Genomic DNA, 48,528 nt, shown 5'->3' on the forward strand with positions numbered 1-48,528 from the left:
CTCTTAATCCATTCGCTCGACTTGCATGTATTAGGCACGCCGCCAGCGTTCATCCTGAGCCAGGATCAAACTCTCCAATAAAGTTAGTTTGTCTAGCATCATAAAATAAAATTGACGTTTCACGTTGTTTGTTTCGTTCAGTTTTCAAAGAACTACTTCGTCGCTCAGAAGCGACTTTATTAATATAACATTTCGTTATATTTTCGTCAACAACTTTTTTCAAAAAGTTGTTTTTCGTTTGTTTTGCTTGTTACCTTTCGTGGCAACGAATATAAATATACCAGTTTGATTATTAAAATGCAATAGTTTTTCTAATAAAATTTTTAACTTAGTAAAAAAGTATAAAAACAGCACTTTTCTTCTATATAAATATAATTTCCCACACCATCGACATCTAACGCCCGACGCTCATACTCAAATAAAAAAAGCTTTGGAGAAATCTCCAAAGCTTAGTCTTGTTTATGACGCATAGCAGGGAATAATAGTACATCACGAATAGATGGTGCATTCGTTAATAACATAACAAGACGATCAATACCAATTCCTAGTCCACCCGTAGGAGGCATACCATACTCAAGAGCTTCGATATAATCATCATCCATCATGTGAGCTTCATCATTACCTTGTTCGCGTTCTTTTAATTGCGCTTCAAAACGTTCTTTCTGATCAATTGGATCATTTAACTCAGTGAATGCATTTGCATGTTCACGTGCAACGATAAATAATTCGAAACGATCTGTGAATCGTGGATCTTCGTCATTCTTTTTCGCAAGTGGCGAAATTTCTACTGGATGACCGTAAATAAATGTTGGTTGGATTAATTTATCTTCTACTTTTTGCTCGAAGAATTCATTAATAATATGACCGACTTCCATTGTATCCTTAATTTCTACATTATGTTCTTTTGCAAGTTCACGCGCTTCTTCTACACTCATCGGATTCCAGAAATCCGCTCCAGAATGTTCTTTAATTGCATCTACCATATGAAGACGTGTCCATTCTGGTTCTAGATTAATTTCATAATCACCATATTGGATTGTTGTTGTACCTAGTACTTGCTTCGCGATATGAGCAACCATATTTTCTGTTAGTTTCATAATATCTTTATAATCAGCATACGCTTCATATAATTCAATCATCGTAAACTCAGGGTTATGACGAGTTGATACACCCTCGTTACGGAATACACGGCCGATTTCATAAACTTTTTCTAATCCACCCACAATAAGGCGTTTTAAATGAAGTTCAATTGCGATACGCATATATAATTCCATATCTAACGCATTATGGTGCGTGATGAAAGGACGCGCAGAAGCTCCACCTGCAATTGCATGCATCATAGGTGTTTCCACTTCAAGATAACCGTTGTCATCTAAGTATCTTCTCATTTCACGAATGATCTTACTGCGAGTAACGAATGTTTCACGGCTTTCCATACTTGTAATTAAGTCTAAGTAACGTTGACGGTAGCGTTGTTCAACATCTTTTAATCCATGATATTTATCCGGTAATGGACGAAGAGATTTCGTTAATAGCGTAAATCCCGTTGCTTTCACTGAAAGTTCTCCAACGTTCGTTTTGAAAATTTTACCTTCAATACCTACTAAGTCACCTAAATCTGCTGTTTTAAATAATTCGTACTCTTCATCTCCAACAGCATCTTTACGAACGTAAATTTGAACTTGTCCATGTAAATCTTGAATATGTGCAAATCCAGCTTTTCCCTTACCGCGTTTTGTCATAATACGACCAGCGATAGAAACAGAGATTTCTTTCTCCTCTAATTCTTCTTTAGAGAACTCTCCATATAGGCTTAATAATTCATTTGTTGCATTTGTACGTTCAAAACGTTTACCGAACGGATCGATCCCTTGCTCACGTAAGTTATGTAGCTTTTCACGACGAACAAGCAATTGGTCGTTTAATTCTTCGTGGTTCATGTTATCCATGGTATTGATATCACTCCAGCTCTATTAATTTTTACAATATATACAGTATAGCATTTTCTACTCAACTAGAAAAACTGCCAGCAACTAACTGGCAGTTCTTCTTTCTTTCACGTAATTATAGGAAGTGTATAGAAGAATGTCAATCTTCCCTTCCTATTATTAACCAACGTGAATTGTTTGTTGTTTCGCTTCTACTTCTTCTACAAATGTACCTAATACATTTGCAAGGTCTTCACGCGTATTACAAGCATTGATACCATTGCGTACAGTTGCATTACCACGAATGCCTTTTAAATACCAAGCTGCGTGCTTTCTCATCTCTCTTACAGCGACATTTTCATTCTTTAAATCGATCAGACGATCTAGATGCAACATACATACGTCAATTTTCTCACGTACTGTCGGTTCCGGCATTAATTCACCAGTCTCTAAATACTTTACCGTACGATAAATCATCCATGGATCTCCAAGGGCAGCGCGGCCAATCATAACACCATCTACACCAATTTCATCAAGCATACGCTTTGCATCTTGCGGCGTTGCGACATCACCATTTCCAATAACCGGGATATTTACAGCTTGCTTTACTTGTTTAATAATATCCCAATCCGCTTTTCCTTCATACATTTGTACTCGTGTGCGCCCATGAACTGCTACCGCTTGTCCACCAGCACGCTCAACAGCTTTCGCATTCTCGATTGCGAAAATATGATCCTCATCCCAACCAATACGCATTTTTACTGTAACTGGTTTTTCTACAGCATCTACAACTGCCGCTACCATTTCATATATTTTATTTGAGTCTAAAAGCCACTTTGCTCCTGCATCACACTTAACGATTTTTGGTACTGGGCACCCCATATTAATATCAATGATGTCTGCTGTCGTATATTGATCTACGTATTTCGCAGCATCTACAAGAGTTTCTTTCTCGCCACCAAAAATTTGTAAACTTAATGGCTTTTCTCTCTCATCAATATATAACATATCTAATGTTCTTTTATTGTTCAGTAGTATCGCCTTATCACTTACCATTTCAGCACAAACTAGGCCTGCACCGAATTCTTTTACTGTCAAACGGAATGCAGAGTTACACACTCCCGCCATCGGTGCTAATACAACCGGATTTTTCATCTCAATATTTGCGATTTTTAACACTCGATTTACTCCTTCCTTCATGGTCACTTTGGCATTAGCTCATCTATCGAGACCTTTAATGCTTTAGCAACTTCCACTACAAAGTCTTGGGAAGGCGATCGATTTCCTCGCTCAACTTCACCTAAAACAGATACAGATACCCCTAATTCTTTTGCAAAACCTTCTTGCGTATAACCTTTTAGTTTTCGAAAAGCACGAATGCGTCTTCCCCATTTTTCTGCTTCCATACCGTTACTCCCTCTCGCCTTTTCATTTCTTCTACTTGTGAACGTGAAATGTTTTGTTTTATATCTTGATTAATCTCTAACAACGGAACGATAACAAAAGCTCTTTCGAACATCCGCGGATGCGGAACAATAAGATTCTCTGCTTCAATATTTTCTTGATTATATAGTAAAATGTCAAGGTCGATAGTCCTAGGTCCCCACCTAATTTCCCTTTTTCTTCCTAGATCATTTTCTACTTTTTGCGTTACTTTCAATAATTCTTGCGGTGATAAATTGGTAGAAATTTTTATAACTAAATTTAAAAAGCAACTTTGGTCAGTATAGCCAACCGGTTCCGTCTCATATACAGACGAAACATCCTCAACTTTGATATAAGGATTTTTATTCAGAAACTGAATCGCTTCAGTTAAATACGTATAACGTTCTCCAATATTTGAACCTAATGCAATGTAAGCTATATTATTCATGGACGTTCTCTCGTAATTTCTACCGCTACAGCACGATAATGTCCTGGTATCGGCGGATCTGGTTTAATTACCTTTATCGTACATCTTGAAATACTCTCATATTGTTTCAATATATCTGTAGCAATATTTTCAGCAATACTCTCTACAAGCTTATATGTTCTATCTTCTACAACTTTCCTACATAATTCGAAAAGCTCTCCATAATTAACAGAATGCTCTAAGTCATCACTTTCTCCTGCTTGTTTCAAATCCAATTCCACCGTTAAGTCCACTTTAAATCTCTGGCCCAATTTATTTTCCTCTGGGAATACACCATGATAACCGTAAAACTCCATATCATGAATATAAATTTTATCCAATTACTTTACCCCCTTACCAATCATCGCATCCATCATCTTAGCCATACGTGCCATTTCCTTCACATCATGAACACGAACAAACTCACAACCCTTTTCAATACCAAGACAAACGGTAGCTCCCGTCCCCTCAAGACGTTCTTCTACCGGCAAATCTAGCACATGCCCAATAAAGGACTTTCTTGAAGTACCTAAGAGAACTGGATAACCTAGTACGTTTAACTGTTCTAAATTACGCATCGCTTCTAAATTTTGTTCAGGTGTTTTAGCAAAACCGATGCCCGGGTCTAAAATGATATTCTCATCTCGTACACCAGCATCTTTAGCAATTTTAATACTGTCATATAAATCAGCAACCATATCAGCCATTAAATTACGATAATTCATGTTATCGCGATTATGCATTAAGATAATAGGTACATCGTAATGAGCCGCAACTTCAGCGATTTTCGGTTCCGCTTTCGCTCCCCAAACATCATTAATAATATGAGCACCAGCTTCGATTGCTTTTTTTGCAACTTCCGCTTTATATGTGTCGATAGAAATAGGCAATTTCACCTCTTTTGAAACAGCCTGAATCATTGGAACAACTCGTTTTATTTCTTCTTCCACTGACACTTTAGCAAAGCCCGGACGAGTAGATTCGCCACCAATATCAATAATATGAGCACCTTCATCTCGCATTTCTTTCGCATGGCGCACTGCAGCATCTACCTCGTTGTAACTCCCACCATCAGAAAACGAATCTGGTGTTACATTTAAAATCCCCATAATTAACGTTTTTTCATTTAAGTTCAATGTATATTCGCCGCAGCGCAAATCATAATCCCACTTCAAACTACACATCTCCTCTTCGTAATTCATTTCTGCTCCACAATTTCTCTCTCTGCATTTCATAAAGGTTCATAAATCTTTTTGTAACCATACCTACTTTACCCGGGAAATCTCGTCCCTCTATACGATTAAGCGGAACAATTTCTTGAATCGAGTTTGTTACGAAGACTTCATCGGCTGAAAGTAATTCATCTTTTGTAAAGAAACCTTCTTTTACTTCTATACCAATCTCTTCAGCAACCTTTATAATAAACGCACGAGTGATACCATTTAAAATCCCTGTTTCAAGCGAAGGTGTATATAAAATATCACCTTTCACAAAAAAGAGATTCGAAACAATACCCTCTGCAACATAACCTACTTCAGTCAGGAAAATCCCTTCTTTATTCACACCATTTCCAATTTCACGTTTCCCCAAAATGTTATTTAAATAATGGTGAGACTTCAAGCGAGATGCACCTTCTGGGGTATTTCTCACTTGATTTAAGACAACCCCTTCTTTTTCCACTACATCTCCCGGGGCCGCTAAAGGTTTTATAAAAACAATAATAGACGGCTCTTCATACATTTCTGTTTGCAATCCAATTTCATCTATACCCGCCGATACATTAAAACGGACATACGCATGCTCTAATTTATTCTTAACGATTAAATTCTTCAAAATAAGCATTACTTCATCTTTCGTCATTGTCCATTTTATTTGCAATGTATCCAGCGCATCTATTAAACGGTCATAATGATCATCCAATAAGAAAGGATGACCATTATAAATACGAAAAGTCTCAAAAACTCCAAGACCATATAAATAACCATGATCATAAGGAGAAATTCTCGCTTCACTCGATTCTACATACTGACCATTTACGTAAATTAACATGATGTCACACTTGGACTATATTTACGAATGAAATTCTGCAACAACTCTTTCCCGTGAGAAGTCATAATAGATTCCGGGTGGAACTGCACACCTTCAATCGGTAATGTTGTATGGCGGAGCGCCATAATTTCCCCTTCTTCTGTCCAAGACGTTACCTCTAAACAATCAGGTAACGTCTCTTTCTTAACAATAAGGGAATGATAGCGTGTCGCGGTAAACGGATTAGGGATATCCGAAAAAATCGTCTTCTCATCATGATGCATAAGCGATGTTTTCCCATGCATTAATCGCTCTGCACGAACAACCTCTCCACCAAACACTTGCGCAATAGATTGATGACCAAGACAAACCCCAAAAATCGGAATCTTTCCAGCAAAGTATCGAATAACCTCCATACTAATTCCTGCCTCATTCGGACTACATGGACCTGGCGAAATCATTAAAAAGTCTGGTTTCATATTCTCAATATCTGAAATAGTCACTTCATCGTTACGTTTAACAACAAGATCTTGTCCAAGTTCTCCAAGAAACTGCACTAAATTAAATGTAAAAGAATCATAATTATCAATCATTAATATCATTTCTCTCACCTAACCGTTTCTTCACTACGTTCTTTTGCACGCCATAAAGCAATCGCCTTTTTTAACGACTCTTTATATTCATTTTCCGGATTTGAATCAATTACAATTCCCGCCCCTGCTTGTACATGCGCTTTTCCGTCTTTAGCAAGAAGTGTCCTAATTACAATATTCAATTCTGTATCTCCAGAATAACCGATCCAACCGATTGAACCTGTATAAATCCCTCGGCGAACAGGTTCTAATTCTTCAATAATTTCCATCGTACGTATTTTCGGAGCACCCGTAATTGTTCCTCCAGGGAATACAGCCTTCACTAAATCGAAAGCATCTTTATCTTCTTCCACCTCACCACGCACATTAGAAACAATATGCATAACATGTGAGTATTTCTCAATTACCATAAACTCGTCTACTTCTACGGTGCCATATTTACAAACACGTCCTAAATCATTTCGCTCTAAATCCACAAGCATGACGTGCTCTGCTCTTTCTTTTTCATTCTCAATTAATTCCCTTGCCAATTCTTCATCCTCTTGCTCATTTGCCCCTCTAGATCTCGTTCCAGCAATTGGTCTTGTACTTACTTCAGTTCCCTGTTTCTTAATTAGCAACTCTGGCGATCCACTTACAATTTGAAAATCCCCGAGCTCCAAGTAACCCATATATGGAGATGGATTAATTTCACGAAGACTTGTATATATTTCTAGTGGGTGTGTTTGTAACGTTCTTTCTTGTCTTGTCGACAAGTTTACTTGGAACACATCACCAGCCCCAATATATTCTTGAATACATTCAACCGCCTTCATAAAGCTTTCTTCAGTAAAAGCAACTGCTTCATTTTTCTTTTCAGGGCACGCAAACGGTATAGTCACTTCCGGCGCTTCTGTTGCCCAAAGAATCTTCCATTCATTTAATCGCTCTTTTGCCTCTTCATGCTTATCTACATAATGTGTAATAATCCATAATACTTTTTCTTTTTGATCATACACAAACACATCATCAAATAATAAAAAGAATATATCAGGTATATTAATATCATCTTCCGCAAGAGAAGGAAGTTTTTCAATATAACGGATGCAATCATAACTAAAGTAACCAATTGCACCACCTTGAAAAGGCGGGTATTCCGGATTATAATCCGTTTTCCATCGCTCCATATATTCCTGCATTAAATCTAATGGGTTTCCTTGCTTTATTGTTTCCTTACCACTTTCACTTATATGTAACGTTTCACCCTTCCCTCGGATTACCGCTACTGGGTTTAATCCCACGATGTTATAACGACCGCCACGTCCACTCTCTAACAAAATATGTTGCGGTTTATCCTTAGAAAGAAATTTATATTGCTTAAAGAAATCTAACTGATATGGAATAGAAAGCGCTAAAGATTTTCTTCGTTGCATATCAACACCCCGTCTTCTTTTATCCCACCCTCTTATATTAACCACTTCAAGCTACATTCGTTATGTATATAGAACGGTTATATTCGAAGGCTAGTGAAAATAAATTAATGATACTACCTCTTATTTTACATGAAGTTTTCTAGTCATTCACTCTTTTCCTATTTCCAATCCAAAAAGAAAAAGCATCCTTTTTCAAGGATGCTTTTTCAATCACATGTAATTAGGACTCAAATTGATAAAGTGGTGTACTTAAATAACGTTCACCATTACTTGGGATAATAACAAGTACCTTTTTCCCTTTACCTAACTTTTTCGCAACTTCTGTCGCTGCATAAATAACTGCTCCTGAAGAGATACCAACTAAAATACCTTCCTCTTTAGCCACTCTTCTTGCGTATTCGAACGCTTGCTCTGTTTTCACTTGAATGATTTCATCATATACTTCTACATCCAATGTTTCTGGAACAAATCCAGCCCCAATTCCTTGGATTTTATGTGGACCTGGTTTTCCACCAGATAACACTGGTGAATCCGCAGGTTCTACTGCATAAATTTTAATATCTTTATATGCTTCCTTCAGCACTTCACCAGCACCAGTAATCGTTCCACCTGTACCAATACCTGCAATAAATGCATCTAATTGATCACCCATTTGCTCAACAATTTCTGGACCTGTTGTTAAACGATGAATTTGTGGATTTGATTGATTTTTGAACTGTTGCGGTATAAAGTAGCCATGTTCTTTTGCTAATTCAGTCGCTTGACGAATTGCTCCGCCCATTCCTTCAGGCCCTGGAGTCAATACTAATTCAGCGCCATAAGCACGTAATAAATTGCGACGCTCAACGCTCATTGTTTCTGGCATTACTAAAATTGCCTTATATCCTTTAGCAGCTGCTACCATCGCTAAACCAATTCCTGTGTTACCACTTGTCGGCTCAATGATTGTATCGCCTTCTTTTAATAATCCTTTTTTCTCAGCATCTTCAATCATAGCTAATGCGATACGATCTTTAACGCTGCTCCCCGGATTCATAAATTCTAATTTTAAGTATATATCTGCGCTGTCTGATTCTACGATGCGGTTCAACTTAACGATCGGCGTTTTCCCGATTAATTCTGAAACTGATTGTGCCACTCGCATTCCTGTCACTCCTAACACCGAGTATTTTTATTGGTTTTGTCTATATTTAGATTTTGTCAGAAAATTCCCTGTTTGTCAATGTGTTTAGAGGGTAAATTCCCTTATTACAAATTCTCAATTAAATTTGTAATATCTTCTTTAGAGAACTTGTATCGCTCATTACAGAAATGACAATGAACTTCTGTTTCTTCTTCTTCTTCACGAACTTGCTCTAACTCCGTTTTACCTAAACTAATTAACACACTCTCTATACGTTCGCGTGAGCATGTGCAATTAAATTGAACATCCATCGTTTCTAATACTTTTACCTTATCTTCTCCAAGGACTGCATACAGTAACTCTTCTGGAGAAAGCCCTTGTTCGATCAATGTTGATACAGGAGGAATCTTCTGCAAACGCTCTTCAATGAATGAAATTGTCTCTTCCTGTGCACCCGGCATAATTTGAAGGATAAATCCACCTGCCGCTAATATGCTATCGTCTCCATTTACAAGGACACCAACACCTACAGAAGAAGGCGTCTGCTCAGAAACTGCAAAATAATACGTGAAGTCTTCTCCTAATTCTCCTGAAACAATTGGAGATTGACCAATAAACGGCTCACGCATACCAATATCTTTAATTACCGTTACAAATCCTTCAGTACCTACCGCTTGATATACACGTAATTTCCCTTGTTCTGTTCCTTCAAAGTCAACATGTGGATTCGTTACATAACCACGTACATCTCCATTTGCATGAGCATCTACTAAGATAGGACCAATCGGACCATTTCCTTCTACCTTAATTGTTAGCTTTTGGTCACCTTTTAACATTGCCCCCATCATTGTACCTGCAGTTAAAGAACGACCAAGTGCCGCTGAAGCTGTTCTCCATGTATCATGACGTCTTTGCGCCTCGCTTACCGTGTTTGTAGTACGTACACTATACGCACGCACTTCCCCATCAAATGCTAACGCTTTTACTAAATAATCTTTCATACTTATTTATTCACCTTTCTCATGCTGTAAATTTGCATTACGCTCGTATAACATATACAAACCTTTTAATGTTAAGAATGGATCTACAACATCAATTACATTCGATTCTTCTGAAATTAATTTCGCTAATCCACCTGTTGCAATAACTTTTGGTTTTTGTTTAGCTTCCTCTTTCATGCGCTTAACAATACCTTCCACTTGTCCAACATAACCATAAAGAATACCAGATTGCATCGCACTTACCGTATTCTTCCCAACTACACTGCTTGGTTTTGTAATTTCAATACGAGGAAGTTTTGCCGCTCTACTATATAAAGCCTCTGCTGAAATCATAATTCCTGGTGTAATAACTCCACCCATATAATGCTTTTCTTCGTTAATATAACAATATGTAGTAGCCGTACCAAAATCGACAATAATAAGCGGACTTCCATATAAGTGGATTCCTGCTACTGCATTTACGATTCGATCCGCACCTACTTCACGTGGATTTTCATATTTAATATTTAGCCCCGTTTTTATTCCAGGACCTACTACAAGCGGCTTAATTTTAAAATACTTTTCACACATGCGCTCTAAAGCAAACATAATTGGTGGTACGACTGAAGACACGATAATACCTTTCACATCTTCAAACGAAAGACCCTCATGCTCAAGCAACTGTTTTACAAGCATTCCATATTCATCTTCTGTCTTATGACGATCTGTTTCCATGCGCCAATGTTGACGAAGTTCCCCCTCTTCAAACACGCCCAGTACAGCATTTGTGTTCCCTACATCCAATACAAAAATCATATTCTCACCACTTATCTTATTTAATCTATATTTGTGCAGTATGTATAAAACTTATAAAAACATCATATCACACATACTTATATAATCAGCTTTTCTATCCTCATCATTTTACAAAAAGATTACTCCCTATTTCAATTTTTAGTACCAGATTTATTTAAATTCTTTTTCTACTTAGTTCCCTTCTACAAATAAAAAAGGAGTGACTATCGTCACTCCTTCATCTCTTCTTACTTATCTTCTGATTCTTCATCGTCCTTCTTCATGTTGATGTTTACTTTCACATCAGCTGAAGATGTTGGACGTTCTGGCAATCTGCCATAGTCACATAAATGATTGATTTGCTCTGCATCTAACGTTTCTACTTCAAGTAACGTTTTCGCAATAAGATCTAGTTTATCACGATTGTCAGTAAGAATTTGTTTTGCACGAGCATAACATTCTTTCATAATCGTTTGCATTTCCATATCGATTTCGTGTGCAATCGCATCACTATAGTTTTGTTCTGAATGGAAGTCTCTTCCTAAGAACACTTGACCACCTTGTGAGCTACCAAATTGCATTGGTCCAAGCTTATCACTCATACCAAATTCCGTTACCATACGTCTTGCAATACCAGTCGCACGTTGGAAGTCATTATGAGCACCTGTACTTACTTCACCAAATACAATCTCTTCAGCTACTCGACCACCAAGTAAACCAGTGATTTTATCAAGTAACTCTGGTTTTGTCATGAAGTAACGATCTTCTTTTGGAAGCATTACTGCATATCCACCAGCTTGACCACGAGGGACAATTGTTACTTTATGAACGACATCAGCTTCATCAAGGACAACACCAATTACAGTGTGGCCCGCTTCATGGAAAGCAACGATATTACGTTCTTTTTCAGAGATAACACGACTTTTCTTAGCCGGACCTGCAATAACACGATCCGTCGCTTCATCAATGTCACTCATATCAATTTTCTTCTTATCTTGACGCGCAGCTACTAAAGCAGCTTCGTTTAATAAGTTTTCAAGATCGGCACCAGAGAATCCTGGTGTACGAGTTGCAATTGCTCTTAAGTTGATATTCTCATCAAGCGGTTTATTACGAGCATGCACTTTCAGTACAGCTTCACGGCCATTTACATCTGGACGATCTACTGTAATTTGACGGTCAAAACGACCTGGACGTAATAATGCTGGGTCAAGAATATCAGGACGGTTTGTCGCAGCGATGATAATAATACCTTCGTTGGCACCGAATCCATCCATTTCAACAAGCAATTGGTTTAACGTTTGTTCACGCTCATCATGGCCACCACCAAGACCAGCGCCACGTTGACGTCCTACCGCATCAATTTCATCAATGAAAATGATGCAAGGAGCATTTTTCTTTGCGTTTTCGAATAAATCACGTACACGTGATGCACCGACACCGACGAACATCTCTACGAAATCAGAACCACTGATAGAGAAGAACGGAACGCCTGCCTCACCCGCAACGGCACGTGCTAGTAAAGTTTTACCTGTACCTGGAGGTCCCACTAATAGAACACCCTTCGGAATACGGGCACCAACTTCAGCAAACTTACGAGGATCTTTCAAGAATTCAACTACCTCAACAAGCTCTTGTTTCTCTTCATCTGCTCCAGCAACATCTCTGAAACGAACTTTTTTCTTTTCGTCATTATATAACTTCGCCTTACTTTTCCCGAAGTTCATAACACGGCTACCGCCGCCCTGAGCTTGGTTTAATAAGAAGAAGAATAAAATGAAGATAATGACAAACGGGATGATAGAAGTAAAGAAGGTTACCCAAGCACTTGTTTCTTCTGCTGGTTGATACTTAACTTCAGCACCTTGCGCTTTATCATTAATTTTCTTTTGTAATTCCTCAGTATTTGGTGCATAAGTAACAAATTGTTCTCCCTGGCTAGAGTTATTAAATTGTCCTTTTACTTCAAACACACCATTTTTCGGTTGAAGCTGCACATTACGCACTTCACCTTTTTCTAGTTTAGTAATGAATTTATCGTAGCTAACTGATGTCGTTTTTTGTGTCGAACCATTAAAATAGCTCACGATTCCAATTACTACTAGGAATATCAGTAAATAAAAGATGGTATTACGGAAGATACGATTCATTCCTAACCTCCTCTCACGGCATAAACACTATAGTAAATCGTAACATAGAAAAACTTTCCTATACAATTGTGACGCCTGTATTTAATTAATTTGAGTAAACGCTTGGTTTTAATACTCCTACATAAGGAAGATTACGGTACTGCTCTTTATAATCTAATCCATATCCTACAACAAATTCATGCGGTACAGTAAATCCAACATAATCCGCTTTCAAATCTACCTTACGGCCTGTTGGTTTATCTAATAACGTAACGATTTTTACAGACTTCGCTTTACGATATTTAAATAGGTCTACTAAGTAACTTAGTGTAAGACCGCTATCAATAATATCTTCAACGATTAAAATATCGCGACCTTCTACAGAAGTATCAAGGTCTTTTAAAATTTTCACTTCGCCTGTTGAAACAGTTGAGTGACCGTAACTAGATACAGCCATAAAATCCATTTCAAGATATGTATCTGTTCTCTTTAATAAATCTGCCATAAATGGCATTGCACCCTTTAGTACACCAATCGCAAGAGGTACTGTGTTTTTATAGTCCTCTGCAATAATTGCGCCTAATTCGAGCACCTTTTCTTGTATTTGCTCTTCAGAAATTAATACTTTTTCGATATCTTGATTCATCATTTCATTATCCTCCCGGAAGACTCCTTGCTTTTGTAGTGAATAATCATATATTTATCCTTCTTTGCTGCCTCTTTCGAGATAGCAAATGCAGATCGCTTCAACAAGGGTAACCAAATAACATTCCCACTTGCATCACAAACGACCGGCCATTCTTCTCTTTTTTCTCTCGGTACTTTTGCTTCGATAAAAATAGCTTTTATCTTTTTGGTGCCATTCATACCTTGTATTGACATGCGATCTCCATTTTTTCTAGACCGAATACGAAGTGGATATGATATATCATTATACTTAGCAACAAATACTGTTTCATTCATGTCACTTGGTATATCTTCGCTCACCTCTGTTACAAGTTTATCCCCGTTCGATAGCGTAATTGTCCCGGGCACTGATAAATCTTGTAAGAAAGGAGAAACAATTTCTTGTTTAAATCCAAAGCTACACTCCTCGTATGCGCGAACAATTTTCAAATCACCTGGGAAATCAAGTGAACCCGAAGGCTGTGTCCGCTTAAAAAACTCAATCACTTTGTCAATATGTATAGAGGAAAGAGAAGATGGAATCTTATATTCATAAAGATAGTTTAATATTAGTTGAATCCCTCTTCTTTGTAAAGGCATAGACATGGATTCAAAGGCAGGAATTGATAAGCTAATTTGTTTATCACTTTTTTTTGTAATTACTTTATTCATTTTCTCAAAAGCTAATTCCTGCAAATACGCCTCATCCTCTTGCATCTGCATGCTAAATTTTTGGAATTTCTCATGCACTTGTGGGTTTTCTTCTTTCAAATGAGGAAGAACGTATTTACGTAATCGATTCCTTGTATATACTTCCTTTTTATTACTTGGATCTATACGAGGAATTATTTTCAGCTTATTACAGTAATCAACAATTTCTTCCTTTGTTACTCCAAGTAACGGCCTAATTAAATATCCATTATGAAAAGGACGCTTCACTGCAATTCCTGCATATCCTTTCGGAGTACTCCCTCGTACAAGACGCATTAAAATCGTCTCTACTTGGTCATCACCATGATGTCCAAGGGCTACATATCTCGCATCATATTTCTTCATTATTCTTTCCAAAAATGCATATCTGCATTCCCTAGCAGCAACCTGTGCATTCATCCCGTATTGCTGTTGATATTGCGACACATTAATTCTTATCGTTTCGCAAATAACTCCCAGTCCTTTACAAAGGTCCTGCACAAACTGTAGGTCCTCATGAGATTCATCACCTCTAAACATGTGATCCACATGCGCCACTACAATTTCAAACTGTTTTGCCGCTCTTTTTTCTAACAAATAATATAGCAGAGCCAAAGAGTCAGGACCACCAGAAACCCCTACAACAATTGTTGAGCGTTCCTTTAATACATCATGCTGCTTTACAAAGTCATCTACCTTTTCAACAAATGTATCTTTCAACTTCGTAATCACCTTTCATTAAACAAGAACAGCAACGTTAGTTACCTTGTTTATAATGGTACAACTTTTACAAACATTGTGCAAAAAAAAGATATACAAAAATTACATTTTTATCTTACATCATCCGTATATATTCACAAAAATAATAACATTATCTTTTAAAGCAAAAAAACCTAGGTATTCACCTAGGTTTTTAGAAAGAAACATTACACTTCAAGTTTCACTTTATTGCGCTTGCATTCCTACAATTGGAATGGTAGCCCACTTCGGCATATTTTTCTTCACTTTCGCTACTACAATAGTCATATCATCATTTATATAACCATCGCCAGATCGAATCACCTCTTCCATAATGATATCAGCAATTTCTTGCGGATCTTCAGTTTGTAACTCTTTAATTTTCCGCTTCATCCATAACTCGTGATTCTCCACATGCTGCGCGCCCTCAAAAATCCCATCACTCATCATAATAAGAATATCACCTGTTTTTAATTGCTCACCCACTACATCAACTTCAACATCCTCGATAATTCCCATTGGTAAATTACTTGCTTCAATTTTCAAAATATTATTTGCGCGTTTAACAAAACTCGGCGTCGATCCAATCTTTAAAAACTTCGCACTCGCATCCCGCAAATCTACCATAGCTAAGTCTAATGTCGTAAACATCTCTTCTGTTGTTCTTAAAGAGAGAATAGAGTTAATAGATTTAATCGCTATCTCCTCATCAATGCCTGACTGAAGTATTTTTTGTAATAATTTCACTGTTTCTTTACTCTCCATATGAGCTCTTTGCCCATTTCCCATACCATCACTAATTGCAAGGGCATATTTCCCAACACTTAAATCCATCATCGCATAAGAATCACCCGAAACAAACCCACCGCCTTTCGCGGCTGTGGCCAAGCCGGTATCAAGGGAATACGTTTTTGCTGAACCAAATGATATTAAACTGTGCCCATTCGGATAAGAAGATTTTTCTTCATGTTTCACAACTATGTTTTCCTTCAGGATATCAGAAAGCATTGGTGCAACTAATTTTTCACACTCTCCATGTTCATTAGATGCAACTGGAATCAACATTTCAATATCAATACTTCCTCTATCTAAACAATAAATATCAACATGCTCTATTTCTACACCAAAATCACGAAACGCTTGCAGAATCTGTTCTTCCTGTACTTGATGATTTTCTCTTTCTCTTTGTATCTCCTTAGCAAAATCCTCCATAACTTTTGATACACCTAACAATTGCTCCGCTACTATTCTACGATTTTCTTTCATTTGTTTTCGTAATTTTTGTCCCTCATAGAAGTGATCTAATTCACCCGCTACTAAATCCGTCACTTTCTTGCCTCTTACGCAATGCTTGTCCCATTCACGAACTAACTTCCGATTATGCTGCAGAGTTCCTTCTTCCGTTTCACTCATTATTTGTTTCATATAATCATACGTTTTATCGAAATTAACTACCCAGCATTGGTCCTTTTTAAAGCATGTTTGACATGTTTTTGCAGTAATTGTACTTAAGAACAAATCTGCCTCCGTCTCTTTATCTTCCTCCTCCACATATCCATATACAGAAAAGCTATTAGATAAAGCAGCAAATACATTGGCAAATTGATTGATTTTATTCGCTGTAACATCACGCATTCTTCTTAAATACTGTTGTTGATCTTGCGAATGCTCCTGTGTGCCTGGCATAAATTTAGCAATACGATCCATAACAAGTTTCGGTGTTAATAAAAAGAAAGCAATCGCCACACCAGATTCAATTAAAGTTGTCACAATGTTTGTTTGCTTGTCTACATATAGCGTAATCAAGCTTGTCCCAATTAATAAACCTAAACTAACACCTAAGCGTTTCCCTTCTTTTAACAAACCACCAAGCAATCCAGAAAAGGCAAGCAGACTAAGTTGGGACAAACTAGAGACATTTGCTAAGCTTAATATTAACCCAGTGACGACCCCTACTGTAGATCCTGTAGCCGCTCCTGCGATAAACGCAAACACAAGCACTAAATACCTAGTAAAAATATGTTGAATAGAAGCGTCATATATGAACCAATCTGTTGTACCAGTTAAAACAGATGCTAGTAATATAATTAAACAAACAATTTCTTCTGTCTCTAACGCTTGTTGTTTCCCTTTTCTTTCTACTAAAAGCGGGACACTTTGTAAAAATATCATAGTTAATACGAAGCTAAGCCCTGCCTCAATCGTACTAACGAGTAAATCGTACATGGTAACAGTTTGTTGTGCAAAATATACGACAACTAAATGTGCAGTTAATGCGGAGATAAATACTTGGAATGGTACAAGTCCAACAGTTTTACGTGTAAACCGACTAAAGAAGATATTATAAATGAAGAAAGTAAAAATAGATGCAAAGGTAAAGAATAAATTATCTATCGAAACTGAAAGTGCGCCCCCCATTAGGGCCAAGAATGCGAGCGGCATTTTATCCCGCTTCATAACATAAACAGCAGCAAAAAACGGTAGTGCAAACGGTAAAATGTTTGTTAATATATATGCTCGTCCCAAAAGAAAACCAATAACAACAATAATGAATCCCCATCTAAAGAAAACTTGCTCAAACTTCATTCGCAACTTACTCGTCCACTTTACTCCTCCAAGCTGACCTTCATTCATTGCCAATGCACTTGTATTCATAGTATTCCTTCCTGCTTTAGGCATATTTTTAACACCACCTGCATAGTTTAATTACTGTCATTATAAAAGATGATTATTGGGATTTTTGTCAAAACAACAGTTTTCACTTTTATAATCGTTCGACTTTTTATTCGAAATAACTCTACATATATACACAGTATGTATTTTATTTTTAATATTTTAATCGAACATTCAGAAAATATAGGGTGATTTTGTAGAAGTGTTGTATGTCTTAATTTATTTAACAAAAAAAGATCATGCGCATTTGCATGATCTTTTTAGATGACCCGTACGGGATTCGAACCCGTGTTACCGCCGTGAAAGGGCGGTGTCTTAACCACTTGACCAACGGGCCGTTAAATTAAATATAGCGGCGGAGGGGATCGAACCCCCGACCTCACGGGTATGAACCGTACGCTCTAGCCAGCTGAGCTACACCGCCATGTCGTCTTATTTAACGGACAATTAGTATCTTACCTCAGATATAATTTAAAGTCAACACATCTTGAAAACTTTTTTAAAAATATATTTTCACATATAAAAAAGCACCCTGAGCAATCGCCCTGGGCACCTCTCTATATTCTAAGAATTAAACGTTCTTATTATCCGCGACGTGCGCCACGGCCACCACGTTTAGATTCAGTGTTACGCTTTAAAGAAGTTAAACGATCTTCGCTATCCTTTAAGAAACGTGCCATCTTTTGCTCGAATGTTTCTTTTGGAGCACGGTCGTTACCGCCACCACGGTTATCTCTGTTGAAAGAACGATTACGTTGTGGACGTCCAGAACGTTGTTGATCACCACCGCGTTGGTATTCACCACGTGGACGATCTCCTTCTGTTTTTTCACGCTCTTTCGCTTTTTTAATAGATAGACCAATCTTACCATCTTTTTCAACGTTAATAACTTTTACTTCTACTTGGTCGCCCACTTTTAAGTGATCGTTAATATCTTTCACATAATTATCAGCAACTTCACTAATATGAACAAGACCCGTTAAGCCTTCTGGCAGCTCCACAAAAGCCCCAAAATTTGTAATACCTGTTACTTTACCCTGTAACTTGCTGCCTACCTCGATTGACATAAAAAAAATGCTCCTCCTTAGTGGTTAAAAAGTCAAATTTTACTTTATTATATATAATCCTAAAATATAGTGTCAATAAGACATACTCTACTTAGAAACAGGAAAAATTATCTCCCCTTTTCCAGAGAAGAAATAATCCCTTCTAGCAATCTTTAATACGTACTCTTCATCATTTAACTTTTGAACTTCGTCTTTTAGACTTTTTTCTTTGTTCGTTAATGAATCCAGTTCTTTTTTCATGTCCTTAACTTTTGCTTCTTTTGCTTTAATGGAACTGTTTTGTTGATAAAACGTTACACTAATACTCGCAATAATTGTAAAAGCAAAGACAAGAAAAACCGCTAAACGGCGATAAAGTCGCTTCCTGTTCTCATCCGTTTGTATTATATGCTCTTTAACAGGATTTGGACTCTGTTTTTCGATTGTTCTTTGTCTCAGTTCCCTCATTTCCGAGGTCCCCCTAACTTCTTTTTTATACGCTCCCATAATTGGAAGATATGTCCCTTCAATTTTGCTATATATTGCAGGAACCCTACATGCTTCATTATAAAAAGTTTAACACGATTAGGGAGAAGTTTCCATATGAGCGAAGCAATAAATCGAACAGGCCAGAAAAAAACTTTCCATATGAAAAGTAATATCCAAATCACCATTTTCCATAACACATGTCCAATTGAAAGCAGTATACGAAATAAGAATAATATAAATGCAATAAATAGCTGCGCTATAATAATAACAGGTTTTATCATGAGTAGCTGTATAATTTGAACAAAAAAGTGTGTTGTTTGCACAAAAATATAGATGAGAAAATTTAACAGTCTCATGTATATTGCTTTCAACATGCTTTGATATGCCGCAAAACCACATAATAATGCTAAAAATACATATATACGTAGTTCAGCTTCATTTACAAGAAGTAATACGTAAAAAACGAATAATGCTTGGACAATCCAAAATAGTATATCATGTATAAATACAATCCAACGCTTACGTTCTTGACGTTTTAAAAATCGTTGGTATGTATCTAAAGACGCTCCAATCCAAGCACCCATTCCGATCATTGAGAGCATCGTATACAACTGAATTGTTAGACTCATTTAAACAACTTACTAAAGAAACCTTTAGTTTTCTCCCCTTGATTCTCATCAATATACAGCATCTCATGAACTTTCCCTTTAATCGATACAACACCTTTTTCTACATCTAAATTTTTCATTTGCAAATTTTGACCACGAATTGTTAAAAAGCCCATTACGGTCTCAAGTAAAAACTCTTCACTATCAAAACTCTCTACCTGCTTTACACCGGTAATATCAATTACACGCCTGCCACGCATAATAATATCATGCTCTACAGAAACATTTTGTTGATTAGAAGACATAGGTGAGTAACCATTATTCACGTAAATCCCCCCATACATTTATACTAGCTAATAGTAATGTATGAAAGGATAATCGATTTTAGAACAAGCCTTCTTCAGCCTTTACTTTTTCTTCACGAACTAAGCTATACATATTTGCTGCATCTTCTTTTTTAGTCGTTTCTTTCAATTCGTTTATTTTTACAGTTACTATTTTTTGACCAAAACGAATTGTTAGTTCATCAGCTACTTTCACATCCGAACTCGCTTTTGCCACTTGACCATTAATGGATATTCTTCCTTGATCAGCTACTTCTTTCGCCAATGTTCTTCTTTTAATTAAACGTGATACTTTTAAAAACTTATCTAGACGCATATTAAATCCCCCTATTAACGCTCTGTCTGTTTTGCCTCTTCCCATAAAACATCTAACTGCTCTAATGATAAATCTTGCATCTCTTTATTCATTTCAGCTACCTTTGCTTCCATGTATAAAAAACGACCGACGAATTTCTCATTCGTTGAACGTAACGCTTCTTCTGGATCTATTTTATAATGACGAGCTATATTAACAAATGCGAATAATAAATCGCCAAATTCACTTAACATCTTCGCCTCATCCATGTTTGTAACTTCTTGTTGGAACTCTTGCCATTCTTCTAAGGCTTTCTCTATCATCGGCTGTACATCAACCCAATCGAAACCAACCTTACCAGCTTTTTTCTGGATTTCATAAGCGCGTAGTAACTGCGGCAAACTTTTTGGAACCCCATTTAAAACAGATTCTTTTACAAACCCTTTTTCTTGTTTTTTAATTTCTTCCCAATTGGCAATTACTTCATCGGCATTATTTACATCCGTATTCCCAAATACATGCGGATGACGACGAACCATTTTCTCAGATAAAGTTCGAATAATATCATCTATAGAGAACCAACCTTCGTCCTCTCCGATTTGGGCATGAAGCATAACTTGTAATAATACATCACCCAGTTCTTCTACTAAGTGATCATCATCCTCTTCATCAATTGCTTCTAATACTTCATAAGCTTCCTCAATTAAATATTTCTTTAAAGATTGATGTGTTTGCTTTTTATCCCATGGACAGCCATTCGGGCCACGAAGATCTGCAATAATTTCTCTAAGCACATCAAACTGTTGATACAAGGATGCACGTTCCTGAACTGGTGGTATGTACACACTCGTTAAATTATTCAACTCCGTTTCATGATCTAACATGTACAACGGCACCTTTTTTACTTGCTCAAATGAAGTCCCTGCAGCTGTTACGATATACACTTCATAATCATCTGGCAGCATCTCCATTAATGTTAATTTCACATCAGATGCAACGAATGCATCATATACTTGGCAAAAGATTAAATGTTGACGTAATTCTAATTGCCCTCTTTCAAATGATGTGGCGTCAATTAATTGGAATCCTTCAATCGGATCAATCTTTAGACTTGCAAACATAGGGTCAAGGAAACTTTGTCCACCTTCAATTCGCACTTCAACATTCGCTACTTCGCCTTTTTCCAACAGTAGCTGAACCGTTCTTTCCGCTACAAGCGGGTGCCCTGGGACAGCATAGATAATTTCTGCGCCTTCAGCTTGTTCTAGCAATGTATTCGCAATTGTTTCATATACAATTTCAAATGTATCATGTGCTTCATATACATTGTCAAAAGCAGTATATTGTATACCTTCTTTCTCTAACTCCTCTATAACGGGATGTTCCTTCGTTCTAACAAACATGTGATCTGCTTCTTTTATTTTTCTATATACACCCATCGTTAACTGATCTAATTCACCAGCACCTAATCCTAAAATAGTAATGATTCCACTCACAACCTGTCACCTCTATCCACTCTTCTTCAATGAACCTTCTTTTTTCTCTTTTTTCATAACGGTTCCTATTTCTGCTTTTGTAAATACACGTAATTTTAAAATGAAAAACATATATGCCAATCCGCCGATGGCTACGCCTAACAACGCCTCAAGTGTTGCAACACCTCTATGACTTGTATCCATTACTAATCCAGACATTTGCAATACACGCATAAACATTATTAGTACAAATCCCATACCGATACCACTAATAACTATACCTAACATATTCCGTTTGTCGATAAGCGATTCAGATACAGCTCGCATAAGTAATACACTATTTAGTATAGAAATTACAATTAACGCAACTAGCGTCGCAATTGCAGCTCCCTTCACACTAAAATACGGCATTAATATATAATTTAAAGCTAACTTTAAACAACCGCCACATATAACGAATATTGCTGGTTTTAATGTTTGTCCTAACCCTTGCAAAATAGAAGCAGTTGTAATCGACAATGAACTAAATAAAATAGATAAAGATAAAATGGATAAAACATCTGACCCATCACTATTTTCAAACAACATAATATTCGTAGGCTGGATAATACAAGTTAATCCAATGGCCGCTGCAAATCCGATAACAAATGTTATTTTCATCGCTAACCTTACCTTTTCTCGAATAAAGGTAAGATCTCCTCTTTCCTTCGCTGCTGTAATAATTGGAACAAGCGACAACGAGAAGGAAGTTGTCACGACAGTACCTAATTGCATAAGCGGGATACTTCTGTCATAAACACCTTTTAACACCTTTGCACTTTCAGCCGGCTCTCCAGCTCCAATAAGTAAAGAATAGAAAGAAACAGAATCAGCCATTTGTATAAAAATAAGCACTAAGTTACTAACACAAATCGCTAACCCCTGCCAAAACAGGATTTTAATAATCTTCTTTTTCCCTCTAATCCTCTTTACACTTTTGAAGAATATAGAACGAAAGTCATGACGCATATAAAGTACAAGTACGATAATCCCAATCAGTCCACCCGCGATTGAACCTAGCATAGCACCTGCACCAACTGTATATAAATCAAATTCGTGAGCAATTAGGAATAGAGATAAAAATACAATAATAGAAACACGAATCGTTTGTTCTATCACTTGCGAAACAGCTGTTGGCATCATATTATTGAACCCCTGGAAATACCCTCTTGCTACAGATAAAAATGGCATCAATATGAATGAAAAGGAAATAACACGTAATAGCTTATCTAAGTGTATATCGCCCATAGCTGTCGCAATTGCTTCGGCACCAAAGAACAATGTAAAAAATCCTATGAAACCAATCCCTAATAAAAACCAAAAAGATACACAAATAATTTCTTCTGCTTCTTGTTTTTTCCCTCGTTCTAATCGTTCCGCAACCATTTTTGAAATTATAATGGGGAACCCATAAGTAGCTAAAATTAAACAAAATCCATAAAACGGATAAATTTGTTGGTAAATATAAAAACCAATATCACCCGCTATATTTTGATATGGAATACGGTAAAAAGCGCTTAATACCTTTGTAACAAAACTTGCGATTGTTAATATAATAGCCCCACGCCAAAAGGCTTGATACTTCTTCGATTCCATACAAGAAAACTCCTTTTTCTATTCTCACCCCTCGTATTATATCATAAAGAAAAGGACAAGCTTCCTTACCTACACGAGTAAGAATACGTTCGTGCAACGCCAGAAATATTCAATGAAAAAAGGTAGCAAAGCGCTACCTTCATTCAATATACATATATCTCCAAATAATTGATTTCTCAAGAAGAAATATCATAATTAGGAAAGATTGCTACTTCTAAAATCATACACCTTTACTGTTCCATTTGTTTCGCTAAGAAACTGGCAGCAGTATTGACCGCCTTGTGCTCTATTTCGCTTATAATCGCTTCTTTTGAAAAAATAATGACAGCCCCAATCGGGTCTCCATTTGCAACAATCGGTCCAACTGTATAAGAATGAACCTTTTCTGTTACACCATCAATAATGGAAATATCACTTTCGTCCGTCATAATAACAGACTTTCTTTCTTCCATCGTTTTTTCAATTAGATCGCCAACGCTTTTATTTAAGTATTCTTTTTTTGATACGCCTGATACCGCGATAATGGAATCCCGATCGCATACAAGCACATTATGTCCTAAGCTATCATATAAAGCTTCTGCATATTCTTTTGCAAAATCACCTAGTTCGCTAATTGGAGAATATTTCTTCAAAATTACTTCTCCATCGCGATCAACAAATATTTCTAATGGGTCCCCTTCTCGAATACGTAAAGTTCTACGAATTTCCTTTGGGATTACTACCCTACCTAAATCATCAATTCGACGTACGATTCCAGTTGCTTTCATTCTAATGCTGCCTCACTTTCTACTGATGATGAAAGTGGTGAATTTACCTGTTCATGTAAAAATCACCAACTGTTAGACATAGTATTTTACACATTAGTTCTTCTATGCACGCCGAATTGCATTTTTTTATCTTATATTAGGCATTTATGACTTCTTTTTTTACATCTGGCAAGCCTTTTAATAAATTTTCAGCAATTGTTAACCACTTCGATGTCTCTAAGCCATTTGTTTTCATGACGATTTTCAATTGTGATCCTTCCATTCCTAGACCGATCATTCGTCCAAAACTATTTCCGAGCATGAATAATTTTCCGCCATCAATATTTTGACTCGCTTGTTCTGAGAACAGAATTGTTACTTCAAATTTATTTTGCTTAATTAATTCAATTTGTTCTTTCATTGCCAATACTTTAATATTTGCAATTTGCAATAAGTAACCAACTTCTTGCGGGTAATCACCAAATCTATCTATCATCTCTTCCTGCAACTCTTCAATATCTTCAATTGCAGAAACGCCTCTAAATTGTTTATACATCATAATTTTTTGTTTACTATCCGAAATATAAGCATCTGGTAAATATGCATCTACTTCTAAATCAATTTCGACATTAACTGTGTTTTCAACTCCGTCTGTTCCTCTACGCTGTTCAATTGCATCTTTTAACATTTGAGAATATAAATCAAATCCGACAGAATCAATAAATCCATGTTGTTCGGCTCCTAACAAGTTACCTGCACCACGAATTGATAAATCTCGCATCGCAATTTTGAAACCGGACCCAAGCTCTGTGAACTCCTTAATGGCTTGCAGACGCTTCTCCGCAACTTCTGATAACACTTTATCCCGTTTATATGCAAAGTAAGCATATGCAACACGATTAGAACGTCCAACACGCCCACGAAGCTGATACAACTGCGATAATCCCATACGATCTGCATCAAATACAATTAATGTATTTACATTTGGAATATCTACACCCGTCTCAATAATCGTTGTACTTACAAGAACATCATGCTGTCCTTCTAAAAACGATAGCATAACAGACTCTAATTCACTCTCGTTCATTTTACCGTGCGCATAAGTTACACGCGCATCTGGAACCAACATCGAAATTTCATCTGCTTTTCGTTCAATATCCTCCACACGATTATATAGGAAGTAAACTTGCCCACCTCTTGCAAGCTCGCGTTCTATCGCTTCTCGCATTAACGCTGGATTATACTCTACTACATATGTTTGAACTGGGAAACGATTTTCCGGCGGCGTCTCAATAACAGATAAATCACGCACACCAAGCATAGACATATGAAGCGTACGTGGAATCGGAGTTGCCGTTAATGTTAATACGTCAACATTTGCTTTTAATTGTTTAATTTTTTCTTTATGCGTTACGCCAAATCTTTGTTCTTCATCAATAATGAGAAGACCTAAATCTTTATAAGTAACATCTTTAGATAAAATACGATGCGTTCCGATTACAATATCTACCGTGCCATCTTTTAAACCTTTAATGGTTTCATTTTGCTGCTTTCTCGTACGGAATCTACTTAATAACCCTATATTGATTGGATAATCTTGAAAACGCTCTCGAATTGTTTCATAGTGTTGTTGTGCAAGGATCGTTGTCGGCACTAAAATTGCAACTTGTTTTTCATCCATAATTGCTTTAAACGCCGCACGAATAGCTACTTCCGTCTTTCCATATCCTACATCACCACAAAGAAGCCTATCCATTGGACGTCCGCGTTCCATATCCTTTTTAATCTCTTCAATAGAACGCAATTGATCCTCTGTCTCTTGATACGGGAAAGACGACTCAAATTCTTGCTGTTCTGCTGTATCTGGTGTATATGCATAACCCTTTGAAGCTTCGCGCTCAGCATATAGTTTAATTAGGTCATCCGCAATGTCTTGTACAGATTTTTCAACTTTCGTTTTGACCTTCTTCCAATCATTTCCACCCAGTTTATAAACTTTCGGATCCTTACCTTCAGATCCTACATATTTTTGCACTTGGTCAATTTGTTCAATTGGAACGTATAACTTATCATTACCTTGATATTTAATGTTTAGATAATCTTTATGAACACCGTTAATCTCTAATGTCTCAATACCTAAGAATTTACCTATACCATGATTTACATGAACTACATAATCCCCAACTTTTAATTCCGAATAACTTTTAATACGTTCAGCATTCGATAACTTTTGCTTACGTTGTGATTTTTTAACTTTCTTATGAAAAAGCTCTTTTTCAGTAATGACAACAAGCTTTTGCATCGGCATTTCAAATCCTGCATGCAAATCACCTACAGCAATTTGTAACCTTCCAGGCAACAATATATCTGTGCCCTCTACAATATCTGCCTCAATATCATAATCACTTAAAATATGTTGTAGTTTTTTCACACGTTCATCATCTGTACCTAGCACAACAGTCGTAAAATGCCCTTCGTTCCATCTATCAATTTCAGTTTTCAACAACTGCATCTGCCCATGGAAATCTTGCATTGTTTTACATGTCACATTCACAATGTTTTGTGGATGTGTATGTGCTATATGACGTAAGAATAACGTTAAATATACAAAGCTTCTTTTTTTATGATGAAGAAATTCTTCAAACGAATGAGAGAAAGTTAAATCTTGAATAATTGTTCCCTCACCAAGAAGGGATATATACCATTCCGCCTCTTCTGTTTCAAGATGTGATGCTGTTTCTTGAATACGTGAAATCTCATCTAAAATCACAACACCATCTTCTGGTAAATAATCTATCAGACTAGCAGGTTCGTTATAGAAAATAGATAAATATTTAAACATCTGTTCTATACTTTGCCCGTTTTTTAACATCTCAATTTCATGACTTACCGTCTCAAGCACTGTAGTCTTCAACTTATCATCGGAAAGTTTTTGCATCGTCTTAGTCAGACCTTCTTCAAGATGCTTAATTCCCGATTTCAATTCTTCCTGCGAAAATAAAAACTCTGTTGCTGGACCAAATCTAACACTTTCTTTTTTATCTTGAGAGCGCTGTTCATCCACATCAAATAATCGAATAGAATCAACTTCTGTATCGAAAAATTCAATACGAAATGGTAGCTCTTCAGTTAGTGGATAAATATCTAATATTCCCCCGCGTAAACTAAATTCTCCAGGAGCTTCTACCATAGACTTACGCTCATAGCCGATATGATGTAAAGTATGCAAGAATGTATCTAAATCAATCTCTTGCCCTAGATTGATTTCGATTTGCCTTTGCTTCCACAACTCTTTCATTGGTAAAAATCTGCGTAGTCCTGCAACTGGTGCTACAATAATCCCATGTTCTCCTGCAGCTAAGCGATTTAACACTTCAATACGTTGCGCCTTCAATTCTGGGCTTGCAACACCAAGTTCTGATGCTATCAATTCATTTACTGGATATAGCCATACATCCTTTTCACCAAGTAACGCCACTAAATCTTCATGTACTTTTTGTGCTTGATATAAATTATGCGTCACAATAAGTTGTGATTTTTTTGTTTTTTTATATAAGGCCGCCATTAATAACGAACGAGAAGAGGTTGCCATACCTGATACAAGTTGCTCTTTTAAACCATCTTCTAATCCATTAATGACCGATTGGATCTCTTCATTTTTATAAAATTGCTCTAATAAACCTATCATTTTCAAAACCCCTCTCAACATAAAGAGCAAGCCACTATATTTTATGCAAATATTTCGGAAAAAGAAAACAGAAAAATGCTTTGGACATGCCAAAGCGACAACATTTTATTGCAGAAATTTTTCATATTCATAATACTCAGGATAAGATGCGAGCGTTTCTTGACACAATTCACAAATCGTTTTTATATATATATTTCCATTCTCATGAAAATGAATCATCTCTACTACTTCTTGCTCTGTTAGTTGAAATAAAACGTCGCTATATACTTTTTCTGCGGTAACGGAGCCTACATTACTCCCGCAATGTCTGCAATAATAATACCCTTCCATACTAGCCTCCTAAAAATCCAATTACTGCTAGTATGGGTAAAAACAAAATAAAATATTCCCAATTGTACCCTTAACTATTGAAAGTATTCATAATTTGAAGAAAAGGTTTATTTAACCACTCTTCACATGCATCTGCTGCTTTTTCAATAGAATGATTTACATCAGGAATTTCTTCCGATGTAAAACGTCCTAATACGTAATCTACTACCTTCATTCCATTTTTCGGACGATCGATTCCCATGCGGATACGTTGAAACTCTTGTGTTCCTAAATGTGAAATTGTTGATTTCACACCATTATGTCCACCAGCACTGCCTTTCATACGAAGACGTAATTTACCTACAGGAATGTCTAAATCATCGTACAGAACAACGAAGTCCTCTACATCAATTTTATAGTAATCCATTAGCGGACGAATACTTTCCCCAGATAAATTCATATATGTAAGTGGCTTTAATAAGATTACTTTTTCTCCATTAACAAATCCTGCACCAAATACTCCTTTAAACTTTTGTTCGTTCAAAGAAATATTCCAACGCTTTGCAAGTTCATCAATCGCCATAAATCCAATATTATGCCTTGTTAATTCATATTCTCTACCCGGGTTCCCAAGTCCTACTATCAATTTCATTCTTGTACCACTACTTTCTTTTTTCGATACGAAAAGACGTAACCAATCTTGGTTACGTCTCATTCTATCCAATTAATTGAATAATACACTTACAGATTCTTCTTCGTATACACGAATGATTGCTTCTCCGATTAGTGGAGCAACTGAAAGTTCATGTACTTTGTCGATTTTCTTCTCTTCTGGTAATACGATAGAGTTCGTTACAACTAACTCTTTAATATTTGAGTTTTGGATACGCTCAATTGCTGGACCAGATAATACTGGGTGTGTACAGCAAGCATATACTTCAGAAGCACCGTTCTCAACAAGAGCGTTTGCTGCTAATGTAATTGTACCAGCTGTATCAATGATGTCATCAATTAAAATTGCCGTTTTACCTTCAATATTACCGATAATGTTCATTACCTCAGATACGTTCGGACGAGGGCGACGCTTATCAATAATAGCGATTGGTGCTTTTAGGCGATCTGCCATTTTTCTAGCACGAGTTACTCCACCGTGGTCAGGTGACACGATTACGATATCTTTAAGACCTTTTGTTTCAAAGTAATCTGAAAGAATCGGTACACCCATTAGGTGGTCGATTGGGATATCAAAGAACCCTTGAATTTGTGGAGCATGTAAATCTAGAGTGATTACACGAGTTGCACCTGCTGTTTCAAGCAAGTTTGCTACAAGTTTCGATGTAATTGGTTCACGAGAACGCGCTTTACGGTCTTGACGCGCATAACCATAGTAAGGAATAACAATATTAATTGTTTTTGCAGATGCACGCTTTAATGCATCGATCATAATAAGTAATTCCATGATATGTTCGTTTACTGGGAAGCTTGTAGATTGAATAATGAATACATCGCAACCACGGATACTTTCTTCAATGTTAATTTGAACTTCTCCATCACTAAAACGATCAACAGAACATTTTCCTAGTCCTACTCCAATGTGCTTTGCAATTTGCTCAGCAAGTTCCTTATTAGAGTTTAAAGAGAATACTTTCAAATTAGAATTTAGATATTGAGTCGACATCTAGATTAACCCTCCACATTATGATTTTTTCTTATTCAGCAATTGATCAACATAGTCTTCTTTGTTAACTTGACGTGCACGTGCTACAGATAATGCTTTTGATGGAACATTCTCTGTAATTGTAGAGCCTGCTGCCACATAAGCACCGTCTTCAACTGTTACAGGAGCAACAAGGTTTGAATTACATCCAATAAATACCCCGTTACCAATCACAGTTTTGAATTTATTCTTACCGTCATAGTTCACCGTAATTGAACCACAACCAAGATTCACGTCTTCTCCAACTTGTGCATCCCCGATATAACTTAAGTGTGAAGCTTTACTTCTATTACCAAAAACAGTTTTTTTGATTTCCACGAAGTTTCCAACGCGTACTTCATCTCCAATAACTGAATCTGGGCGAATATGTGCAAATGGGCCAACCGATACTTCTGTACCAAGCTTACTATCATGTACAGTAGATTGACGAATTGTTGTACGATCTCCAATTTCACTATCGCGAATTACTGTATGCGGTCCAATCTCACAATCAGAACCAATTACAGTGTTCCCCTCAATAATTGTTCCTGGATGAAGAACTGTATCACTACCGATAATTGCATCAGCAGAAATATACGTGTTACTTGGATCAATAATAGTAACACCATTTACCATGTTCTTTCGGTTGATACGGTTTTTCATAATAATTTCCGCTTGCGATAGAGCGACTCTGTCGTTAACACCTAACGTTTCATCGAAGTGCTCTGTTTGATAAGCTGATACAATATGACCTTCATTTTTTAAAATTTCAATAACATCTGGCAGGTAATATTCACCTTGTACGTTATCATTTGAAACTTTAGAAAGTGAAGCGAATAAAGCTTTATTATCAAAACAATACGTACCTGTATTGATTTCTTTAATAGCTAATTCTTTCTCATTTGCATCCTTATGCTCAACAATCTTTTCAACATGACCATTCTCATTACGAACGATACGACCATATCCAGCAGGTTCTTCTATGTAAGCTGTTAATACCGTTGCCATTGCCCCTGCTTCTTTATGTTGCTGAAGTAATGCTTCCATCGTTTCAGCAGTTATTAGCGGTGTATCACCACAAATAACTAAAGTTGTTCCTTCTTCGTTTGCAAGTACACTTGCAGCTTGATCTACAGCATGCGCTGTACCAAGTTGTTCTGCTTGTAATGCAAACTCACTTACGTTTCCTAGCTGTTCTTGTACCATTTCAGCACCATGTCCTACGACTGTTACAAGTTTCTGCAATCCTAATTGAGATACTTGATCGACAACATGTTGTACCATAGGTTTTCCACATACAGGATGAAGCACCTTGTATAGCTTAGACTTCATACGTGTGCCTTTACCTGCCGCTAGAATCACTGCAAATCTGTTTGACATATAGACCCTCCATCGCAACCTATTTATCCATTAACGATATTATCCTAAATCATCATATATTTCAAGAAACACATTTTAACTATTAAATTTTACCATAATTCTTATAAGATGTTTTACTCTTTAGTATCTTTTTTAAGAAATAAGCTATACTATTTAAAATGATTTTGAAAAAATTAGAAGTTTCCCTCTTTATTTTATTTAATTCGGAATTTTCTAAACGATATATATGTATAAACACAAAAAAACAAACCCCTGTAAATGCTTACAGGAGTTTGTTGCAAAATTATAGGGCTTCCTTTAAAAAGCCCTTTTCATTCGAATTTTACGAAGCGCCCGCTTCTTCAAACTCAACCTCTTCTAACTCGCCTAAACGATGATACTCTGTTAAAACCGCATCTTGAATTTTAGAGCGTGTACCAGAATTAATTGGATGTGCAATGTCACGGAATTCTCCATCTGGAGTACGTTTACTTGGCATTGCTACAAATAATCCATTATTACCATCAATTACACGAATATCATGAACAACAAATTCATGGTCTAGAGTAATAGAGGCAATTGCTCTCATGCGGCCTTCTGTGTTTACGCGGCGTAATCTTACGTCAGTCACTTCCATCTTGTGTTCACCACCCTTTTCTAAATAAGCGATATATTTGTATAAATTCCACAAAATTTCTATTTTCCCTTTAATTTTTTAAAAATTTTTAAGATAAAAATTTTTAGTGTAATTGAATATAGAGATTAGTGGAGGTTATCGCTTACAAAGAATTACTTAACTAGGGCAATTACTTCAATTTCAACTGAAACATCTTTCGGTAATTTTGCTACTTGTACGCAAGAACGAGCTGGCTTATGAGCAGAGAAATAAGATCCATATACTTCATTAACAGCATTAAAATCATCCATGTCTTTTAAGAATACTGTTGTTTTTACTACCGTATCAAATGAAGCACCTGCTTCTTCTAATACTGCTTGTAAATTTTGAAATACTTGCTCTGTTTGTACTGTTACGTCTCCTGCTACAAGCTCTCCACTTGCAGTTAACGGAATTTGTCCTGAACTATAAAACATATTATTTACAATAATCCCTTGTGAATATGGTCCAATCGCTTGTGGTGCATTGTTTGTTTGAACAACTTTCATACTTTTCACCCTTTTATTATTTATTTTTACTCTTTAAAAATAGTGCACGAAAAGCAGTTTGTCCATCTATTTTATAATTTATAAATAGAATAAAAAAAGATAAAGCTATTTGCTTTATCTTTTACTCAGCCTCTACGAGCCCTTCATCAAATGGTGCCAGTGAATAATTTCCCTTTTCCACTTGAATCGCTTTTTCTTTCACATCAACTTCTGATAGACGAATCAATGATACAAAGTTATTAATTAGTCTTTCTTCAATATCCGTGGACTCTACTAATACACCAATACCAACAAGATTAGCCTTAAACTCTTCTAACATACTCATCATACCTTGAATTGTTCCGCCAGCTTTCATGAAGTCATCAATAATTAAAACATTGGATCCTTCTGGAAGGCTACGCTTCGCTAACGTCATTGTTTGAATTCGCTTAGAAGAACCTGATACATAGTTAATACTAACAGTGGGGCCTTCTGTTACCTTATTATCTTTTCTTGCAATCACTACCGGTACATCTAAGTAGTTCGCCACTGCATATGCAAGTGGAATCCCCTTCGTTGCCACCGTCATAACTGCATCAATTGGTTGCCTAGCAAAAACAGAAGCAAACAAACGACCTGCGCCATTAATATGACGAGGATTACTTAAAAGATCTGTCATATATAAGTAACCACCAGGCAAAATACGATCTGGATTTTCGAATAAGCTACACAGCTCACCAATAATTAGATCTGCCTCTTCCTCACTTATATATGGTATATATTTCACTCCTCCTGCTGCTCCTGGTATCGTTTGCAATGTGCCGACCCCTTGTTGTTCAAACGTTTGCTTAATAATAACTAAATCTTCACTAATAGAAGACTTAGCTGATTGATACCTTTCAGCAAAAAAAGTGAGAGAAACTAGCTGACGAGGGTTTTGTAACAAGTAATAAGTCATATCGACTAATCTTGTACTTCGTCTAATTTTCATACTCTCACCTCAAATCACGAATATTCTAAACAAATCATAACGTATTATACGTCTTTATTCAAGCGTTTCTCGCTCTCCTAATAAACGTACTGCGTATACTTGTTCACAAAATCCTTTTAATCCGTTATATATACGATGCATTCGCGAATCATGGTGCACTAGGCCGAATACAGTTGGACCACTTCCACTCATTAATACAGCATCTGCTCCAAATCGCTTCATTTGTGCTTTAATACGTGCAACTTCAGGATGCATCGCAAACGTTACATCTTCTAAAACGTTACCAACAGTATCGCAAATCCCTTTGTAGTCTCCAGCGTTTATGACATCCACCATTTTATCTACATTTGGATGTGTAACTCGATTTAACTTTAAATTTCCATACACATCAGCAGTAGATACACCAATATGGGGTTTTGCTAAAATAACCCAACAAGAAGGTGGAGTTTTTATGTGCTCAATCTGCTCCCCTCTTCCAGTGGCAATTGCTGTCCCACCATATACGCAAAACGATACGTCTGACCCAATTTCTGAGCCAAGCTCTGCTAACTGATCAATTGTAAGCCCTAAATTCCATAATTTATTAAGACCACGTAATGTCGCTGCTGCATCACTACTTCCACCCGCTAATCCAGCTGCTACTGGAATCGTTTTTTCAATAGTAATAGATACACCCTTTTTCACATTAAACTTCTCTTTTAATAATTTCGCTGCTTGATAAGCCAGATTTCTTTGGTCGTCTGGGACATACCGATTATGGGATAAAATTTCAATACGGTCTTCTGCTAATTCCATTAGTTCTAAACGATCCGCTAAATCAATTGTTGTCATAATCATTTTCACTTCATGATATCCGTCTTGTCTTTTTCCCAGTACATCTAACGACAGATTAATCTTTGCTGGTGCTTTCACTAGTAGCTTCAATCTATTCACCCACTCTATGTACTCAATCTTTTATCGTTTATTTTACCATAAATTTATAGTAAGACGATGACACTTCCCTAATTATAACGAAAAGCATTCAGAATGAAACTACTTATGTAAAATGATGGCACCTTTTATAGTACAAAAAGCCGAGGAATCACTCCTCGGCTACCGTAGCATAGAAAGTATCTTACAACTACTGGTTTTGTTTCATTAATTGCTGTTCTGCAATTTCTATAGCACGTTTCACCATGTTACCAGCATCTTTCGCACGAATTCCGCCCCATCCTTCTTTCTGAACAACATCATAAAAGCCTAGCTCTTTTGCAAGCTCTTCTTTAAATTGATTTGACATGACACCTCTTCGTCTACTCAATGCAGAGTCCCTCCTTATTTTGCTACGGTATAATTAGTATGCAAAATAATATAGCTTTTCATTTGTGGGAATATATGTAACGATACATGAATTATAAAATCACTTCATTATGAGGTTCACCATAAAATGTTAACTCTACTGTCTCTGTTAAAACATCCGCATAGCTATACGATACACGTTGCAACGCATCTTCTTGTTGATCCAGTTGTACAACAAAAACAGAACGGTACGTTTCTGCAAGTACACCTGATTGTTCTACAGTTTTTCTTCTCCCACTGTTCGCCTTTAACATCAGTCTCTGTCCAAGATGGTGATCTAATTCGCTTTTAATTTCATCTAAACGTTTTGACATATACTTCGTTACACCTCGCTGTAATTTAGATTGAACACTTAAAACACGATATATCTATCCCAATTATTAACCGCAACTCACAGACAATATCATTATAAAAGCATCATGCGTTCGAATAGATAGAAGAAATACTATATTGTAAAAGTATCATTATGTAGTCTGTGCGTTCTTGTCTCTTTTTATCCAAACTGATTTAAATCCTCTCCATACAAAAAAGCAAGATACATATGTACCTTGCTTATTCTTCATAATGTTGAAAAGGTAATCCCGTGCGTAAAATCCCCCTTGTCTCAATCCCGCCAAGTCCCTTTTCACCAGTAATCGTATTACGTACAACATCCCATACATTAACCCTTTCCATAAATGACGTAAAACTAATTTTACCAACCACATATACAGGGTCTAGTGCGTGAATATTAATTCTAGATGGGGAACTAGCAAAATTAGCACCTGCTCGGATTAATGCTTCAAAGTGTGATTGACATGCCCCAGCAAAAATAACGAGTTGATCCAACGATGGATATTTTTTTCGCACTTCTCGAACAGCCTGTACAAAATGCCTTGAATGCCTATATGCTGCTAAATCTCCCTTTACGCCTTTTGATTTTGTATACGCATCGTGCCCTGTAATAACTAAAATGTCCGGACGAAAATGATCTATTAAATCTACTACCTTTTCATGCATCTCCGTTTCTTTACAATGAATACCTTGTACAGGAACACCAATTTTATTATATAAATCTAGGCACTTGCGCAAATATAACGGGTCTCCATCTATGTGCAAGACACGCCCTGGCATTTGAAAATAATTCACTTCACTTGTATATCCACCAGTTGAAGTGTGTTCATGCCTTTGTTTCATTAATACGTAATCTTGTTGAAACAAACGATACGTCCGCTCCATTGTTTCTTTCTCACGCTTCGCTCTCTTTTTATGTTCTCGTTGATCTATACTAATTAAATCTTCAAGTGGCGCATCTGCCACTAATCTAATTTCCTCTCCAAACAATATAGCTATCTCGCCTTTTATTTCTATAATACGAAAAAGGATATCCCTATTATGAGAATATCGTTCCACTAATTCTCCAACATGTAAAGCCATTCTCCTACCTCCAAACTCGTTAGGCCATCTTACCTGTTTTTAAAGTATGAATTTAGGAGGAGAAAGGTGACAAAAGGGACAGTTCAATTTGAACTGTCCCTTTTGTACTCTTATGATAACTTATGAAGAACTAATGCATTACTTAATGTCGCAAACTCTTCGATAGATAGCGTTTCGCCTCTTCGTTTTGGATCAATTCCTACTTCTGTTAAAATCCGATCCAACAGCTCTTTATCTTTCGGGAAACCATTTAAATTATTTGATAAATTATTCATTAAAGTTTTACGGCGCTGTGCAAAACTTGCTCGTACTACTTCAAAGAAGAATGTCTCATCTGTTACCTCTACCACTGGTTTAGGACGCTTTAGGAGGCGAATAATTGCAGAATCAACATTCGGTTGTGGCACAAACACTGTACGCGGTACAGTCATAACTGTTTCTACCTCTGTATAATACTGAATAGCAATGGATAAAGAGCCATACTCTTTCGTTCCAGGCTTAGCCGCTAAACGATCCCCAACTTCTTTTTGCATCATAACAACGAATCCACGAACCGGTAATTTCTCTTCCAGCAATTTAAATAAAATTGGCGTTGTAATATAGTATGGTAAGTTAGCTACTACCATTACATCTTGCCCTTCTTCAAATTGCTCACTAAACACCTCATGTACATCTGCCTTTAGTACATCTTTATTGATAACTGTAACGTTGCCATATGGAGCTAACGTCTCATCTAAAATCGGTAATAACCTTTGATCAATTTCAAAAGCCACTACTTTTTTAGCACGCTTCGCTAATTGTTCTGTTAATGCACCGATACCTGGTCCAATTTCAATTGCACCACTTTCTGAACCAATTTCAGCGTGATCAACGATACGATTTAATACATTCGTATCAATTAAAAAATTTTGTCCTAAACTTTTTTTGAATGAAAATCCATACTTTTCAACAATATCTTTCGTACGATTTGGCGTTGCGATATCCTTCATTTTCTTTCCTCCTGTATGACTTGCTTATAAGCTTCTGCAAATGATTCTTTTGAAACTTGAAACATTTGTAAACGTTTATGTAACTGTTTTGCGTTTGTATAACCAATCTTTAATAGCTTACCCATTCTTTCTCTGCGACTCTTTGCCATTTCTCCGCCCACTAAACCTGCATCGACTAAATCGCTCCAACTGATTTCACTTGTGTAAGCTTCCATTTCTTCATGTATATTCTCTAAAGCACGGCGAATTGATTCATTAGAAGCATGTTCAATCCCGACACCTTTTTTCCTCTTAGCAAGTGCTTCTTCCTTCGGTAAAAAAGCATGTTTACATCCAGGCACCTTATCAGAAATAATTTTTCGAATACGCTCTCCAGGATAATCCGGATCTGTGAAAATAATAACGCCTCGTTTTTGCAGCGCTAATTTAACTTGTTCAATAACATGATCACCGATTGCTGAACCGTTCGTTTCAATTGTATCCGCATCAACAGCACGCTTAATCGCGACTGTATCATCTTTACCTTCTACAACGATAATCTCTTTAATTTTCATGCTTGCCTCCACACTCGTTTCGTCTCTACTTAGTAAAACAAAAAAATGACGACTTTTCCATTATTATTTTCCCCATTCTTACATTTTAAAAAATAGAATGTCTAAAACTTTGTTCTCTCTCCTTATTGTAACACTTACTCATTCACCCTCGGTTTCTCTACCACTTCTACTATTACGTTTCTCAAAAAATAAAAAGAATGGGCTCTCCCCATTCTTTTTATTCGACACCAAATAAAGCTTTTGCATTCTTAGTTGTTACTTCCGCTACCTCTTCATAAGAAATTCCTTTTAAGTTTGCAATTTCTTCTGCTACGAGTTTTACATAACTTGGTTCATTTCGTTTTCCTCGAAATGGATGTGGTGTTAAATACGGACAATCCGTCTCTATTAACAATTTTTCTAATGGAATCTCAGTAGCAACTTCTTTCGGCTTCTTAGCGTTTTTAAATGTAACTGGTCCACCTAACGAAATTAAAAAGTTCATATCAACACATCGCTCTGCTACCTCTACGCTGCCGCTAAAGCAATGCATAATGCCTCCTACTTCAGCCGCATTCTCTTCTTCTAGAATATCAACAATATCTTGGGTTGCATCGCGGTTATGTATAATAATCGGCAATTTTACTTTTTTCGCTAATGCAATTTGTTTACGGAATACTTCTTTCTGTATTTCTTTTGGAGACTTATCCCAGTGATAATCTAAGCCCATTTCTCCAAGTGCAACGACTTTAGGATGAGAAGCAAGTTCTTCTAACCAAGCTAAATGCTCTTCTGTCATGTCGATTGCATCAACTGGGTGCCATCCAACCGCGGCATAAATAAAATCATAGGCTTCAGCTAATTCAATCGCCTTTTTTATCGTTACTTCATCAAAACCAACAACAACTGTATAAGTAACCCCCGCTTCTTTCATTCGGGCGATAACTTCTTGTAAGTCTTCTTCAAATTGCTCTGCATTCAAATGTGAATGTGTATCAAACAACATAATACATAACTCCTTTTATATTGAAATCAAATTTATTCTACGTAAATAAGCTCTTTTATAACTTAACGATAACAATACTACAATCTTAATGCAAAAATTGAGAGTGTAAAAAGAAAAAAGACGCTTCACACATGTTACACGTGAAACATCTCTTTTCTTGTCTTAATTACTTAATTTTTGTACCATTTGGTAGATTTTGGTCAATCGATGCTAATGACAATACGCCATTCTCTTCACCCGCTAAAATCATACCTTGTGATAATTCACCGCGTAATTTTACAGGTTTTAAGTTTGTTACACAAATAACCTTTTTACCTTTTAGGTCTTCTGGCGAATAGAATTTTGCAATTCCAGAGACAACTTGACGCTTTTCTGTGCCTAAGTCTAGTTGTATTTTTAACAACTTATCTGCCTTTTTCACAGGTTCAGCAGATAGTACTTCAGCTACGCGTAATTCTACTTTAAAGAAATCATCAATTGTAATTTCTTCTGCCTTCGGTTCTTCTTCTTTTTTCTCTTCTACTTTAGGAGCAGAGGCTTTCATTTGTTCTTTAATGTACTCTACCTCTACTTCCATTTCTAAACGAGGGAAAATCGGGTTTCCTTTTTCTACTTTTGTTCCAGCTGGAATACAGCCGATTGTAGATAAGCTTTCCCAAGATTTATGCGCTTCATCAGTAAGGCCAAGCTGAGCAAACATTTTGCTTGGTGCTACTGTTAAGAATGGCATAAGCATAATACCCGTTTGACGAAGTACTTCTGCTAAGTGAGCCATTACAGAAGCTAACTTTTCACGATCATTCTCATCTTTCGCTAATACCCATGGTTGTGTTTCATCAATATATTTATTCGTACGGCTAACCAATTGCCAAATTGAGCTTAGAGCTACAGAGAATTCCATATTCTCCATTGCTTCTTCCACTTTTTTCAATGTATCTTTTGCAAACGTTACTAACGTTTCATCAAACTCCGTTACATTTGCTTTAAATGCAGGGATTTCTCCGTTAAAGTACTTATCAATCATAGCTACTGTACGATTTAATAAGTTACCTAAGTCATTTGCTAAATCGAAATTAATACGCTCCACAAATCCTTCTGGTGTGAATACGCCATCAGATCCAAATGGAACTTCACGAAGTAAGTAATAACGTAATGCATCTAATCCATAACGATCGATTAATGTAACTGGATCTACTACATTTCCTTTTGACTTACTCATCTTTCCATCCTTCATTAAAATCCAACCGTGAGCAAAGACTTTTTTCGGAAGAGGTAAATCTAATGCCATTAAAATGATTGGCCAATAAATTGTATGGAAACGAACAATTTCTTTTCCAACTAAATGCACATCTGCTGGCCAGAACTTCTTATACATCTCTTCATTTTCTGTTCCATAACCTAATGCTGTAATGTAGTTAGATAATGCGTCAACCCATACGTAAATAACGTGTTTCGGATTACCTGGAACACGAACGCCCCAGTCAAATGAAGTACGAGAAACTGCTAAATCTTCTAAGCCTGGTTTAATAAAGTTATTAATCATTTCATTCTTACGAGACTCTGGCTGAATGAAATGTGGATTATCTTCGTAGAATTTTAATAATCTGTCAACATATTTACCCATTCTAAAGAAATACGATTCTTCACGAACAAGTTCTACATCATGACCACTATCTGGACTTTTTCCTCCAACTACTTTGTCACCTTCCATAATTGGATCTACTAATTGATGCTCCGTATAGAATGTCTCATCTTGTACAGAGTACCAACCTTCATATTCATCAAGATAAATATCACCTTGGTCTACTAGTTGCTTGAAGATTTTTTCAACAACATCTTTATGACGATCTTCCGTTGTACGAATAAAATCATCATAAGAGATATCCATTTTCTCCCAAAGTTCTTTAATTCCTGCAACGATGTTATCCACATATGCTTGTGGTGTAACGTTTAATTCTTCTGCTTTCTTTTGAATCTTCTGTCCATGCTCATCAGTTCCTGTTAAATAATGAACATTATATCCTTGCATACGCTTATATCGTGCCATCGCATCTCCTGCTACTGTTGTATAAGCATGTCCAATGTGTAATTTTCCACTTGGATAATAAATTGGGGTAGTAATATAAAAGGATTTGTTTTCCTTTGTCATTGTTTTGGACCTCCCGGATAACCTCATATGTATTTATAAATAGTATATCAAAAACTTATATATAAAGTGAAACTTTAATCTGTGAGGGTCTTGTTCATTCCCACGGATTATCAACCCACACCAATCGGACTTTTACGAGCAATCCGACTTCCACTTAACTTCTTTGGCCCAGCCGAATTTAAAATTTAGAATCTTACTACTCGTTAATGCAGGATAAAAACAAGTTCATATTTTTATATTTATCATCTATTACTCATATTTCAAGAAAATATACAGTCATCACCTATAATTTCTTGATTTTTCCGAAAATAAAGTGAAATAATAGTAGAAATTACTCAAATTCTATTATATATAAGAAGTAAGAAATCTATAAATCTTTTTAAAAAATATAGAATTAAAGAATTGACGGAAATGTAAATGATTGGTATCATATGTCCATAGGGTATTTTGTCGAAAAATGACGAATCTAAAAATAGACTCGAAACTTATAAACTATTTCTTTAGGAGGAAAAGAATTATGAAATCTACTGGTATCGTTCGTAAAGTTGATGAATTAGGTCGTGTAGTAATTCCGATCGAATTACGCCGTACTTTAGGTATTGCAGAAAAGGATGCTCTTGAAATCTATGTTGATGACGAGAAAATCATCTTAAAAAAATATAAGCCAAACATGACTTGCCAAGTAACTGGTGAAGTATCTGATGGTAACCTATCTTTAGCTGAAGGTAAAATTATCTTAAGCAAAGAAGGCGCTGAGCAAATCTTAAACGAGCTTCAAGATTATATCGAAACAGCAAAATAAGCTTCTCAATTATGAGAAGCTTATTTTTTATCGACATGATAGATTTGATATACATCGCGTTTCGACAAATCTCGATCTTTAGCGACTGTTTTTATCGCCTCTTTTGAATTCATACCTTTTTCGTTTATATAATGTTCAATATGATTATATACTGAAATAGATTCCCACCATTTTTCTTCTGGAGCAGGTTCTTCCGTTGAACCAGCTACTAAAATACAAAACTCACCACGAACTTCATTTTGTTTCGTCCACTCAATTGCTTCTTCAACTGTTCCTCGAATAAATTCCTCGAATTTTTTCGTTAACTCTCGGCATAATACGATTTCTCTATTTCCCAATACTTCTTGCATCGAGATTAAAGTATCATCCAGGCGGTGGGGCGCTTCATAAAACATCATTGTAGTTTGTATGTAACGAAGCTTCTCTAACTCCATTTTTCTTTCTTTTTTATTTCTTTGTAAAAACCCATAGAAATAAAACTGTTTTGTTTCAAGTCCTGATGCAATTAATGCTGTAAGGGCTGCATTTGCCCCAGGAAGCGGGATTACATGATATTGCTCAGCTACTGCCTCGACAACAATATCATAGCCTGGATCGGAAATACACGGCATACCAGCGTCACTAACAAGTGCTACAGTCTTTCCTTCATCTAACTTCTCTAATATTTTCTTTCCACTTACTTCTTTATTATGCTCGTGGTAACTCATAACAGGCGTTTCAATTTCAAAATAATTACAAAGTTTTTTCGTTTGTCTCGTATCTTCAGCAGCAATTAAATCCGCTTCTTTTAAAATTCGGATTGCACGAAATGTCATATCTTCTAAATTTCCAATAGGAGTTGGTACTAAATATAAAACTCCCTTTTCACTTTGTTGAAAGCTTTTTTGTTGCCACATAGCGTTCTCCTTTTTGCATATATTCTTCTTTTTGTTTTCTATTTAATTGCTTAAAATAATACTCTGCTTGCATAGCTGTACGCTTATCTTCATGAAATTCTACGTACTTTAAAGCAACAGGAAGTCTAGCACGCGTATACTTAGCCCCTTTTCCGCTATTATGGGTCTCAATCCGCTTCTCTATATGATTTGTATATCCAGCATAGTAACTTCCATCAGAGCACTCCACTACATAAAAACAATGCTTATTCTTCTCCATATAAAATAGAACGAATCTCCTTTGTATATTCATTATTTTCTTCATATACAAAAAGAGGTGGCAATATTTTCAAATCTGCGTTTCCGTCCTTAATTCCTTCAATTAACAATGTATTCGCTTCTTTCCCTGCCTTAGGATAAACAAATCGTACACGCTTCGGTTCAATTTTGTATTTACGCATTAATGTAACAATATCTAATAAACGACCTGGACGATGTACAAATGCTACTTTCCCGCCTTGCTTTACTAGCTGACTACTTGCAGATACAACATCCTCTAGTGTACACATAATTTCATGACGAGCTATCGCTAAATGTTCATTCATATTTTTTTCAGAAGTTGCAGGTGTTTGGAAATAAGGCGGATTACATGTGACAACATCATATTGATGACGCCCAAGTTTCTCCGGCATATCTTTCAAATCCCCGTGTATTAAGTGAATTCTTTCTTCCAACTTATTGTATTGGACACTTCTTATTCCCATATCATATAAGCGTTCTTGAATTTCTACACCAGTAATATTCCCTTTCGTCCTTGTACTTAATAGAAGGGGCACAACTGCATTACCTGTACACAAATCAAGTAAATTACCTTTTTGAATTGGCACCCAAGCAAAGTCTGCAAGTAAAACAGCATCTAACGAGAAATTAAATACTGATGGGCTTTGTATAATCTTCAAATCTTGTGCTAATAAGTAATCTAAACGTTCATCTTCATATAAATTCATATGTTGCTCCTTTTCTTACACTTAACCTACCCTATTTCATCTTCTACTAATAAAAAACATATTCGATTCTACTCTCATGTATAAAAAATTACCTTTCCAATTATTATTGGAAAGGTAATTTCACTTTTTATTTAAAAATGACAGGCAGAATAAACAATCTCCCTCTTTACGTACACTTCCATAATGCAGATTACAAATATGAAAACCTTCTTGATATAGTCTTGCTAAATTATCGTAGCCTTCACCAATATCTGTCTTCGGCTTCACTTCTTTACGTTTTTGAGTTTTTTGTTTTTCTTTAATCTGTACTTCTTCAAAGCGGTGTCGCAAATTTTCATTTTCCATTTTTATATGTTGGTTTTCTTCCAGTAACTCTGCAAGATGTTGTTTTAATTCTCCCAACTGTTTATATAAATGTCCAATTTGCTCTTCCATACTAGAAACCGATGCAAAAATATCTTTTTTCTCCACAAGCACCCACCTCATTAATCTGTGGTTTGACTCGAAACGACCCCTTTATTCACTAACTCATCTAACGTATATTCTACTATCCGTTCCTTGTCTACTAGTTCCACTTGAATTAATCTTTCTAAAATATTTAATCCGATAACACGGCCAGTACCATGCGGGGTTTGTATACGTTGATCTAAATCAGGAAGTTGTTCCTTTGCTGCCTCATATTCATCGTTCTCATATTTTAAGCAACACATTAAGCGACCACATAAACCAGAGATTTTTGCAGGATTTAATGATAAATTTTGATCCTTTGCCATCTTAATGGATACAGGTTCAAAATCCCCTAAAAAAGTAGAACAACAAAGCATACGACCACATGGACCAATACCACCAAGCATTTTCGCTTCATCACGAACACCGATTTGTCTTAGTTCAATTCTTGTCCTAAAAATTGCTGCTAAGTCCTTCACTAGTTCGCGAAAATCAATCCGACCATCCGCAGTAAAGTAGAAAATAATTTTATTGCGATCGAACGTATACTCTACATCTACAAGTTTCATATCAAGATTATGTTCTACTACCTTTTGCTGACAAACTTGATATGCTTCTTTTGCAGCATGTTTGTTCTCTTCAACAATGGTACGATCGTTTTCATTTGCAATGCGAATAACCTTTTTTAGTGGTAATACAACGTCGTTTTCATCAACTTGCTTTTTGGTAATAACTACTTTTCCGTATTCAATACCTCTTACCGTTTCTACAATTACAAACTCATTTTCAGAGATATCGAACTGATTCGGATCAAAGTAATACACCTTTCCGGCCTTCTTAAAGCGAACACCTACTACATCATACAAAACGGTCATCCCTCCTGCAACCGCAACACTAACTGTTCGAACACAAGCTGCGCATTTACATTAGCGTTGATTCTATTTTTTGCCTCTAATATATTAAAGAGAGCTGATACAATGCGCTTCTGAGCGTAGGAGAAAGATTCAAACATCTCTTTCTGCTCATGAAAAACAAGACGATCTTCTTCTCCAAGTTGAACATATAATAAATCCTTATAAATAAGGAGCAACATATCTAAACCTTGCTGTAATTGTTCTTTCTCTCCAAAGTGTTTTCCCCATTTTTCTTGTACAAAAAAAATAGAGGCTTTATCTTTTTCGAGCGCTTCACATAATTTTATCACTAAAGCTCGTGCTTGTGCAAACCATTCATCACTACATAAAGCTAAAGCTTCATCAAAACTATTTGTGAGTTGTGCAGCAAGTGTCGATAAAGATGTCGTAACACCTTCATCCTGTAATCTTCTAATTAAAGATTCCGTAGGTAACGGTCTAAATGTAACAACTTGACAACGAGATAAAATCGTATTTAAAATTTGATGACTTTGTTCAGTAAGTAAAATAGCTGTTGTATCACTACTTGGTTCTTCTAAAAATTTCAACAGTGTATTCGCCGCATTTGCTGTCATACGGTCTGCGTGCTCAATAACATATACTTTTTTATTTGCTTCTAATCCTGTTTTTGAAAACTCTTCTTGTAAATCATGAATTTGCTGCTTCTTAATAGACAATCCGTCTGGTTTTACAATATATAAGTTTGGGTGGTTACCTGAATCAATTCGCTTACAATTTGTACATACATGACAAGGCTCTACCCCATTCCGCTGAGAACAGAGGAAACTCTTTGCCATTTGAATTGCTGTCGCAAACTTTCCTGTCCCTTTCCCTCCCTCTAATAAGTAAGCGTGGGATATACGCTCTTTTGCGATGCTATTCATCAACATTTTTACACCGATGGGTTGTATAGCAGAAAGCTGCTCCCACGTCTTCGTCATAATGCATACCTCACTTATTTCATTCTTTCCTTCCATTATAACAATTTATCTTCTATAACTTGAATAACTTCTTCTATAAGTTTTTCCATTGGTTGATCAGCATTTACTAATACAATACGATCCGAGAAACGTTCTACAACTTGTAAATACCCTTCACGCACACGTTTATGGAAAGTGATATCTTCCATATCTAACCGATTCACTTCACGTCCTGCATCTTTTGCAATTCGAGCTAAACCAACCTCGGGTTCAATGTCTAGGTAAATTGTTAAACTAGGCATGCAGTCTTCTGTTGCGAAACGATTGATTTCAAATACTTTATCCATACCTAACCCTCTTGCATAGCCTTGATACGCTAAAGAGCTATCTATAAAACGATCACATAATACAAGGTAATCCTCATCAAGTGCCGGCATAACTTTTTCCACTAAATGTTGTCTACGTGCAGCGGCATATAGAAGTGCCTCTGTACGTGCTTCCATCATCGTATATTCTTGCTTATGTAAAATCGTTCTAATCTCCTCAGAAATTGCAATACCACCTGGTTCTCTCGTCGCCATTACCTTTTGTTCCTTTTGTTCAAAGTATGGCAATAAACCTTGAATTAACGTTGTTTTACCCGAACCTTCTGGCCCCTCAATTGTTACAAATAATCCCTTCATCCTAAAACCTACTTTCTATATCATACACTTTCATATATTTCGTGCTACCTTGAAAACGAGCGCCTGCTCTCTCTAAATGCATAATTTGCTCTTTATGTTCTGAAGTAATTCTTTCTCCATACATAAGCAATGGAATACCAGGTGGATATGGAATTACCATTTCCGCCGCTATCATCCCAACTGCTTCTTCTACAGATACTACTTTTGTTTCATATCCTTCCAGTTGTTTATATGTATACGGCAGGGGAGAAATTTCTCCTTTATAAGTATAACGAATAGATTCCGTCTTGTCTTTCACCTCATAAGGTTGCAATGCCGCCCGGATCATCTCTATAGCCTTCATATACTTCTTATTTACTTGCAAAGGCAAAATAAATAAGACATTATATGGATCTGCCATTTCGGTATATATACCAACCTTTTCTAATACAGACTGTAATTCGTATCCTGATAACTGACAACGCGTCTGTATGGTAACTTTTAGCTCGTCTTGTAATGGATATTGTAAAATAGCTAATTGTGGGATAGAAGACAATTCTTCTTTAAATTCCTGTAAAAACTCGACAATTTCATCATGTCCCTTTTCTTTTATACGCGCTATCGTAAAGCGTGCAATATCAAGGGAAGCCATAATTGGATACGATGGACTACTAGATTGTAGCATACTTAAATAAGTAGAAACTTTTTCTTCTTTCACTAAGCGGCTATTTATATGTAAATAGGATCCCATCGTCATCGCAGGTAATGTTTTATGTGCGGAATGAACTACAATATCTGCACCATATGCTAAAGCTGACTTTGGAAATGCCCCACCTAAACAAAAATGAGCTCCATGCGCTTCATCTACTAACACAGGAATTTTATGTGCATGTGCATAAGCAATGCTTGCCTCTAAATCCATCCCCATACCATAATAATTAGGATGTGTTAAAATAAGTGCTTTCGCATTTGGGTATTTTTCAATTGCTTCCTTAATAATCTCATCATGAATTCCCACGGGTACGTTATAAGCTTCATCAATCCATGGATCTAAAAAAATTGGATTTGCTCCTGCTAATTTTAAACCATTAATAATTGATTTATGACAATTTCTTTGTACAAGAACAATATCATGTTCCCTACAGCAAGACAAAATCATTGCTAAGTTCCCGACTGTTGAACCATTAATTAAAAAATAACTTTTGTTCACTCCATATACATCAGCTAATAATTGTTGTGCCTCATCTATACATTCAAACGGACTATGTAAATCATCTAACCCTGATAACTCAGTTACATCGATAGATAGTATATCTTTAAACTCCTCTACTGCCCCTTGAGGGAAGTTTAAACCATTTTTATGACCTGGAACATGAAAGGATAACGGCCTTCTTTCTTTAAACTCTATTAATGCTTCATATAAAGGTATGCGATTTTGATTCATCTATATCTCTTCCTTATTATTTCATTCTTTCTCTATTATACAGAACAAAAAAAATAATAGGCATATGCCTATTTAAAAATATGATACTTCTAATTTCCGAAGCTGTTTTAAATAATATATATACTTTGGATCATTTGTTTCTGTATTCACCATGTCCTTTTCACATTCATAACATATTAAATTATTATAAACATATATCCCTTCTTTTCTTTCTGTCTCACAAACAATACAAACTTCGTTTTGTGATTTCATATCTTTCCCTCCCTATTTAATTTAAATGGACATATTTTATACTTCTATTCCTTAACAATTTACAGAAAAATATACATCGATTTCTTATATAATATGATTCATCCTTGGGCAACGTGTTTGTATTACCATTACTTCTTTTTGCATACTGTTTGAAAACACAAAAAAACACAAGTCAAAAGACTTGTGTTTTTAGTTGCTTGGCGACGTCCTACTCTCACAGGGACAAGGTCCCAACTACCATCGGCGCTAGAGAGCTTAACTTCCGTGTTCGGTATGGGAACGGGTGTGACCTCTCTGCCATCAT

The 48,528-nt window shown here is 36.3% G+C and carries 50 protein-coding genes, 2 tRNA genes and 2 rRNA genes; 1 reads left to right on the forward strand and 53 read right to left on the reverse strand.

The genetic code is table 11. The features are described from left to right. From ACTFNE_RS26640 to metG, 43 genes are all read right to left on the reverse strand, one after another. Positions 1–81, reverse strand: a 16S ribosomal RNA gene (locus ACTFNE_RS26640); the annotation flags it as partial. A gap of 368 nt (positions 82–449) precedes the next feature. Continuing rightward, positions 450–1,949: a lysine--tRNA ligase gene (gene lysS / locus ACTFNE_RS26645; protein ID WP_000369677.1), complete on the reverse strand. Its 1,500-nt coding sequence runs from the start codon at positions 1,947–1,949 to the stop codon at positions 450–452. A gap of 159 nt (positions 1,950–2,108) precedes the next feature. Next, positions 2,109–3,107, reverse strand: a complete 999-nt coding sequence (gene dusB, locus ACTFNE_RS26650) for a tRNA dihydrouridine synthase DusB (RefSeq protein ID WP_270706280.1) — start codon at positions 3,105–3,107, stop codon at positions 2,109–2,111. A 23-nt stretch (positions 3,108–3,130) separates the two neighbouring features. After that, a complete protein-coding gene (locus ACTFNE_RS26655; RefSeq protein ID WP_000387027.1) occupies positions 3,131–3,334 on the reverse strand; it encodes a helix-turn-helix domain-containing protein in 204 nt (67 codons plus the stop codon). Next, positions 3,286–3,801, reverse strand: a complete 516-nt coding sequence (gene folK / locus ACTFNE_RS26660) for a 2-amino-4-hydroxy-6-hydroxymethyldihydropteridine diphosphokinase (protein ID WP_001059445.1) — start codon at positions 3,799–3,801, stop codon at positions 3,286–3,288. Before folK ends, ACTFNE_RS26655 begins: the two co-directional genes overlap by 49 nt. Beyond that, positions 3,798–4,160 carry a dihydroneopterin aldolase gene (folB, locus tag ACTFNE_RS26665; RefSeq protein WP_000358059.1) on the reverse strand — a complete coding sequence of 121 codons (363 nt, stop codon included), beginning with the start codon at positions 4,158–4,160 and terminating at the stop codon, positions 3,798–3,800. Before folB ends, folK begins: the two co-directional genes overlap by 4 nt. Further along, positions 4,161–5,021 carry a dihydropteroate synthase gene (folP, locus tag ACTFNE_RS26670; RefSeq protein ID WP_270706281.1) on the reverse strand — a complete coding sequence of 287 codons (861 nt, stop codon included), beginning with the start codon at positions 5,019–5,021 and terminating at the stop codon, positions 4,161–4,163. It lies immediately after the preceding gene. Beyond that, positions 4,996–5,868 carry an aminodeoxychorismate lyase gene (gene pabC, locus ACTFNE_RS26675; protein WP_000909890.1) on the reverse strand — a complete coding sequence of 291 codons (873 nt, stop codon included), beginning with the start codon at positions 5,866–5,868 and terminating at the stop codon, positions 4,996–4,998. The genes folP and pabC overlap by 26 nt, the downstream gene beginning before the upstream one ends. Beyond that, on the reverse strand, positions 5,862–6,449 hold the full coding sequence (gene pabA / locus ACTFNE_RS26680) for an aminodeoxychorismate/anthranilate synthase component II (protein ID WP_000602276.1): 588 nt from the start codon (positions 6,447–6,449) through the stop codon (positions 5,862–5,864). The genes pabC and pabA overlap by 7 nt, the downstream gene beginning before the upstream one ends. Positions 6,450–6,454: 5 nt before the next feature. Further along, the gene (gene pabB, locus ACTFNE_RS26685) at positions 6,455–7,852 is read right to left on the reverse strand and encodes an aminodeoxychorismate synthase component I (protein ID WP_001189691.1); all 1,398 of its coding nucleotides are present in this window, start codon (positions 7,850–7,852) and stop codon (positions 6,455–6,457) included. 220 nt (positions 7,853–8,072) lie between these two features. Then, positions 8,073–8,996, reverse strand: a complete 924-nt coding sequence (gene cysK / locus ACTFNE_RS26690) for a cysteine synthase A (RefSeq protein WP_270706283.1) — start codon at positions 8,994–8,996, stop codon at positions 8,073–8,075. A 104-nt stretch (positions 8,997–9,100) separates the two neighbouring features. Further along, on the reverse strand, positions 9,101–9,976 hold the full coding sequence (hslO, locus tag ACTFNE_RS26695) for a redox-regulated molecular chaperone HslO (protein ID WP_000656366.1): 876 nt from the start codon (positions 9,974–9,976) through the stop codon (positions 9,101–9,103). A gap of 6 nt (positions 9,977–9,982) precedes the next feature. Beyond that, positions 9,983–10,771 carry a type III pantothenate kinase gene (locus ACTFNE_RS26700; RefSeq protein ID WP_439998570.1) on the reverse strand — a complete coding sequence of 263 codons (789 nt, stop codon included), beginning with the start codon at positions 10,769–10,771 and terminating at the stop codon, positions 9,983–9,985. Between the two features lie 227 nt (positions 10,772–10,998). After that, positions 10,999–12,900 carry an ATP-dependent zinc metalloprotease FtsH gene (gene ftsH, locus ACTFNE_RS26705; protein ID WP_001079659.1) on the reverse strand — a complete coding sequence of 634 codons (1,902 nt, stop codon included), beginning with the start codon at positions 12,898–12,900 and terminating at the stop codon, positions 10,999–11,001. A gap of 85 nt (positions 12,901–12,985) precedes the next feature. Then, positions 12,986–13,528 (reverse strand): hypoxanthine phosphoribosyltransferase, encoded by a 543-nt coding sequence (gene hpt, locus ACTFNE_RS26710; RefSeq protein WP_000981838.1) that lies wholly within the window; start codon positions 13,526–13,528, stop codon positions 12,986–12,988. Continuing rightward, entirely contained in the window at positions 13,525–14,955 is a 1,431-nt protein-coding gene (tilS, locus tag ACTFNE_RS26715) for a tRNA lysidine(34) synthetase TilS (RefSeq protein WP_046199543.1), read from the reverse strand. The genes hpt and tilS overlap by 4 nt, the downstream gene beginning before the upstream one ends. 225 nt (positions 14,956–15,180) lie before the next feature. After that, on the reverse strand, positions 15,181–17,652 hold the full coding sequence (spoIIE, locus tag ACTFNE_RS26720; protein ID WP_001123528.1) for a stage II sporulation protein E: 2,472 nt from the start codon (positions 17,650–17,652) through the stop codon (positions 15,181–15,183). 259 nt (positions 17,653–17,911) lie between these two features. After that, a tRNA-Glu gene (locus ACTFNE_RS26725) sits at positions 17,912–17,983 on the reverse strand. A gap of 13 nt (positions 17,984–17,996) precedes the next feature. Next, positions 17,997–18,070, reverse strand: a tRNA-Met gene (locus tag ACTFNE_RS26730). Between the two features lie 160 nt (positions 18,071–18,230). Next, on the reverse strand, positions 18,231–18,713 hold the full coding sequence (locus ACTFNE_RS26735; RefSeq protein WP_000021452.1) for a S1 domain-containing RNA-binding protein: 483 nt from the start codon (positions 18,711–18,713) through the stop codon (positions 18,231–18,233). Between the two features lie 87 nt (positions 18,714–18,800). Continuing rightward, a complete protein-coding gene (gene divIC / locus ACTFNE_RS26740; protein ID WP_001208736.1) occupies positions 18,801–19,160 on the reverse strand; it encodes a cell division protein DivIC in 360 nt (119 codons plus the stop codon). After that, positions 19,157–19,810: a spore cortex biosynthesis protein YabQ gene (yabQ, locus tag ACTFNE_RS26745; protein WP_000059762.1), complete on the reverse strand. Its 654-nt coding sequence runs from the start codon at positions 19,808–19,810 to the stop codon at positions 19,157–19,159. The genes divIC and yabQ overlap by 4 nt, the downstream gene beginning before the upstream one ends. Next, positions 19,807–20,115 carry a sporulation protein YabP gene (gene yabP / locus ACTFNE_RS26750; protein ID WP_001059101.1) on the reverse strand — a complete coding sequence of 103 codons (309 nt, stop codon included), beginning with the start codon at positions 20,113–20,115 and terminating at the stop codon, positions 19,807–19,809. The genes yabQ and yabP overlap by 4 nt, the downstream gene beginning before the upstream one ends. Positions 20,116–20,173: 58 nt before the next feature. Then, the gene (locus ACTFNE_RS26755) at positions 20,174–20,449 is read right to left on the reverse strand and encodes an RNA-binding S4 domain-containing protein (protein WP_001234876.1); all 276 of its coding nucleotides are present in this window, start codon (positions 20,447–20,449) and stop codon (positions 20,174–20,176) included. Positions 20,450–20,463: 14 nt separating this feature from the next. Further along, positions 20,464–21,924 carry a nucleoside triphosphate pyrophosphohydrolase gene (gene mazG / locus ACTFNE_RS26760; RefSeq protein ID WP_046199542.1) on the reverse strand — a complete coding sequence of 487 codons (1,461 nt, stop codon included), beginning with the start codon at positions 21,922–21,924 and terminating at the stop codon, positions 20,464–20,466. Between the two features lie 12 nt (positions 21,925–21,936). Further along, positions 21,937–23,538: a putative polysaccharide biosynthesis protein gene (locus ACTFNE_RS26765; RefSeq protein WP_046199541.1), complete on the reverse strand. Its 1,602-nt coding sequence runs from the start codon at positions 23,536–23,538 to the stop codon at positions 21,937–21,939. Between the two features lie 230 nt (positions 23,539–23,768). Next, a complete protein-coding gene (gene spoVT / locus ACTFNE_RS26770) occupies positions 23,769–24,305 on the reverse strand; it encodes a stage V sporulation protein T (protein WP_000648306.1) in 537 nt (178 codons plus the stop codon). 136 nt (positions 24,306–24,441) lie between these two features. After that, complete coding sequence (gene mfd / locus ACTFNE_RS26775) at positions 24,442–27,972, reverse strand: transcription-repair coupling factor (RefSeq protein WP_000579713.1); 3,531 nt, start codon at positions 27,970–27,972, stop codon at positions 24,442–24,444. 105 nt (positions 27,973–28,077) lie between these two features. After that, positions 28,078–28,302, reverse strand: coding sequence for an anti-sigma-F factor Fin (locus ACTFNE_RS26780; protein WP_000399440.1), 225 nt, complete (start codon positions 28,300–28,302; stop codon positions 28,078–28,080). Between the two features lie 70 nt (positions 28,303–28,372). Then, positions 28,373–28,933: an aminoacyl-tRNA hydrolase gene (pth, locus tag ACTFNE_RS26785; RefSeq protein ID WP_001979768.1), complete on the reverse strand. Its 561-nt coding sequence runs from the start codon at positions 28,931–28,933 to the stop codon at positions 28,373–28,375. Positions 28,934–29,005: 72 nt separating this feature from the next. After that, positions 29,006–29,959: a ribose-phosphate diphosphokinase gene (locus ACTFNE_RS26790; protein WP_000107420.1), complete on the reverse strand. Its 954-nt coding sequence runs from the start codon at positions 29,957–29,959 to the stop codon at positions 29,006–29,008. An 18-nt stretch (positions 29,960–29,977) separates the two neighbouring features. Continuing rightward, positions 29,978–31,357 carry a bifunctional UDP-N-acetylglucosamine diphosphorylase/glucosamine-1-phosphate N-acetyltransferase GlmU gene (gene glmU / locus ACTFNE_RS26795; protein ID WP_000071036.1) on the reverse strand — a complete coding sequence of 460 codons (1,380 nt, stop codon included), beginning with the start codon at positions 31,355–31,357 and terminating at the stop codon, positions 29,978–29,980. A gap of 322 nt (positions 31,358–31,679) precedes the next feature. Further along, on the reverse strand, positions 31,680–31,973 hold the full coding sequence (spoVG, locus tag ACTFNE_RS26800; RefSeq protein ID WP_000454041.1) for a septation regulator SpoVG: 294 nt from the start codon (positions 31,971–31,973) through the stop codon (positions 31,680–31,682). 152 nt (positions 31,974–32,125) lie between these two features. Beyond that, positions 32,126–32,500, reverse strand: a complete 375-nt coding sequence (locus ACTFNE_RS26805; RefSeq protein WP_000869808.1) for a RidA family protein — start codon at positions 32,498–32,500, stop codon at positions 32,126–32,128. Positions 32,501–32,621: 121 nt separating this feature from the next. Beyond that, a complete protein-coding gene (purR, locus tag ACTFNE_RS26810) occupies positions 32,622–33,470 on the reverse strand; it encodes a pur operon repressor (protein ID WP_000702471.1) in 849 nt (282 codons plus the stop codon). Between the two features lie 54 nt (positions 33,471–33,524). Then, complete coding sequence (gene ispE, locus ACTFNE_RS26815) at positions 33,525–34,394, reverse strand: 4-(cytidine 5'-diphospho)-2-C-methyl-D-erythritol kinase (RefSeq protein WP_141108658.1); 870 nt, start codon at positions 34,392–34,394, stop codon at positions 33,525–33,527. A gap of 196 nt (positions 34,395–34,590) precedes the next feature. After that, positions 34,591–34,770, reverse strand: coding sequence for an acid-soluble spore protein SspF (gene sspF / locus ACTFNE_RS26820; protein ID WP_001985066.1), 180 nt, complete (start codon positions 34,768–34,770; stop codon positions 34,591–34,593). Between the two features lie 91 nt (positions 34,771–34,861). Next, entirely contained in the window at positions 34,862–35,122 is a 261-nt protein-coding gene (gene veg, locus ACTFNE_RS26825; RefSeq protein WP_000044349.1) for a biofilm formation stimulator Veg, read from the reverse strand. Between the two features lie 238 nt (positions 35,123–35,360). Then, positions 35,361–36,224: a sporulation peptidase YabG gene (gene yabG / locus ACTFNE_RS26830; RefSeq protein ID WP_001173738.1), complete on the reverse strand. Its 864-nt coding sequence runs from the start codon at positions 36,222–36,224 to the stop codon at positions 35,361–35,363. Positions 36,225–36,334: 110 nt separating this feature from the next. Continuing rightward, positions 36,335–37,213, reverse strand: coding sequence for a 16S rRNA (adenine(1518)-N(6)/adenine(1519)-N(6))-dimethyltransferase RsmA (gene rsmA, locus ACTFNE_RS26835; RefSeq protein ID WP_000651552.1), 879 nt, complete (start codon positions 37,211–37,213; stop codon positions 36,335–36,337). Then, the gene (gene rnmV / locus ACTFNE_RS26840; protein WP_000692830.1) at positions 37,210–37,767 is read right to left on the reverse strand and encodes a ribonuclease M5; all 558 of its coding nucleotides are present in this window, start codon (positions 37,765–37,767) and stop codon (positions 37,210–37,212) included. Before rnmV ends, rsmA begins: the two co-directional genes overlap by 4 nt. Positions 37,768–37,984: 217 nt before the next feature. Next, the gene (locus ACTFNE_RS26845) at positions 37,985–38,752 is read right to left on the reverse strand and encodes a TatD family hydrolase (protein WP_000895831.1); all 768 of its coding nucleotides are present in this window, start codon (positions 38,750–38,752) and stop codon (positions 37,985–37,987) included. 166 nt (positions 38,753–38,918) lie between these two features. Then, the gene (gene metG / locus ACTFNE_RS26850; protein ID WP_046199538.1) at positions 38,919–40,901 is read right to left on the reverse strand and encodes a methionine--tRNA ligase; all 1,983 of its coding nucleotides are present in this window, start codon (positions 40,899–40,901) and stop codon (positions 38,919–38,921) included. Between the two features lie 517 nt (positions 40,902–41,418). Between metG and ACTFNE_RS26855 the strand changes: the two genes are divergently transcribed. Beyond that, entirely contained in the window at positions 41,419–41,703 is a 285-nt protein-coding gene (locus ACTFNE_RS26855) for an AbrB/MazE/SpoVT family DNA-binding domain-containing protein (protein WP_000843036.1), read from the forward strand. Positions 41,704–41,723: 20 nt separating this feature from the next. Here ACTFNE_RS26855 and rsmI read toward each other — a convergent pair whose 3' ends face one another. The 10 genes from rsmI to rrf all read right to left on the reverse strand — a co-directional run. After that, complete coding sequence (gene rsmI / locus ACTFNE_RS26860) at positions 41,724–42,599, reverse strand: 16S rRNA (cytidine(1402)-2'-O)-methyltransferase (RefSeq protein ID WP_046199537.1); 876 nt, start codon at positions 42,597–42,599, stop codon at positions 41,724–41,726. Then, positions 42,568–42,858 (reverse strand): GIY-YIG nuclease family protein, encoded by a 291-nt coding sequence (locus ACTFNE_RS26865; RefSeq protein ID WP_000414340.1) that lies wholly within the window; start codon positions 42,856–42,858, stop codon positions 42,568–42,570. Before ACTFNE_RS26865 ends, rsmI begins: the two co-directional genes overlap by 32 nt. Further along, positions 42,845–43,585 carry a tRNA1(Val) (adenine(37)-N6)-methyltransferase gene (locus ACTFNE_RS26870; RefSeq protein ID WP_001055351.1) on the reverse strand — a complete coding sequence of 247 codons (741 nt, stop codon included), beginning with the start codon at positions 43,583–43,585 and terminating at the stop codon, positions 42,845–42,847. Before ACTFNE_RS26870 ends, ACTFNE_RS26865 begins: the two co-directional genes overlap by 14 nt. A gap of 120 nt (positions 43,586–43,705) precedes the next feature. Then, positions 43,706–44,056: a DNA replication initiation control protein YabA gene (gene yabA, locus ACTFNE_RS26875; protein WP_000412056.1), complete on the reverse strand. Its 351-nt coding sequence runs from the start codon at positions 44,054–44,056 to the stop codon at positions 43,706–43,708. Positions 44,057–44,070: 14 nt separating this feature from the next. Next, entirely contained in the window at positions 44,071–44,898 is an 828-nt protein-coding gene (locus ACTFNE_RS26880) for a PSP1 domain-containing protein (RefSeq protein ID WP_000272429.1), read from the reverse strand. Between the two features lie 5 nt (positions 44,899–44,903). Next, positions 44,904–45,887, reverse strand: coding sequence for a DNA polymerase III subunit delta' (gene holB / locus ACTFNE_RS26885; protein WP_270706289.1), 984 nt, complete (start codon positions 45,885–45,887; stop codon positions 44,904–44,906). 35 nt (positions 45,888–45,922) lie between these two features. Next, positions 45,923–46,549 carry a dTMP kinase gene (gene tmk / locus ACTFNE_RS26890; RefSeq protein ID WP_000677231.1) on the reverse strand — a complete coding sequence of 209 codons (627 nt, stop codon included), beginning with the start codon at positions 46,547–46,549 and terminating at the stop codon, positions 45,923–45,925. 1 nt (position 46,550) lies between these two features. Then, complete coding sequence (locus ACTFNE_RS26895) at positions 46,551–47,972, reverse strand: aminotransferase class I/II-fold pyridoxal phosphate-dependent enzyme (protein ID WP_046199536.1); 1,422 nt, start codon at positions 47,970–47,972, stop codon at positions 46,551–46,553. Between the two features lie 72 nt (positions 47,973–48,044). Next, the gene (locus tag ACTFNE_RS26900) at positions 48,045–48,224 is read right to left on the reverse strand and encodes a sigma factor G inhibitor Gin (protein WP_000842028.1); all 180 of its coding nucleotides are present in this window, start codon (positions 48,222–48,224) and stop codon (positions 48,045–48,047) included. A gap of 195 nt (positions 48,225–48,419) precedes the next feature. Beyond that, positions 48,420–48,528, reverse strand: a 5S ribosomal RNA gene (rrf, locus tag ACTFNE_RS26905); the annotation flags it as partial.

Origin of the sequence: Bacillus cereus group sp. MYBKT111-2 (assembly GCF_051915205.1) — a bacterium.
In the GTDB taxonomy this organism is placed as follows: domain Bacteria; phylum Bacillota; class Bacilli; order Bacillales; family Bacillaceae_G; genus Bacillus_A; species Bacillus_A paranthracis.

Excerpts from the sequence above, each read along its gene's own strand:
- lysS (WP_000369677.1), bottom strand. The coding sequence starts at position 1,949 with ATGGATAACATGAACCACGAAGAATTAAACGACCAATTGCTTGTTCGT.
- ACTFNE_RS26655 (WP_000387027.1), bottom strand. The coding sequence starts at position 3,334 with ATGGAAGCAGAAAAATGGGGAAGACGCATTCGTGCTTTTCGAAAACTA.
- folK (WP_001059445.1), bottom strand. The coding sequence starts at position 3,801 with ATGAATAATATAGCTTACATTGCATTAGGTTCAAATATTGGAGAACGT.
- folP (WP_270706281.1), bottom strand. The coding sequence starts at position 5,021 with ATGAATTACGAAGAGGAGATGTGTAGTTTGAAGTGGGATTATGATTTG.
- pabC (WP_000909890.1), bottom strand. The coding sequence starts at position 5,868 with ATGTTAATTTACGTAAATGGTCAGTATGTAGAATCGAGTGAAGCGAGA.
- pabA (WP_000602276.1), bottom strand. The coding sequence starts at position 6,449 with ATGATATTAATGATTGATAATTATGATTCTTTTACATTTAATTTAGTG.
- pabB (WP_001189691.1), bottom strand. The coding sequence starts at position 7,852 with ATGCAACGAAGAAAATCTTTAGCGCTTTCTATTCCATATCAGTTAGAT.
- cysK (WP_270706283.1), bottom strand. The coding sequence starts at position 8,996 with ATGCGAGTGGCACAATCAGTTTCAGAATTAATCGGGAAAACGCCGATC.
- hslO (WP_000656366.1), bottom strand. The coding sequence starts at position 9,976 with ATGAAAGATTATTTAGTAAAAGCGTTAGCATTTGATGGGGAAGTGCGT.
- ACTFNE_RS26700 (WP_439998570.1), bottom strand. The coding sequence starts at position 10,771 with ATGATTTTTGTATTGGATGTAGGGAACACAAATGCTGTACTGGGCGTG.
- ftsH (WP_001079659.1), bottom strand. The coding sequence starts at position 12,900 with ATGAATCGTATCTTCCGTAATACCATCTTTTATTTACTGATATTCCTA.
- hpt (WP_000981838.1), bottom strand. The coding sequence starts at position 13,528 with ATGATGAATCAAGATATCGAAAAAGTATTAATTTCTGAAGAGCAAATA.
- spoIIE (WP_001123528.1), bottom strand. The coding sequence starts at position 17,652 with ATGCCTAAAGCAGGAAGGAATACTATGAATACAAGTGCATTGGCAATG.
- ACTFNE_RS26735 (WP_000021452.1), bottom strand. The coding sequence starts at position 18,713 with ATGTCAATCGAGGTAGGCAGCAAGTTACAGGGTAAAGTAACAGGTATT.
- divIC (WP_001208736.1), bottom strand. The coding sequence starts at position 19,160 with ATGAGGGAACTGAGACAAAGAACAATCGAAAAACAGAGTCCAAATCCT.
- yabQ (WP_000059762.1), bottom strand. The coding sequence starts at position 19,810 with ATGAGTCTAACAATTCAGTTGTATACGATGCTCTCAATGATCGGAATG.
- ACTFNE_RS26755 (WP_001234876.1), bottom strand. The coding sequence starts at position 20,449 with ATGCGTCTAGATAAGTTTTTAAAAGTATCACGTTTAATTAAAAGAAGA.
- ACTFNE_RS26765 (WP_046199541.1), bottom strand. The coding sequence starts at position 23,538 with ATGGAATCGAAGAAGTATCAAGCCTTTTGGCGTGGGGCTATTATATTA.
- spoVT (WP_000648306.1), bottom strand. The coding sequence starts at position 24,305 with ATGAAAGCAACTGGAATCGTACGTCGAATTGATGATTTAGGTAGGGTA.
- mfd (WP_000579713.1), bottom strand. The coding sequence starts at position 27,972 with ATGATAGGTTTATTAGAGCAATTTTATAAAAATGAAGAGATCCAATCG.
- ACTFNE_RS26780 (WP_000399440.1), bottom strand. The coding sequence starts at position 28,302 with ATGGAAGGGTATTATTATTGCAGACATTGCGGGAGTAATGTAGGCTCC.
- pth (WP_001979768.1), bottom strand. The coding sequence starts at position 28,933 with ATGAAATTGATAGTAGGACTTGGGAACCCGGGTAGAGAATATGAATTA.
- ACTFNE_RS26790 (WP_000107420.1), bottom strand. The coding sequence starts at position 29,959 with ATGTCGACTCAATATCTAAATTCTAATTTGAAAGTATTCTCTTTAAAC.
- glmU (WP_000071036.1), bottom strand. The coding sequence starts at position 31,357 with ATGTCAAACAGATTTGCAGTGATTCTAGCGGCAGGTAAAGGCACACGT.
- spoVG (WP_000454041.1), bottom strand. The coding sequence starts at position 31,973 with ATGGAAGTGACTGACGTAAGATTACGCCGCGTAAACACAGAAGGCCGC.
- ACTFNE_RS26805 (WP_000869808.1), bottom strand. The coding sequence starts at position 32,500 with ATGAAAGTTGTTCAAACAAACAATGCACCACAAGCGATTGGACCATAT.
- purR (WP_000702471.1), bottom strand. The coding sequence starts at position 33,470 with ATGAAAATTAGACGAAGTACAAGATTAGTCGATATGACTTATTACTTG.
- veg (WP_000044349.1), bottom strand. The coding sequence starts at position 35,122 with ATGTCAAAACGTTTAGATGAAATTAAAAGCGAATTAGATCACCATCTT.
- yabG (WP_001173738.1), bottom strand. The coding sequence starts at position 36,224 with ATGGCTTTACATGTTGGAGAATTAGTGGAACGATATTCTCATAATAGG.
- rsmA (WP_000651552.1), bottom strand. The coding sequence starts at position 37,213 with ATGAAGGATATCGCAACGCCAAATCGTACGAAAGATATTGTTGAAAAG.
- rnmV (WP_000692830.1), bottom strand. The coding sequence starts at position 37,767 with ATGAAAATTAAAGAGATTATCGTTGTAGAAGGTAAAGATGATACAGTC.
- ACTFNE_RS26845 (WP_000895831.1), bottom strand. The coding sequence starts at position 38,752 with ATGTTGTTTGATACACATTCACATTTGAATGCAGAGCAATTTGAAGAA.
- metG (WP_046199538.1), bottom strand. The coding sequence starts at position 40,901 with ATGACAAAGGAAAACAAATCCTTTTATATTACTACCCCAATTTATTAT.
- ACTFNE_RS26855 (WP_000843036.1), top strand. The coding sequence starts at position 41,419 with ATGAAATCTACTGGTATCGTTCGTAAAGTTGATGAATTAGGTCGTGTA.
- rsmI (WP_046199537.1), bottom strand. The coding sequence starts at position 42,599 with ATGTGGCAACAAAAAAGCTTTCAACAAAGTGAAAAGGGAGTTTTATAT.
- ACTFNE_RS26865 (WP_000414340.1), bottom strand. The coding sequence starts at position 42,858 with ATGGAGAAGAATAAGCATTGTTTTTATGTAGTGGAGTGCTCTGATGGA.
- ACTFNE_RS26870 (WP_001055351.1), bottom strand. The coding sequence starts at position 43,585 with ATGAATTTATATGAAGATGAACGTTTAGATTACTTATTAGCACAAGAT.
- holB (WP_270706289.1), bottom strand. The coding sequence starts at position 45,887 with ATGACGAAGACGTGGGAGCAGCTTTCTGCTATACAACCCATCGGTGTA.
- tmk (WP_000677231.1), bottom strand. The coding sequence starts at position 46,549 with ATGAAGGGATTATTTGTAACAATTGAGGGGCCAGAAGGTTCGGGTAAA.
- ACTFNE_RS26895 (WP_046199536.1), bottom strand. The coding sequence starts at position 47,972 with ATGAATCAAAATCGCATACCTTTATATGAAGCATTAATAGAGTTTAAA.
- ACTFNE_RS26900 (WP_000842028.1), bottom strand. The coding sequence starts at position 48,224 with ATGAAATCACAAAACGAAGTTTGTATTGTTTGTGAGACAGAAAGAAAA.